The organism is Moraxella lacunata, from assembly GCF_900453205.1.
Lineage (GTDB): Bacteria > Pseudomonadota > Gammaproteobacteria > Pseudomonadales > Moraxellaceae > Moraxella > Moraxella lacunata_B.
In genome coordinates this window covers 57672-115178 of record NZ_UGQU01000002.1, presented here as the reverse complement: position 1 = coordinate 115178, position 57507 = coordinate 57672, and the positions used below count along the sequence as shown (strand labels likewise).

At 45.1% G+C, this 57507-nt stretch carries 59 protein-coding genes, 1 tRNA gene and 1 pseudogene (1 of these 61 cut by a window edge); 26 read left to right on the top strand and 35 right to left on the bottom strand.

What is annotated here, in order from left to right; genetic code table 11:
• The 6 genes from DX073_RS06030 to ccoS form a co-directional block, all read right to left on the bottom strand.
• Positions 1–1108, bottom strand: partial view of a YifB family Mg chelatase-like AAA ATPase gene (locus DX073_RS06030; RefSeq protein ID WP_115006636.1) — the 5' portion only. 386 nt of this gene lie to the left of the window's left edge; only the first 1108 of its 1494 coding nucleotides appear in the window; the start codon lies at positions 1106–1108; its stop codon lies off the left edge, out of view.
• Between the two features lie 3 nt (positions 1109–1111).
• Positions 1112–1468 carry a 5-carboxymethyl-2-hydroxymuconate Delta-isomerase gene (locus tag DX073_RS06025; protein ID WP_115006634.1) on the bottom strand — a complete coding sequence of 119 codons (357 nt, stop codon included), beginning with the start codon at positions 1466–1468 and terminating at the stop codon, positions 1112–1114.
• A gap of 16 nt (positions 1469–1484) precedes the next feature.
• Positions 1485–4331 carry an RNA polymerase-associated protein RapA gene (rapA, locus tag DX073_RS06020; protein ID WP_115006632.1) on the bottom strand — a complete coding sequence of 949 codons (2847 nt, stop codon included), beginning with the start codon at positions 4329–4331 and terminating at the stop codon, positions 1485–1487.
• Between the two features lie 355 nt (positions 4332–4686).
• Complete coding sequence (locus tag DX073_RS06015; RefSeq protein WP_115006630.1) at positions 4687–5574, bottom strand: LysR family transcriptional regulator; 888 nt, start codon at positions 5572–5574, stop codon at positions 4687–4689.
• 226 nt (positions 5575–5800) lie between these two features.
• Positions 5801–6637, bottom strand: coding sequence for a sulfite exporter TauE/SafE family protein (locus DX073_RS06010; protein WP_115006628.1), 837 nt, complete (start codon positions 6635–6637; stop codon positions 5801–5803).
• Entirely contained in the window at positions 6634–6846 is a 213-nt protein-coding gene (gene ccoS / locus DX073_RS06005) for a cbb3-type cytochrome oxidase assembly protein CcoS (RefSeq protein ID WP_036387736.1), read from the bottom strand. The genes DX073_RS06010 and ccoS overlap by 4 nt, the downstream gene beginning before the upstream one ends.
• A gap of 531 nt (positions 6847–7377) precedes the next feature.
• Between ccoS and DX073_RS06000 the strand changes: the two genes are divergently transcribed.
• The 11 genes and pseudogenes from DX073_RS06000 to mscL all read left to right on the top strand — a co-directional run bounded on the left by DX073_RS06000 (position 7378) and on the right by mscL (position 18048).
• A complete protein-coding gene (locus DX073_RS06000; RefSeq protein WP_115006626.1) occupies positions 7378–8808 on the top strand; it encodes a C13 family peptidase in 1431 nt (476 codons plus the stop codon).
• Between the two features lie 26 nt (positions 8809–8834).
• A complete protein-coding gene (locus DX073_RS05995; protein WP_115006624.1) occupies positions 8835–9569 on the top strand; it encodes a pyridoxine 5'-phosphate synthase in 735 nt (244 codons plus the stop codon).
• A 248-nt stretch (positions 9570–9817) separates the two neighbouring features.
• Positions 9818–11038, top strand: a complete 1221-nt coding sequence (locus tag DX073_RS05990; RefSeq protein ID WP_115006623.1) for an OmpA family protein — start codon at positions 9818–9820, stop codon at positions 11036–11038.
• Between the two features lie 162 nt (positions 11039–11200).
• Positions 11201–13042, top strand: coding sequence for a translational GTPase TypA (gene typA / locus DX073_RS05985; protein ID WP_115006621.1), 1842 nt, complete (start codon positions 11201–11203; stop codon positions 13040–13042).
• Between the two features lie 190 nt (positions 13043–13232).
• Entirely contained in the window at positions 13233–13847 is a 615-nt protein-coding gene (locus tag DX073_RS14075; RefSeq protein ID WP_147279687.1) for a hypothetical protein, read from the top strand.
• A gap of 90 nt (positions 13848–13937) precedes the next feature.
• Complete coding sequence (locus DX073_RS05975) at positions 13938–14540, top strand: hypothetical protein (RefSeq protein ID WP_115006617.1); 603 nt, start codon at positions 13938–13940, stop codon at positions 14538–14540.
• 16 nt (positions 14541–14556) lie between these two features.
• Positions 14557–15153 carry a hypothetical protein gene (locus DX073_RS05970; RefSeq protein ID WP_115006615.1) on the top strand — a complete coding sequence of 199 codons (597 nt, stop codon included), beginning with the start codon at positions 14557–14559 and terminating at the stop codon, positions 15151–15153.
• Positions 15154–15422: 269 nt separating this feature from the next.
• Positions 15423–15758 (top strand): DUF8188 family protein, encoded by a 336-nt coding sequence (locus DX073_RS15145; RefSeq protein ID WP_115006613.1) that lies wholly within the window; start codon positions 15423–15425, stop codon positions 15756–15758.
• 117 nt (positions 15759–15875) lie between these two features.
• Positions 15876–15968: pseudogene (locus DX073_RS15035) on the top strand (hypothetical protein); the annotation flags it as partial.
• A 519-nt stretch (positions 15969–16487) separates the two neighbouring features.
• Positions 16488–17321 (top strand): class I SAM-dependent methyltransferase, encoded by an 834-nt coding sequence (locus DX073_RS05955; protein ID WP_220186719.1) that lies wholly within the window; start codon positions 16488–16490, stop codon positions 17319–17321.
• A gap of 295 nt (positions 17322–17616) precedes the next feature.
• Positions 17617–18048, top strand: coding sequence for a large conductance mechanosensitive channel protein MscL (mscL, locus tag DX073_RS05950; RefSeq protein ID WP_115006608.1), 432 nt, complete (start codon positions 17617–17619; stop codon positions 18046–18048).
• A 63-nt stretch (positions 18049–18111) separates the two neighbouring features.
• On the opposite strand, the gene rlmD is transcribed toward mscL, so the two are convergent.
• Positions 18112–19533 (bottom strand): 23S rRNA (uracil(1939)-C(5))-methyltransferase RlmD, encoded by a 1422-nt coding sequence (rlmD, locus tag DX073_RS05945; RefSeq protein WP_115006606.1) that lies wholly within the window; start codon positions 19531–19533, stop codon positions 18112–18114.
• 168 nt (positions 19534–19701) lie between these two features.
• Between rlmD and DX073_RS14275 the strand changes: the two genes are divergently transcribed.
• From DX073_RS14275 to DX073_RS05935, 3 genes are all read left to right on the top strand, one after another.
• Positions 19702–19851, top strand: coding sequence for a hypothetical protein (locus DX073_RS14275; protein ID WP_158079577.1), 150 nt, complete (start codon positions 19702–19704; stop codon positions 19849–19851).
• Entirely contained in the window at positions 19848–20396 is a 549-nt protein-coding gene (locus tag DX073_RS05940) for a hypothetical protein (protein WP_115006604.1), read from the top strand. The genes DX073_RS14275 and DX073_RS05940 overlap by 4 nt, the downstream gene beginning before the upstream one ends.
• Positions 20397–20432: 36 nt before the next feature.
• Positions 20433–20517, top strand: a tRNA-Leu gene (locus tag DX073_RS05935).
• A 400-nt stretch (positions 20518–20917) separates the two neighbouring features.
• On the opposite strand, the gene nqrF is transcribed toward DX073_RS05935, so the two are convergent.
• From nqrF to DX073_RS05890, 8 genes are all read right to left on the bottom strand, one after another.
• On the bottom strand, positions 20918–22150 hold the full coding sequence (nqrF, locus tag DX073_RS05925; RefSeq protein WP_115006601.1) for an NADH:ubiquinone reductase (Na(+)-transporting) subunit F: 1233 nt from the start codon (positions 22148–22150) through the stop codon (positions 20918–20920).
• A 9-nt stretch (positions 22151–22159) separates the two neighbouring features.
• Complete coding sequence (nqrE, locus tag DX073_RS05920; RefSeq protein WP_029103013.1) at positions 22160–22768, bottom strand: NADH:ubiquinone reductase (Na(+)-transporting) subunit E; 609 nt, start codon at positions 22766–22768, stop codon at positions 22160–22162.
• Positions 22768–23427 (bottom strand): NADH:ubiquinone reductase (Na(+)-transporting) subunit D, encoded by a 660-nt coding sequence (locus tag DX073_RS05915; protein ID WP_029103012.1) that lies wholly within the window; start codon positions 23425–23427, stop codon positions 22768–22770. The genes nqrE and DX073_RS05915 overlap by 1 nt, the downstream gene beginning before the upstream one ends.
• Positions 23428–23429: 2 nt before the next feature.
• The gene (locus DX073_RS05910) at positions 23430–24236 is read right to left on the bottom strand and encodes a Na(+)-translocating NADH-quinone reductase subunit C (RefSeq protein WP_115006599.1); all 807 of its coding nucleotides are present in this window, start codon (positions 24234–24236) and stop codon (positions 23430–23432) included.
• Positions 24220–25470, bottom strand: a complete 1251-nt coding sequence (locus tag DX073_RS05905) for an NADH:ubiquinone reductase (Na(+)-transporting) subunit B (protein ID WP_115006597.1) — start codon at positions 25468–25470, stop codon at positions 24220–24222. Before DX073_RS05905 ends, DX073_RS05910 begins: the two co-directional genes overlap by 17 nt.
• 12 nt (positions 25471–25482) lie before the next feature.
• Entirely contained in the window at positions 25483–26823 is a 1341-nt protein-coding gene (locus DX073_RS05900) for a Na(+)-translocating NADH-quinone reductase subunit A (RefSeq protein WP_115006595.1), read from the bottom strand.
• A 423-nt stretch (positions 26824–27246) separates the two neighbouring features.
• The gene (locus DX073_RS05895) at positions 27247–27693 is read right to left on the bottom strand and encodes a CopD family protein (RefSeq protein WP_115006593.1); all 447 of its coding nucleotides are present in this window, start codon (positions 27691–27693) and stop codon (positions 27247–27249) included.
• Between the two features lie 83 nt (positions 27694–27776).
• On the bottom strand, positions 27777–28736 hold the full coding sequence (locus tag DX073_RS05890) for a DUF3025 domain-containing protein (protein WP_258556891.1): 960 nt from the start codon (positions 28734–28736) through the stop codon (positions 27777–27779).
• Between the two features lie 86 nt (positions 28737–28822).
• On the opposite strand from DX073_RS05890, the gene DX073_RS05885 reads away from it, so the two are divergent.
• Entirely contained in the window at positions 28823–29170 is a 348-nt protein-coding gene (locus DX073_RS05885) for an outer membrane protein assembly factor BamE (protein ID WP_112742774.1), read from the top strand.
• 304 nt (positions 29171–29474) lie between these two features.
• On the opposite strand, the gene DX073_RS05880 is transcribed toward DX073_RS05885, so the two are convergent.
• The 4 genes from DX073_RS05880 to DX073_RS05865 all read right to left on the bottom strand — a co-directional run bounded on the left by DX073_RS05880 (position 29475) and on the right by DX073_RS05865 (position 32312).
• On the bottom strand, positions 29475–29822 hold the full coding sequence (locus DX073_RS05880) for an RnfH family protein (protein ID WP_115006591.1): 348 nt from the start codon (positions 29820–29822) through the stop codon (positions 29475–29477).
• Positions 29810–30904: a hypothetical protein gene (locus DX073_RS05875; RefSeq protein WP_115006589.1), complete on the bottom strand. Its 1095-nt coding sequence runs from the start codon at positions 30902–30904 to the stop codon at positions 29810–29812. Before DX073_RS05875 ends, DX073_RS05880 begins: the two co-directional genes overlap by 13 nt.
• A gap of 124 nt (positions 30905–31028) precedes the next feature.
• The gene (locus DX073_RS05870) at positions 31029–31721 is read right to left on the bottom strand and encodes a c-type cytochrome (protein ID WP_115007524.1); all 693 of its coding nucleotides are present in this window, start codon (positions 31719–31721) and stop codon (positions 31029–31031) included.
• A gap of 294 nt (positions 31722–32015) precedes the next feature.
• Positions 32016–32312, bottom strand: coding sequence for a c-type cytochrome (locus tag DX073_RS05865; RefSeq protein ID WP_029103003.1), 297 nt, complete (start codon positions 32310–32312; stop codon positions 32016–32018).
• A gap of 205 nt (positions 32313–32517) precedes the next feature.
• On the opposite strand from DX073_RS05865, the gene yihA reads away from it, so the two are divergent.
• From yihA to DX073_RS05845, 4 genes are all read left to right on the top strand, one after another.
• Positions 32518–33222: a ribosome biogenesis GTP-binding protein YihA/YsxC gene (gene yihA, locus DX073_RS05860; protein ID WP_258556919.1), complete on the top strand. Its 705-nt coding sequence runs from the start codon at positions 32518–32520 to the stop codon at positions 33220–33222.
• An 81-nt stretch (positions 33223–33303) separates the two neighbouring features.
• Positions 33304–34134: a 16S rRNA (cytidine(1402)-2'-O)-methyltransferase gene (rsmI, locus tag DX073_RS05855; protein WP_115006587.1), complete on the top strand. Its 831-nt coding sequence runs from the start codon at positions 33304–33306 to the stop codon at positions 34132–34134.
• A gap of 249 nt (positions 34135–34383) precedes the next feature.
• Entirely contained in the window at positions 34384–34830 is a 447-nt protein-coding gene (locus DX073_RS05850) for a GatB/YqeY domain-containing protein (protein ID WP_115006585.1), read from the top strand.
• A complete protein-coding gene (locus tag DX073_RS05845) occupies positions 34827–35861 on the top strand; it encodes a threonine aldolase family protein (RefSeq protein ID WP_115006583.1) in 1035 nt (344 codons plus the stop codon). The genes DX073_RS05850 and DX073_RS05845 overlap by 4 nt, the downstream gene beginning before the upstream one ends.
• A gap of 226 nt (positions 35862–36087) precedes the next feature.
• Here the strand turns inward: DX073_RS05845 and DX073_RS05840 are convergent, their stop codons facing one another.
• Together DX073_RS05840 and DX073_RS05835 are read right to left on the bottom strand one after the other, a co-directional pair.
• Positions 36088–37653, bottom strand: a complete 1566-nt coding sequence (locus DX073_RS05840) for a M48 family metalloprotease (RefSeq protein WP_115006581.1) — start codon at positions 37651–37653, stop codon at positions 36088–36090.
• 32 nt (positions 37654–37685) lie between these two features.
• Positions 37686–38156, bottom strand: a complete 471-nt coding sequence (locus tag DX073_RS05835) for a hypothetical protein (protein WP_115006579.1) — start codon at positions 38154–38156, stop codon at positions 37686–37688.
• A gap of 168 nt (positions 38157–38324) precedes the next feature.
• On the opposite strand from DX073_RS05835, the gene DX073_RS05830 reads away from it, so the two are divergent.
• Positions 38325–39827, top strand: a complete 1503-nt coding sequence (locus tag DX073_RS05830) for a YihY family inner membrane protein (protein ID WP_115006576.1) — start codon at positions 38325–38327, stop codon at positions 39825–39827.
• A 22-nt stretch (positions 39828–39849) separates the two neighbouring features.
• Here DX073_RS05830 and DX073_RS05825 read toward each other — a convergent pair whose 3' ends face one another.
• Genes DX073_RS05825 through trhP form a run of 6 tightly spaced genes read right to left on the bottom strand, consistent with a single transcriptional unit; the run spans position 39850 to position 43095 of the window.
• Positions 39850–40107 carry a YfhL family 4Fe-4S dicluster ferredoxin gene (locus DX073_RS05825; RefSeq protein ID WP_115006574.1) on the bottom strand — a complete coding sequence of 86 codons (258 nt, stop codon included), beginning with the start codon at positions 40105–40107 and terminating at the stop codon, positions 39850–39852.
• Positions 40107–40427, bottom strand: a complete 321-nt coding sequence (locus DX073_RS05820; protein ID WP_115006572.1) for a DUF4298 domain-containing protein — start codon at positions 40425–40427, stop codon at positions 40107–40109. The genes DX073_RS05825 and DX073_RS05820 overlap by 1 nt, the downstream gene beginning before the upstream one ends.
• Positions 40428–40484: 57 nt before the next feature.
• Positions 40485–40889, bottom strand: a complete 405-nt coding sequence (locus tag DX073_RS05815; protein ID WP_115006570.1) for an FKBP-type peptidyl-prolyl cis-trans isomerase — start codon at positions 40887–40889, stop codon at positions 40485–40487.
• 16 nt (positions 40890–40905) lie between these two features.
• Positions 40906–41334 carry a type II toxin-antitoxin system VapC family toxin gene (locus DX073_RS05810; protein WP_115006568.1) on the bottom strand — a complete coding sequence of 143 codons (429 nt, stop codon included), beginning with the start codon at positions 41332–41334 and terminating at the stop codon, positions 40906–40908.
• Positions 41335–41343: 9 nt separating this feature from the next.
• Positions 41344–41613, bottom strand: a complete 270-nt coding sequence (locus tag DX073_RS05805; RefSeq protein WP_115006566.1) for a hypothetical protein — start codon at positions 41611–41613, stop codon at positions 41344–41346.
• Between the two features lie 27 nt (positions 41614–41640).
• Positions 41641–43095 carry a prephenate-dependent tRNA uridine(34) hydroxylase TrhP gene (trhP, locus tag DX073_RS05800; RefSeq protein ID WP_115006563.1) on the bottom strand — a complete coding sequence of 485 codons (1455 nt, stop codon included), beginning with the start codon at positions 43093–43095 and terminating at the stop codon, positions 41641–41643.
• Between the two features lie 331 nt (positions 43096–43426).
• Between trhP and DX073_RS05795 the strand changes: the two genes are divergently transcribed.
• Positions 43427–44425 (top strand): homoserine kinase, encoded by a 999-nt coding sequence (locus DX073_RS05795; protein ID WP_115006561.1) that lies wholly within the window; start codon positions 43427–43429, stop codon positions 44423–44425.
• A gap of 460 nt (positions 44426–44885) precedes the next feature.
• Here DX073_RS05795 and DX073_RS05790 read toward each other — a convergent pair whose 3' ends face one another.
• Together DX073_RS05790 and DX073_RS05785 are read right to left on the bottom strand one after the other, a co-directional pair.
• The gene (locus DX073_RS05790) at positions 44886–45980 is read right to left on the bottom strand and encodes a zinc-dependent alcohol dehydrogenase family protein (RefSeq protein ID WP_115006559.1); all 1095 of its coding nucleotides are present in this window, start codon (positions 45978–45980) and stop codon (positions 44886–44888) included.
• Between the two features lie 496 nt (positions 45981–46476).
• Entirely contained in the window at positions 46477–47124 is a 648-nt protein-coding gene (locus DX073_RS05785) for a UPF0149 family protein (protein WP_115006557.1), read from the bottom strand.
• A gap of 145 nt (positions 47125–47269) precedes the next feature.
• On the opposite strand from DX073_RS05785, the gene DX073_RS05780 reads away from it, so the two are divergent.
• From DX073_RS05780 to DX073_RS05770, 3 genes are all read left to right on the top strand, one after another.
• Positions 47270–47635 (top strand): hypothetical protein, encoded by a 366-nt coding sequence (locus tag DX073_RS05780; protein ID WP_115007520.1) that lies wholly within the window; start codon positions 47270–47272, stop codon positions 47633–47635.
• 20 nt (positions 47636–47655) lie between these two features.
• Positions 47656–48261: a cell division protein ZapA gene (locus DX073_RS05775; protein WP_115006555.1), complete on the top strand. Its 606-nt coding sequence runs from the start codon at positions 47656–47658 to the stop codon at positions 48259–48261.
• Positions 48262–48368: 107 nt separating this feature from the next.
• Positions 48369–49238 (top strand): PoNe immunity protein domain-containing protein, encoded by an 870-nt coding sequence (locus tag DX073_RS05770; protein WP_115006553.1) that lies wholly within the window; start codon positions 48369–48371, stop codon positions 49236–49238.
• Here the strand turns inward: DX073_RS05770 and DX073_RS05765 are convergent.
• On the bottom strand, positions 49229–49933 hold the full coding sequence (locus tag DX073_RS05765; protein WP_115006551.1) for a YggS family pyridoxal phosphate-dependent enzyme: 705 nt from the start codon (positions 49931–49933) through the stop codon (positions 49229–49231). The two genes, DX073_RS05770 and DX073_RS05765, sit on opposite strands and share 10 nt — an antisense overlap.
• A 165-nt stretch (positions 49934–50098) precedes the next feature.
• On the opposite strand from DX073_RS05765, the gene DX073_RS05760 reads away from it, so the two are divergent.
• Together DX073_RS05760 and DX073_RS05755 are read left to right on the top strand one after the other, a co-directional pair.
• Positions 50099–51145 (top strand): type IV pilus twitching motility protein PilT, encoded by a 1047-nt coding sequence (locus tag DX073_RS05760; RefSeq protein WP_115006549.1) that lies wholly within the window; start codon positions 50099–50101, stop codon positions 51143–51145.
• 9 nt (positions 51146–51154) lie between these two features.
• A complete protein-coding gene (locus DX073_RS05755; RefSeq protein WP_115006547.1) occupies positions 51155–52282 on the top strand; it encodes a PilT/PilU family type 4a pilus ATPase in 1128 nt (375 codons plus the stop codon).
• Between the two features lie 57 nt (positions 52283–52339).
• Here DX073_RS05755 and fur read toward each other — a convergent pair whose 3' ends face one another.
• The 5 genes from fur to DX073_RS05730 form a co-directional block, all read right to left on the bottom strand.
• On the bottom strand, positions 52340–52786 hold the full coding sequence (gene fur, locus DX073_RS05750; protein ID WP_115006544.1) for a ferric iron uptake transcriptional regulator: 447 nt from the start codon (positions 52784–52786) through the stop codon (positions 52340–52342).
• Between the two features lie 193 nt (positions 52787–52979).
• Positions 52980–53315, bottom strand: coding sequence for a hypothetical protein (locus DX073_RS14070; RefSeq protein ID WP_147279686.1), 336 nt, complete (start codon positions 53313–53315; stop codon positions 52980–52982).
• A complete protein-coding gene (locus DX073_RS05740; RefSeq protein WP_115006540.1) occupies positions 53206–54057 on the bottom strand; it encodes a cytochrome-c peroxidase in 852 nt (283 codons plus the stop codon). Before DX073_RS05740 ends, DX073_RS14070 begins: the two co-directional genes overlap by 110 nt.
• Before the next feature lie 99 nt (positions 54058–54156).
• Complete coding sequence (locus DX073_RS05735) at positions 54157–55074, bottom strand: alpha/beta hydrolase (RefSeq protein ID WP_115006538.1); 918 nt, start codon at positions 55072–55074, stop codon at positions 54157–54159.
• A 48-nt stretch (positions 55075–55122) separates the two neighbouring features.
• Positions 55123–57381, bottom strand: coding sequence for a FepA family TonB-dependent siderophore receptor (locus tag DX073_RS05730; RefSeq protein WP_115006536.1), 2259 nt, complete (start codon positions 57379–57381; stop codon positions 55123–55125).
• Positions 57382–57507: the final 126 nt, after the last annotated feature.

The following is a 57507-nucleotide window of genomic DNA, read 5'->3' as shown; positions in this document are numbered from 1 at the left end:
CTTGGTCGGGCGTACAGCGACAACGGTTAGACGGGTCGCCATGATAGCCACACGGACACGGATTCATTGCCCCGATGAGCTGAAAATTGGCAGGATAATCCACCTGTGAGTTGGCACGACTTATCGTGATGGTTTTGGATTCTAACGGCTGTCGCATGACTTCTAGGGTCTTGCGGTCAAACTCGGGCAATTCATCAAGAAAAAGCACGCCTTGATGAGCAAGGCTAATCTCTCCTGGTTTGGGGCGTGAGCCACCGCCCGACAACGCCACCGCACTCATGGTATGATGACAAGAGCGAAACGGACGTATACCAAATTCATAAGGCAGTCCTGCCACCGAATAAATGCTTGCCACTTCTAGGGCTTCATCGTCAGTCAAGGGCGGTAAAATGCTCGGCAGGCGACTTGCCATTAAGGTTTTGCCCGAACCAGGGGAACCTTTGAACAGTATAGAATGCCCACCTGTGGCACAAATCTCCAATGCTCTACGGGCGTGGTGTTGCCCTTTGACATCGGACAAATCAAGCGGATAAGTCGCCACCGTTTTGGCGGTCGGTATGGCGGTTGGGGTTAGCCTATCGTCCGACTTACCGCCATTGATAGCATTTAGATGACGGCAGACTTGGGCGAGATTCTGTGCCCCCAGCACGCAAATGTCCGCCACCTGCACCGCTTCGGACGCATTGGCACTTGGTAGCATTAGCGTCCGCCCACCGCCTTTTAGGGTGCGAGCCACCGACAGCGAGCCTGTTACCCCACGCAAATCGCCATTTAGGGCAAGCTCGCCGACAAATTCAAAATTATCCAGCACCGTCTCATCAATCTGCCCACTTGCCGTCAAAATCCCAATGGCAATGGGTAAATCAAGCCTAGCTCCGTCTTTTGGCAAATCGGCAGGGGCAAGGTTAATCGTGATACGGCGATTGGGAAAATCAAAACCACTGTTGATAATCGCCGAGCGGACACGGTCTTTACTTTCACGCACAGATGCTTCGGGCAAGCCAACCATGGTCAAAGCAGGCAAGCCTTGTGAGATATGAACTTCCACCGTAACAGGCGGTGCGGTCAGACCGATGACAGAACGGGTGTGGATTTGGGCGAAGGACATGGGTTACACAATCGCCTTTTGATAAACGTTGGACAATTCAGTCAAATTCACCGCATATTGCACGTTTTGATAAGTCTTACCAATCTCGCTTTGTAATACGCTCATCACACGCCCGACCAAATCCGCCTTTATCTCATCACTGCGACCTGCCATAATCGCCAAATGTGCCACCACAAAATGCTCGCCATCATCAAACGCCAGTCCGATAAGACTGTCTGTGGCATGATATACACGACTTTTGATGTCTTTGGACTGGGCAAATTGACCGCTTTCAAATAAGGCGGTATTTAGCTTTAATAACAAATCGGCTTCATCGGCGATTTTTAGGTTTTTGGATAATTCTAGGGTAAGATGGGGCATAAAACTTCCTTTTGGATTAATCAGGTTTGACACAAATCAGCACACGAATGCTGTCAGGCACGAGCGATAGATTTGCCAATGCCGACAGTCCCTGCTCTTTCATCTCAATGAGAGTCTTTATTTCATCATCTCGCACGTTGGGATTGATGGCTTGTAGGCGTTGCAGTCGTCCTATCTCTTTATCCAGATGGTCGGCAAATTGGCTTTGGGCGGACGCACTGATGGCGGACAGCTCATCGGTTGCCTTGGTTTTGGCTAGGGCGGTGATGTTGCCGATGACTTCATGTCTTGCCTTGATGACTTGACGGGCTTTGGCTTTGTCCAGTCTGTCAATGATGGGTAGAAGTTTGTCGGGGGTTGCCACTTTGGTTAGGTCATTGCCATTTTCGGCAAGTAGCACACGGATGATTTGCCCTGACAGATAGGCGGATAGGTTTAGGTGTTTGGGAGCGATGGCTTCGACTCGAAAGTGGTTTTCGATGAGCATGAGACCCTGTGGCATGGCGGATGATTTTAACAGCACCACGCTGGTGTTGCCAAACGTGCCTGACTTGATGGACTCCAACACGCCCGTCATGAGTGGGTGTTCTAGGGTCATGTATGCCATGTCTTCACGGGTCAGGGCTTGGGTGCGGTCAAAAGTTAGGGTCATACCGTCTTCGTCAAGGGGCAGTCCCGAGATGTCCTGCACTTCGGTGCTGTCAATGGGATGAATGACCCACGAATCATCACGGCTAATGCTATAATCGACGTTGAGTGCGTCCAGATAGCGGTCAAGAAATACTGGCAGTATCTGCGTGTTGTCCAGCTCATGCATGGCTTGCACGATACGTCCTGCCACGCTAGGACGGCATGAGTTGTATTCTAGTAGACGGTCTCGCCCTGCTTGTAGCTCTTCTTCGAGCTGTATACGCAGGGCGGTTGCGTCCGCCACCAGTTCGGCAAAGTCATTGGGCGTGCCTTGCCCTTCTAGTAGTGGTTTTAGGTCAGCGATGAAATGCTCTTGCACCGTTTGGGCGGTGGGACTGATGTGGTTAAAGATGTTTAGAGCGTGGTCATACCAATGATATAGGCGTTCTTGGGCGGTGCCAACGACAAAAGGGACATGCAGGCGGATTTGGGCGATTTGTCCGATACGGTCAAGTCGTCCGATACGTTGCTCTAAGGTGTCAGGGTTGGCAGGCAAATCAAACAACACCAAATCTTGGGCAAATTGAAAATTACGCCCCTCCGAGCCAATCTCGCTACACAGCAGTATCTGAGCCCCATGTGTGTCAGCAAAGTAGGCAGATGCTTGGTCACGCTCCAGCAGGCTCATCTGTTCGGTAAAGATGGCGGTCTTAATGCTAGCGTGCAGACGTAACACCGCTTCTAGGCTCTCAATGGTCGCCCCAGAGCGAGCGATGAGCAGGACTTTGTTGTGTTTTAAGTCGTTTTTTAACAGCTCAATGAGCCACGGCACTCGGGGGTCAGCTTCTAGCCATGAGCCGTCGGGAAAGCTCTCTTCGCCCCACAGCTGTTCACGCAATTTGCCATGGGTGTAAGGGGTGTTTTGCCATGCACTTGGCAGGGGGAGCGGATAGGCGATACTGGTACGTCCATAAAAACCCTGCACGCTGTCTCGGGTGTTACGAAACAGCACACGTCCTGTGCCGTGTCGGTCTAGCAGTTCGTTAATGATGTGTTGGCGGAGTTTGTCATTGGTGTTGATGTCGGCAATTTCGCTGACATCAAAGCCGAGCAGTCCTGCCACTGCCGTGATTTGTTTGTCGGTCAAATCTTTGCCGTCTATCAGCAAAGTTGCCACCATTGCCACGTCCGCAAAGGCGTCTTGGGAGGCAATAAAATCATCCAAATCATCAAAGCGGTGTGGGTCAAGCAGTCGCAGACGGGCAAAATGACTCTCTACCCCAAGCTGTTCTGGCGTGGCGGTCAGTAGTAACACCCCTGCGATGTGTTGGGCAAAATCTGCCACCAATTCGTATTTGTCATTACCGCCTTGCTCGCTGTCCCAATGTAGATGATGGGCTTCATCCACCACAAGCAAATCAAAGCCCGATGCATACGCCTGCTCATATAGGTCATGATGGTCAAGCAACAAATCAATGCTAGCAATGATGAGCTGTTCGGTGCCAAACACGTTCTCATCAGGGTTATGCTCTTTGATGGATGCTGTCCGCACTAGGTCAAAAATGGCAAAGTCTAAGTTAAATCGGCGTTTTAACTCTATCATCCACTGATACTGTAAGCTGTCAGGGACAAGAATAAGCACCCGATTTGCCCGCCCTGTGATGAGCTGTTGATGAACGATAAGCCCTGCTTCTATCGTCTTGCCCAGTCCCACTTCATCCGCCAACAGTACTCGGGGGGCTAGGCGTTTGCCGACTTCGTGAGCGATATAGAGCTGATGGTTGATGATGTCTACTCTTGCCCCGATGAGTCCACGAAGCGGATGACGGGTGAGCATGGCGTTGAGTTTCAAGGCGTCTTGACGGACTTCATAATGCTCATTATGCTCAATGCGTCCTGCCAGCAGTCGCTCCAAGGGCTTGGCGAGCGTGATGTTTGCTGATAGGCGAGTCTCCATGAGACTTTTGCCACAGGTCAAGTGATAACGCATGACATCGGCTATCTCTTCACAGCTTGCCACCACGAACTCTTGTCCGTCTTGGTCAAAAATGGTATCGCCACTGCCAAAGACCACCCGTGACAGTTGAGCGGATGCTTTGGCATACACTCGTTTTTCTTCGCTTTGGGGAAATAAGATGTGAACACAGCGGTCGTCCACTTCGATGACCACGCCCAACCCCAAATTACTCTCAGAATCGGACAAATAACGCTGACCAATGGCAAATACGCTCATAAAAATTTAACGCTCGGTAAAGATGTGATGAATTTATGTTTATGGGGGCAATCCCCATTTTATAAAGGCAAATTGATTATTTTAAGTGAAATGGGTGGGATTTTGCAATAAAAATTTGTTGTGGGTGGCAGGGGGTAAATAGCGTAATGATGGTTGTCCTATTTTTAGGCGTGGTTTGACAGGGTTAAGTTTGATGGGGTTAAAGGTGGCAAGATTAAAATAGAAAGATTTTATTTGACAAGGCAAAATAAAATAAAAACTGCCTAAGATAAATCAAACATATTATCCAAATTTATCCACATCAAATGCCAATCCGTCAAAATCACTATATTTGCCATCATCTTTTACTGTCCGATTACGGCTTTTTAATCCCCTCCAATAACCCCAAAAACCCCTTAATATACGCCATATCCATACTGCTCTCACGCACCCCTGCATACAGCTGACAATATACCCCCGCCCCGAGCGGACGTGTTACCACCCAGCCTTTTTTCTCATATTCGCTCGCCACCCAGTCGGGCAGTGCCGACACACCCCGCTCACTTGCCACCAGCTGAATGAGCATGGCGGTAAGCTCGGTCGTGCGAATATGTTTGGGGGTAACGCCATTTGGCTCTAAGAATTTGGCAATGACATCAAGGCGAGTCTGCTCCACAGGATAGGCGATGAGTGTCTCGTCCGCTAGGTCGGTAGGAGTTATCACGCTATGGCTTGCCAAGCGGTGTGTGGGCGACATCACAAGGCGACTTTCGTAGGTAAACAGTGGCTCATAATGGATACCGTCTATCGGCAAATCGCTTGCCGTGATGAGTAGGTCAATGTCGCCGTCTAGGAGCATTTGGTGTGGTTCGGGTTCAAACCCAGAAGCAAAATCGAGCTCCACATCGCTATACTCGTTACGATAGACATTTAAAATCGGCATCAGCCAATCAAAACAGCTATGGCACTCACTTGCCAGTCTTAGCTGCCCTGCTTGTCCGTGTGCCAAACGCCTTATGTCGGCTTTGGTGCGAGCGACTTGCGGCAGGACATTATCGGCAAGCTGCAAAACCAAGCGACCTGCTGGCGTAAAGGTTACAGGGCGAGTACGGCGATTGACCAGCGTAATGTCATAATAGCTTTCTAGCTCTTTTAACTGGTGAGAAATGGCGGATGCGGTCAAATTAAGCTCATCGGCAGTCATGGCAAGCGAACCGAGGCGGTCAAGGGCGGAGAGCATTTGCAAATGGCGGATTTCTAGCATGGCGGTTTTGGGTTAAAAATTTTTCAGTATTTTATCATAAAATCAAAAATTTTTCAGGTTAAAAGGTTGATAATGAGAATAAGTAGTGATTGATAATGGGGTGTGGTTTTTTGTACACCCAATGAATTCGATATTTGCCATAGGTTTTGGGGGTTGGCTTTGCGTGTCCATAAAAACATCCGCCCAATCATGTCAAAGCCCCATGACGGGGCTTTGATGATGGCATTTAATGATGGTGGTCACGGCTGTGCTGATGCCCATGGTCATGATGATGTTCATGCCCTGCATGAGCGTCTTGGCTCATTTGATGATTGTGTTCGTGGTGGTGTTCACCGTGTGCATGACCATGATTGCCATGCCCCCCATGATGATGACCGTGCATGAGATGCATGATGGTGGGCGAGAGCATGACAGACAGCCCCGAGATGAGCATAACAGCTCCACTAAATTTACGCAGGTTAAAGGCTTTGACCTTCTGTTGTAGCCATGACAGTGCCGCCCCCGTCATGACAAGCATGGGCAACGTACCAACCCCAAAGGCGAGCATGAACAGCATGCCCATGATGGGTTCATGCCCTGCCGCCGCCACACTCATCGCCATGACCAGTGCCCCATAGACCAGACCGCAGGGAAGTAGTCCCCACAGCAGACCCGCTCCCAGAGCCTTGGGCAAGCTATCCATGGGCAGTACCTTTTGGCGGACAGGAGCAAGGCGATTCCACAGACCCAGTCCCACTTTTTCAAGGCGATTTAAAAATGGCACGCCAAGCATGAGTAGGGCGGCAAACACAATCGCCAGACCCAGCACAATGCGTGGCAGAGCGTTATCGGTCATGAGCGGAGCAAGCACGCTCTCGCCAATGAGGGTGGCAATCAATCCCAAACCCATATAGCTGAGCAGTCGCCCTGTGTGATAGCTGGCGATGAGTATGCCTCGTTTTTGAGGGCTTAGGTTTTTCATCGAAATGCCAAAAGCAGTCACAATGCCCCCACACATGCCCATGCAGTGTGGCGACCCCAAAAAGCCCATGGCAAGGGCAGGTATTAATAGAGCGATACTCATGCGTTATCCTTGTGGTGTTGGTTATTTTGGTTTGCCTGGCGAGCGTGATTTAGGGTGTCACGGCGGGCTTGACGGTCGTCTAAGATGATTTGGTCGGGGGCGTTGTCTAAGTCTTCAAACTGGTTGGATTTGACCGCATACACAATCGCCCAAATCGCCACAACGAACAGCATAAGACTTAATGGAATGAGCAGGTAGATACTGACCATGTCATCTCTTTTATAAAAGGTGTTAAAGGTAGAAAGGTGTAAATTCACTCTTGGTTAATGGCGTATTTATTGATAAATTTGGACAAAGGGAAAATGCCCCAGTACCAATCAATCAACCCAAACCAAGATAGGGGTAATATTCTAACATATTTATCCGCTTTGGCGGTTAAGTTTTTAAAAAATCCACAAAAAATTTATGGTTTTTGAGCAAGTACACTCAACCAACTTGATATTTATCAAGGGTTTGTAGGGGTTGGCTCTGCACACCCTTTGATGATATTGCTATACAAGGCGTGCTCAGCACGCCCCTACGCCCACACATCATTGTATTTGTAGTAATTTTAAAGTTTCTTGGGTGTATAACTTTTTCTAAAAATAAACTCTGCTGATTTAACGAATGAACGTCAGTCATTTCGTCATTGATAAACAGTAATGCACCAAATTTTTATAAAATCACTTGCCACAACCGTAAATTTTTGCGAAAATAAGCCAATTTAACCTTTTGTTTTATACCTGATAAAGAGTCGCCATTTGTCACTAGAATCCCTAAAAATCCAATCCCTACCAAGATTTTCCCTAAACTTTGCCGCTAACATCGTCGCTGCCTTGTGGATGTTGGTGGGGTCGGTGCGTGCCTTTAATTGGGTCAAGCCCACGTTTGGGCAGTTTGTGCTGTTTGCTCTGTTGGCGTTGGCGGTCAATATCTTATTGGCGTGGCTGACGGCAAATTTTGGTAGCGACTTTAACGAGCAGGGGCTGATTAGCTACTTGATTTGGCCGACCATCATGCTCATTGCAGGGATTTTGCTTGCCAAGCGTACGCTGAACTACTCACTGCTGTTTGTGCCTGTGATTTTGTGGCTAGTGGCAGATACGCTACTGATTTTGGTGCAAAGTGGCATGCAGTTTTTGAGCTTGCAAAACTGGCTACCAAATTGGATGTATCGCATTTTGCCTGATTTGTTTGTGGCACTGTTTGTGTGGCAGACGGCGGCACTACTGTTGATTTTCGCCAAGCGTTTGCACTGGCAGTGGTGGGAGCGAGTCATCATGATGATAGGGGCGATTGCTCTTTTGGTGGTGTGGCAAAAAAACGTGGCAGACCAACCTATTTTTAAGGTAAAAAACCAAAACCCGACCATCAGCGAGACCGCCTTTTATGCCCAGCCGATGATTTTGGCAGACCATTTGGCGGACATTGAAAAGTCTGAGACGGGCGAGACCGACTGGTACTTTATGGGTGTGGCAGGATATAGCGATTTAGATGTCTTTACCAATGAAATAGAGCAGGCAAAACAGCTGTTTGATGTGCGTTTTGGCACAAAGGGCAAATCAATTGCACTCATCAATAACCCAAACACATGGCAGTCTGACCCCATCGCCACTAAGACCAGTATTCACGAGACGCTCCAAACCATCGGCAAACAGATGAATGCCGATGAAGACGTGCTGTTTTTGACGTTAAGCTCACACGGGGCGGTGGATGAGAGCGGTCAGATTTTGGGGGATTTGGTGCTGGATAATCCGCCACTGGATTTGGACGACATTGACCCTGTGTGGCTCAAAGAGACGCTTGACGCATCGGGCATTCGTTGGCGGGTGATTGTCATCTCATCGTGCTACTCGGGTGCGTTTATTGAGAGTTTGGCGTCACCGACCACGCTCATCATTACCGCATCGGCTGCCGATAGAGCGTCTTTTGGGTGCGGTCATAACGCCGATTTGAGTTATTTTGGGCGGGCGTTTTTTGCCGAAGGCTTGCGTGGCGATAAAAACACTTTTGATAACGCCTACGCCTACACCAAAAAGCGGGTGGGCGAGCTAGAAGCACTCATGGGCTTTACGCCATCAGAGCCACAGATGTATGTCGGTAGTCTCATGAAAACGGCACTGCCCGAGCTTGAGCAAACGCTTTTTGACAACAGCCAAGAGCCGACCATGCCAGCAGATGGCAAGCCCTAACATATGCGACATATTAAGGAAAAACCATGAAAACCCCCCGACTTGGTGTTAATATTGACCACATCGCCACACTTCGTAACGCTCGTGGCGTGGATTATCCGTGTCCTGTCAAAGGGGCGGTGGTGTGTGAGCAAGCAGGGGCGGACGGCATTACCCTGCATTTGCGTGAAGACCGCCGTCATATCAAGGACGCTGACGTCTATGCCATGAAAAAAGCGATTGGCATTCCAATGAACCTAGAAATGGCGGTAACCGATGAGATGCTTGCCATTGCCTGCGATGTCCGCCCCCAGTGGGTGTGCCTTGTCCCCGAAAAACGCCAAGAGGTGACGACCGAAGGTGGGCTTGATGTCATCAATAATGATAAATTACCTAACTTTATCAAAGACCTGCAAAATGTCGGCATCAAAGTATCGCTCTTTATAGACCCCGATACCGCCCAGATTGACAGAGCGATAGAGCTTGGGGCGGATGCCATTGAGATTCATACAGGGGCGTATGCCGAGTGTTACCTTGAAAATAACCAAGACAGAATCGCCCATGAGCTAGACCGTGTTAAAATGGCGGTGGCATTTGCTTTATCCAAGCACCCGAGCTTTTTGGTCAATGCAGGGCATGGCTTGACGGTGGATAATGTTGCCCCCATTGCTCAAATTGACGGCATTCATGAATTAAACATTGGGCATAGTATTATTGCCGATGGTGTATTTGTGGGACTAGATAACGCCGTTAAAAAAATGAGACAAGCATTCTCTGATTAATTGTTATTGCCATTTATCGCTAAAAACCCCATTTTATTGTAAAAGTTGGCAACTTTTATGTAATAAACTGTATTTTTTATCAAAAAAAGGTTGTCAAATCCTTATTTTGCCGTTAAGCTATCCCCATCTGTCAGAAAGCTGAATTATTTTTGTAATTTGTGTTGAAAAATATTTCCGCTTAATGTTAGAATAGACAGTGATAGTCTAAGTGTGTTTGACTTTATCAAAACCATCCTTTGGAGGAATTTATGAAACTTAATAAAATTGCTTTGGCATTGGTTGCCACTGCTGCTACCGCCGCATCTGCTGGCGTAACCGTAACCCCACTAGTTGGTTATCAATACCAAGATGAAGCTCACAAAAAGCAACGTGAGATTTTCAAAACTGGTCAGCAACTTAATAACGCTAACACCAACGCACCAACCAACCCAACTAATGGTGGTGTTGCTCTTGAAAGCGACCTATATACTGGTATCGCTCTAGGTGTGGAACTTACCCCATCTACTCAATTCCAAGTAGAATACGGCGTAACTGATACTGATGCAAGAGCTTCAAAAGCTTCTGCAAATGCTAGCCCTAACAACGTATTTGATGCTAAAGAAGAAATCATCTCTGGTAACTTCCTAATCGGTACTGAGCAATTCTCAGGCTACACTAACAATAAATTCAAGCCTTATGTGCTTATTGGTGCTGGTCAAGCTAAGTACAAAGTTGAAAGCCGTCAAGATGGTTCGGAAGTATCTGAATCAAAAGATACTATTGGTAACCTAGGTCTAGGTGCTCGTTACCTAATCAATGACGCTCTAGCTCTACGTGGCGAAGCTCGTGCCGTTCACAACTTTGACAACGCATGGTGGGAAGGTCAAGCCCTAGCAGGTCTTGAAGTGACTCTAGGCGGTCGTTTGGCACCTACCGTACCTGTGGCACCTATTCATGAGCCAGTGGTTCAACCTGTACAAGTTCTTGAAGAGCAGTTCATCGACAGCGATGGTGATGGTGTTGCTGACCATCTAGACTTATGCCCAGATACCCCACGTAACTTGCGTGTTGATGCTAATGGTTGCCCTGTAATAGACGTGGTGGGTGAAGACCTACGCATGGAACTTCGTGTATTCTTTGACCGTGACAAGTCAAACATCAAACCACAGTTCCGTGAAGAAGTTGCTAAAGTTGCTGACAAGATGCGTGAATTCCCGAACGCAACTGCTGCCATCGAAGGTCACGCTTCCAAAGACAGCAAGCGTTCAAGTGCTAAGTACAACCAACGCCTATCTGAAGCTCGTGCGAATGCTGTGAAGTCTATGCTATCTAACGAGTTCGGTATCGCTCCTAACCGTATCTCTGCGGTAGGTTATGGCTTTGACCGTCCTGTAGCACCTAACGATACTGCTGAAAACAAAGCACTTAACCGCCGTGTTTATGCAGTTATCCAAGGTAACAAGGTAACTGAAGTGCCACAAACCAAATAATCTTCTGATTATTCAAAAACCATCCAAAGTGATTTGGGTGGTTTTTTATTTTCTAAAACTTGGCATTTTATATTATTATTAGTCAAATCCATGCTATAATAGACAGCTTTTGTGTAAGTTCTTAATTTACACCCCTATTTTTATTTAAAATTTTGAGATTTTATGTCAAACAATATCCAACATCTACGCAATATTGCCATTATTGCCCACGTTGACCACGGCAAAACAACCTTGGTTGATAAACTTTTACAACAATCAGGTGCCTTGGGCGAGCGAGCGGGTGAGATTGAACGAGTCATGGACTCAAACGCCCTAGAAAGTGAGCGTGGTATCACCATTCTTGCCAAAAACACCGCCATCAAATGGACGGACAAACGCACCGATACCGAATACCGCATTAACATCGTGGACACCCCTGGACACGCCGACTTTGGTGGTGAGGTGGAGCGTGTGTTATCTATGGTGGACTGTGTGCTACTGCTTGTAGATAGCCAAGAAGGTCCCATGCCGCAGACTCGTTTTGTTACCCAAAAGGCGTTTGCCCGTGGTTTAAAGCCGATTGTGATTATCAACAAAATTGACAAACCTGCTGCCCGTGCCGATTGGGTAATCGACCAAGTGTTTGATTTGTTTGATAATCTGGGCGGTACAGACGAACAGCTTGATTTTCCCATCGTTTATGCGTCAGGCATTAACGGCATTGCAGGGCTGTCGCCTGATGAGCTTGCTCCCGACATGACACCATTGTTTGAAACGATTGTGGACATCGTTGAACCACCAAAAGTGGACGTGGACGGTGCATTCCAAATGCAAATTTCAAGCCTTGACTATAACAGCTTTGTGGGTGTGATTGGCGTGGGTCGTATTCAGCGTGGTTCTATCAAGACCAACACGCCTGTGGTGGTCGTGGATAAAGACGGTAACAAACGTAACGGTCGTATCCTAAAAATCATGGGTTATCATGGACTTGAGCGTGTGGACGTGGAGTCTGCCCAAGCTGGTGACATCGTCTGCGTGACAGGTATTGACAATCTTAACATCTCAGACACCATTTGCGACCCCAAAGAAGTCGAAGCCTTACCAGCATTGTCGGTGGATGAACCGACTGTATCGATGACGTTCCAAGTCAATGATTCGCCATTTGCAGGGCGTGAGGGTAAATTTGTCACGTCCCGTAACATTCGTGAACGCCTAGACCGTGAGCTTATTCACAACGTGGCACTTCGTGTTGAAGACACCGACAGCCCAGACCGCTTTAAGGTGTCGGGTCGTGGTGAGCTACATTTATCTGTCTTGATTGAAAACATGAGACGTGAGGGCTTTGAGCTTGGCGTGTCTCGTCCGGAGGTTATCATCAAAGAGATTGATGGTGTGATGTGTGAGCCGTACGAGAACGTAACTTTTGATGTCGAAGAGCAGCATCAAGGGGCGGTCATGGAGCAGATGGGCAACCGCAAAGGCGAACTGACCAACATGGAGGTGGATGGCAAAGGTCGTATCCGTATCGAGGCGACCGTGCCATCTCGTGGGCTTATCGGTTTTCGCTCGGAGTTCTTGACCATGACATCTGGCACGGGTATCATGACATCAAGTTTTAGCCATTATGGTGAGATGAAAGAGGGTGCGGTTGCCAAACGTCAAAATGGCGTACTGATTTCTATGGTAACAGGTACTTGCCTAGGTTATGCTTTGTTTAGCTTGCAGGAGCGTGGGCGACTGTTTGCCAAACCACAGCTTGAAGTCTATGAAGGCATGATTGTGGGTATCAACTCTCGTGGCGATGACATGGTGGTAAACCCAACCAAAGCCAAACAGCTGACCAATATCCGTGCGTCAGGCTCGGACGATGCCATTATTTTGACCCCTGCGTTGGAGTACAGCTTGGAGCAGGCACTTGAATTTATTGAAGATGATGAGCTGGTGGAAGTTACGCCAAAATCTATCCGTATCCGTAAAAAATATTTGACGGAAAACGAACGCAAAAGACACAGCCGTTCCAAATAATCCAAAAAATCCAATCCTACGGGGTTGGATTTTTATTGGGCGAAAGTATGGTGGCTTGATATGGGGGTGGGGTTGGATTTATAATGGGTCTTATCAATTCAACCTACTGAGCTAAAAATTCACGAAACATACTTTATAAGTTGGGGTGGAAATGGGATTGTGTTTATTTTTATTAAATTAAGGAATCTTAATGACAAACATCAAACTATGGATAACAAATCATTCGGTACATTTATTTACTCTGTGTGCGATTCTAATCTGGCTACCACCAGTTATCACATCGCTTGGAAGTGCTTATTTTGAGTCTTATCAGTATGTTAAGGAATCCACCGAAGTCTATATAGAATCATATGAGTATTTATCCAGCAAATATCGGTACAATGTTTATCATATAAGGATGGAATCATACCTAATTAAGAGCGATGATACTTATTATGAGATTATTTATTATTCTAGGGGTTCAAAAGATAAAATGACTAGCGACCGCTCGCCATTATCAAACTGGAAATATTCATACAACAAACCCTTGTATTTATCAATACACCCAAGTGAATTAAATTCAGGTAAAGGCAAAACTATGGATAACGCCATTCGTGTATATAATTATGGTACCGAATCGCAAAACTACTTTTGGAGTGATAGACATCAGCGGCATAACGCAAAAGAGCATTTTGCACATTATGATTATTTTTTGAAAACTGGTAGGTTTGAGGATTGGGTGGTTAATACATATAGTACACTCTTGTTGATATTGACGTTATTTTTTTTATTTTTACCAGAAATAAACAAAGGTAAATCCAAATAATCATAAGGCATAAACCTTGATTGAGTAACATTCACTCAACCTAAAAAATTGCCACAAAATTTACCATTGACCCGTAGGGGTTGGATTATAATGGATTTTGTTTTAATCCAATTTGACCAACCAATAAATAAGATGAATAATATCTACAAAATCTTGCTTATAATTGGCTCTGTGCTTATTGTTATCGCCATATCAATGATGGCAATGCGACCTTCTGTGGGTATTAGTGATTATATCCAAAATTCTCAAACGGTTGAAATTAACAATGCTAATTATCACAGTTATTTAAATAAATCGATTGGCGGTAACAGAAAAAAAGAAGTATTTATTGTAGAAAATTCAGATAATTATTATGCCCTGTCTTTTTATACGCAAATGACCAAAGGTGGTGGAAAACACGCAGGAGGATTTCTGACAAAAGATGGGGTAATTTATGTTGTTATTAACCCAATTGAGCTAAAACGACATAAAGGCACATTGAATGACCCTTACCCTGTACTAAATTATGGGCATTCAAAAGAAACCTATGTATGGGACGAAAAACAATATCAAACCAATGTCCAAATGTATCTTGGTTTTGATTTTAATTTATCTGATGAGACATATTATTTTGGGTGGATACTTATCATCGGTATTTTTCTTATCGGCACTGTAATTATTGTGCATATTTTGCTTATCAAAGAAGAACAATAGATTAAATAGGTATGAAATGCTAACAAATACCAGAAGCCACATCATTAAAACTGTGAGAGATACAGGGGGCTACTTTATGCTTTTTGGATTTTTTTGCATATTGGTTGTCCCATTTGTCGTTGGTATTTTTGCTGACACTGATAGCTATACAAAGAACTCTAAAACAGTTATTTTAAAACCCTATGAATATATTGATAAAAAATATGTAATGTATGATGGCTCAGCTGGCAAAGATATGTTTATTATAAAAAGCCATAATGTGTATTATGGTATAAGCTATTACAGAAAAAATAAGGTTGACTATGATGCTTCTTTTAGCTTTCCAAAAAATAAAGATGGTATTTTTATCGTAGTTAATACATCAGAAATCACCAGTCATCAAGGTAATTATAAAGACCCTATTCCTGTAATGAATTTTTCTCTTGATGGGCAAGAATACAAATGGGATAAAGAAAGTCATCAATATAGTGTAGAGCGTTATTATGTTAGAGAAAAAATACTAAAACCAATATTTTTTCATATTGCACACTTTATGATGTTTGCAGGTTTGATTATGTTTATTTCTACTGAATTTTGTGATTTTTATAACAAAAAATTAAAACATAAAAAATGAAAGTTAATAAGACAACTACCCAATTAATATTTTTTAAAATATGATAAAAATCTCAAATCAAAAATATATCAAAAATTTTGTTTTAATTTTTTCTGGTCTATGTTTATTCATAGCCATACCATTGCCTTTACTTGTTGCAAAATTTGTCAATACAGAAAGTTATATCAATAAATCAATACTCATAAAATTAAATAATTTTGAGCATATTGACACCAAAAAATACAATACTGGATTTGGTAGAGATAAGTACATATATCATTTGCAGTCTGATGGTGTTTATTATAATCTATCTTACTATATTGAGAAAAAATGACCGTAATAATCTATATTTTTATGATGAAAATATTTATATTTTAGTTAATCATTTAGAGTATGATAGACACAAAGGTACAATAAATGATCCGATACCTGTATTTAATTATGCTGTTTTACCAGAACAATATGTTTGGAGCAAAGAAAAACATAAGTATAATGTACAACAATACTTAACAATGGAAAGAATTTTATATGCTGATTTATATGATGAATTAATAATGTTTTTGATATATATAAATATTTTTCCTTTGGTGTATTTTTATTTTAGGGATAAATATGTTAAAAAATAGTTCGCAGGTTGAGTTGAACGATAGTGAAGCCCGACAAAGTCAAGGCTTAAACCGTTGGGTTTTGCACAAAAGCCCAATCCACCAAACTCTTGCTCTGCAAGCCTTTAAACCTATTATGAGCTGGTGGAAGTTACGCCAAAGTCCATTCGTATTCGTAAAAAATATTTGACGGAGAATGAGCGTAAGTGGCTTGGGCGTAAAAAGGACTAATAATAACACACAAACCCCCAACTGATGTGGTTGGGGGTTTTGTTGTTTTGCTTGACATCTATTCAAAATATTCTTATAATTGTAAAATATTATATTTACTATTTTTAAATAATTCTCATTTTTAATATATTGCCCCCTTGTTCGCCCCCAAGCTAAGTCGAAGGGTGGCGAAAAACCGTTATGGTTTAAATTAGCTCACCACGAACGGTGTTCCTTATTTTTGGGTTTTGTAGGAAGTCTAACGATACAAATTGGCAATTGTCCTTAGGAGTAAATTGCAATTTTCTCCTATAAGTCTTTACTAAACTTATGGTTTGTTAGGTATATAACCACTAATCTAAAAATAAAATAAGAGATTATCATCATCTTTTTATTTTGTTAAATATTCTGCAAAACTAAAAATTTCGCTTATGTGATTCTTATTTTACCCAGAAAAGCACAAAATTAGCAAACTTAATAAAAATGTATTTTACAGAAATTTTATTAAAGATTTAAGATAAGTATTTGAGAGTCAGAGAGATGTATCAAGAAAATACTTCAATGCTCACAAACATTCCTGAAACGATGCTGGTAACTTTATGGGCAAAAGCGATTGAAAGCCAAAATCATACGCCCATTTTAATAGATAAAAAATCCACGGAAATTATCCAAAAAATCAATTATGATTTTACAAGATTTAAACGAGCAAAGTTTTCACAGGTAGGTATTTGTACACGAGCGAAACTCATTGATGATGAAACGGTTGCCTTTATTAATAAACATCAGCAATCAATCATTGTTCAAATCGGTGCAGGTTTGGACACCCGTTTTCACAGACTGAATTGTCCAAAAAATGTTACTTGGTATGATATTGATGTACCAGAAGTGATTGCTCTTAGAGAAAAGCTTATCACACGCCAAGACAACAATTACTATCTTGCCTATTCAATGTTTGATGAAAAATGGATGGCATACATTCAAGATAAATGCTTGCCGACATTGATAATTGTTGAAGGTGTTTTGATGTATTTTGAAGAAAAAGATGTTCGTCAGTTTTTTGATATGATTTGCCAAAATTTTGATAAAGCAGAGATGGTTTTTGATATGCTGTTTTATAAAGGTGTAGGCAATGCTAAAAAATCTGATGCAGTATCAAAAACCAAAGGGCAAGCCGAATATTTGTGGTCTATGCTAAATAGCCAAGAGATTGAAAAATGGAACAACAAACTTTCTTTTAATAAAGAATATTATATGAGTGATTATTATGGAAATCGTTGTCCTTTTCCTTTTAATCTTTTATATAAATTGCCCTATTTTTACAAAAACTTTAACCAAAGAGTTGTATGCTTAGGCATTAAGCCTAGCACAAAATAAAAAGTTGTACTTAATTTTGAGTACAAAATTCAATAATGTGATTTGCTGACGGTCGTAAATTTCGTACCGTTGGTAGTATTATGTTATTGATAACAGGCGATAAATATTGGCTTTGTTAGCTTTCCCAAATATTTTTATTGAAAAATCCAAACAAAAAACCCAAGTAAATTACTAAGAATTGTGCTAGAATACGCACTGTTTTGTCACTGCCTTACTTTTTACAGTGAATGGGCAAAATGGCAAGTAGTGGTCGCCAATTTGCGATTATTTTTTTCATTTAAAAAGAGTATTTATTATGAGCATTGTTCAAGAGTTTAAAGAATTTGCTGTCAAGGGCAACGTGATGGATTTGGCGGTCGGTGTCATCATCGGCGGTGCGTTTGGTAAGATTACCACGTCGTTGGTTGAAGATGTGATTATGCCTGTAATTTCTGCGATTATGGGTGGTCAGCTTGATTTTAGTAATATGTTTGTTGTGCTTGGTAAAGTGCCAGAGGGTACAGCGATGACTTATGCTGCTCTAAAAGAAGCGGGCGTGCCTGTGCTGGCGTATGGTAACTTCATTACCATTTTGATTAACTTTATCATTTTGGCGTTCATTGTATTTATGCTTGTTAAAGGCATGAACAAAATGCGTAGACAAGCCGAAGCAGAGCCAGAAGCTCCTGCCGAACCATCAGAAGAAGTATTGCTACTGCGTGAGATTAGCCAAAAGCTAAGCAAATAATTAGCATGTACCACACTCAAAACCCATCATCTGATAGATGATGGGTTTGTTGTTTTAATGGGTTTAGACCGCCTTTTCAAACCGCACAATACTCTCAACATGCCCCGTATGACAAAACATATCCATGACCCCTGCATGAGTCGCCCGATAGCCCTGCTCGGTAAGGCGAACGCTGTCTCGGGCAAGTGTGGCAGGGTCGCATGAGACATAGACGATACGGCGGGCGTTAAATCGCCCCAGATAATCCATAACCTCCCACGCCCCTGTGCGTGGCGGGTCGATGAGTAGGGCATCCACCTGTCCTACCCACGGCTCGCCTGAAAAATCTTGGGTTAAATCTTGGGCGAAAAATTCGGTGTTGGTAAGTCTGTTGTCTTTGGCATTCATCTTGGCACGCATGACCATATCACGACTACCCTCCACGCCAATGACTTTGCCCGTATCCCCCACGCATTTGGCAAGAGCCAGCGAAAAGTTACCCAGCCCACAAAACAAATCCAGCACCCGCTCGCCTTGTTTTAAATCCAGAAGCTGACAGGCAAGATTTACCATTTGCCGATTGACGGATAAATTAACCTGCGTAAAGTCGGTGGGACTACTTTGTAAGGTCAAATTAAATTCAGGCAAATGATAAAACAGTCCGCCTGTCGGGGGTGTGGTGTGGCTCATGGGTAGTATCGCCTTGTCGGTGCTGCCAATGCGATAAATGCTATCTGCCCCTTTGGGCTGTAAATAGATTTGCCAATTTACCAATTTGCCAAAATGGATAAGTTTGGCGGTGTCGGCTTTGTTGATTGGCTTGGTGTAGCGAATGATAAGAGCCACGCTTGGCAAGTCGCCCATTTCTTTATCCGCACTCTCGCCCACGGCAATTTCTAGGTGGGTAATGCTGTCCTTGATTTTTAGCGTTTTTAAAAGGTGTTTTAAGCCATCTAACTTATCGCCCACACGCTGATCCAAAATCGGACAAGTGTCAATGTCTGTCAAAAAATTGCTCGCTCGCTCACGAAAGCCCACAATGAGCCTGCCTGTCTTGGGTAGATAACGTACGCCCAGACGAGCTTTGGTGCGATAATGCGTTCTGTCGCCCACGATTGGCGGCAGCCACGTGGCAGGGGTAATGCCTGATTTGGTAAGGTGGTTTTGTAGGACAGACTGTTTGTGCCGAATCTGCTCGTCCACGTCAAAATGCTGTAAGGTGCAACCGCCACACACCCCAAAATGCGGACAAATGGGAGCGGTGCGGTGAGGGCTTGGGGTTAGAACGCCCGAGCAGTCGGCTTCATCATAGCTTTTTTTGGATTTGGTAAGATGTGCCGTTACCGTCTCGGTGGGCAGGGCGTGGCTTATGAAGACTTTTTTGCCCGATTTGTCGCCATGCGTGTTGTCATAGGTTGCAACACCACGTCCGTCATGGGTTAGGGCGGTGATGTGCAGGGTGATGAGCGTTTGGGTTTGCTCGGATTTGGATAGCTGGTGGGTCATGATTGCCTATTTATTGGGTATCATCAAAAGGGCATTATATCATTATTGTGGGTGGGCATTGGTATTTTTGGTGTTTGGCATTATAATAATCAAATTCTTTTGATGTTTTGAAAAATAAATATCATCAAAGTCAAATATGCTCACGCCAAACCATTTATCAGGAAAATTATGTGCCAGTTATGTAACATTAACCCCTTTGTCATTCATGACGCCCTAGTCGATGAGCATGACAATACCAAGCCGTCTGCTGATGAAAAAAGCGATAATGAAAATCCCGACAGCGAGCAGGCTTACCCTGTATCAGGCGGTGCGTTGTGATTTTTGCCAGTCATGAGCCGTTTTTGCAGTCCAAGGCTCAGATGCTCATCATGCCTGTTAGCACAGACGGTAACATTGCCCACCCTGTCATCGCACGGTGCAAAGGCTTGTATGCCGACAACTACGAGCATTACCAAAAAAAGGCAATCGGGGGCGAGCTGTCGCTGGGCGATGCGATGGTGTTCCGTATCTCTAAGCAGACCACGGGGCTTGGCGTGCAGACGGGTGGGGCGGAGTATGTCGGTAGTCTTGTCGTCCAAAAATTCCCCGAACAGCCCATCAGCGTGCGAATGCTCAAACACTCCCTCACCGCCCTAAAACCACACGTTTATGAACTCATGCGATATAAAGGGCTAAGGCGTGTGGCGATACTGGGGTCGGCTCTACTGGTTAAGGATACCACCCAAGAGAGCAGTACGGTAGAATGGCTCACTGCCGAACATATCATGAACGTGTGCCAAGACGTGTTGGGAGATGTGCCAAAACTTACCGTCGAAGTGCATTTTGGGCGAGATATACCCCTATCTTTTGCAAAAAATACTTGAAAATGGCGATGGCTTCGGCTATAATGTACACCACTTGCGAACGTGGTGGAATTGGTAGACACGCTATCTTGAGGGGGTAGTGCTTCACGGCGTGAGGGTTCAAGTCCCTCCGTTCGCACCAAATATTCCTTTAAAAATCAAAGGCTTAGTCTGTATAATAAGGCTAAGCCTTTTTTGTAGTTAAAATTGGGTTGTAAGGCTTTATTTGCAAGGGGTAAGGGGTTGAGTGTACTCATGCAAATGTGGCATAACAAAGGTGAATTTGCAAGCAGTGACCACAGAAAGCAAGAAAACAAGATTCTTAATTTCTATAATACGACTAAACTCCATTTATCTTTAAGTCAGAAAGATGAGATTATAGGAAAAACTTTGACTTTTACGCCTTATGAGTGGTTAGAAATTTATTTTAGACAAAGCGTAAATAAGTCTTGAGTTTCTTACAGCCTTAATGAGTTGTCATTATTATTTATTATTTACCAAAAAATCCGCCCATTAGAGCGGATTTTCACCAAGGTTGGCGATTAACCACCAAAGTCATCAAGCAAGATATTTTCATCTTCTACGCCCAAGTCTTTGAGCATTTTGATGACGGCGGCGTTCATGACAGGAGGTCCACACATATAGAATTCACAGTCTTCTGGGGCAGGGTGGTCTTTTAGGTAGTTTTCATACAGAACGTTGTGAATAAAGCCTGTATAGCCTTCCCAGTTATCCTCAGGTTGTGGGTCAGAGAGTGCCACATGCCACTCAAAATTCGGAAACTCTGCTGCCAGACCATCATAATCTTCAACATAGAACATCTCACGCTTAGAGCGAGCACCATACCAGAAGCTGATTTTGCGGTCGGATTTTAGGCGTTTTAGCTGGTCAAAAATGTGTGAACGCATGGGAGCCATACCTGCACCGCCCCCGATGAATACCATTTCGGCTTTGGTGTCTTTGGCAAAGAACTCACCATAAGGACCAGATACGGTAATCTTATCACCCGGTTTTAGGCTAAATACATACGATGACATTTTGCCGGGTGGGATATTGTCAGGACCTCGTGGCGGTGGGCTTGCGATACGAATGTTAAACTTGATGATGCCCTTTTCTTCGGGATAGTTTGCCATAGAGTAGGCACGAATCACAGGCTCATCAACCTTGGACGTATAACGCCATAGGTTAAAGTTGTCCCAGTCTTCGTGGTATTCTTTGGCAATGTCAAAGTCTTTGTAATGCACTTCATGCGGTGGGGCTTCTAGCTGTACATAGCCACCTGCACGGAAAGGTACGACTTCGCCCTCTGGGATTTTGAGAGTAAGCTCTTTAATGAAGGTTGCCACGTTGTCATTAGAGATAACCTCACATTCCCATTTTTTGACATCAAAAAATTCAGGGTCAATCTCAATTTTCATGTCTTGCTTGACAGCAACTTGACATGCCAAACGCATACCCTCACGAATCTCGCCTTGGGTAAAATGACCTTCTTCGGTGGGTAGGATAGAACCGCCACCGTCCAACACCTTACAACGACATTGACCGCAAGTACCACCGCCACCACAGGCTGACGACAAGAAAATGCCTTCGCCTGCAAGAGTTTGCAAGAGTTTGCCCCCTGCGGCGGTCGTTACGTTGTTGTCGGGGTTGTCGTTGATATTGATTGTTACCTTGCCTGAGCTGACAAGGCGTGAGCGTGCCACCAAGATGACCACCACCAAACTCATGATGATGGCGGTAAACATGATGACACCACTGATTGCTGTACCAAACATGGTTTCTCCTTATAAGCTCATACCGCCGAATGACATAAAGCCAAGCGACATCAGTCCGACAGTGATAAAGGTAATGCCAAGACCACGAAGGGGGGCGGGTACGTCTGAGTATTTGAGCTTCTCACGAAGTCCTGCCAATGCCGTAATCGCCAATGCCCAACCAAAGCCAGAACCCACGCCATAGACGATAGATTCGCCAAAGTTGTAATCGCGCTCTACCATAAATAGCACGCCACCCATGATCGCACAGTTTACCGTGATGAGTGGCAAGAATACGCCTAGGGCGTTGTAGAGTGCTGGCATGAATTTGTCCAAAAACATCTCTAAGATTTGGACGGTTGCCGCAATCAGAGCGATATAGCTTAATAGTCCCAAGAAAGACAAATCGGTATTTGGCATACCTGCCCACGCCAATGCCCCGTCTTTTAGTAGGAATTGGTAAAGCAGGTTGTTTAGCGGAACAGTAACCGCCATAACCACAACGACCGCAACGCCCAGACCAATGGCGGTGGAGACTTTTTTGGAGACAGCGATGAACGTGCACATACCCAAGAAAAAGGCAAGAGCCATGTTTTCAATGAATACGGACGTGATGAATAAACTGATATAGTGTCCCATTAGTGTGCCCCTCCCTTAGAATTTGGTGCAATGACAAACTCCGCAGGTTCTTGTTGCTCAGGTTTCCAGTAACGCACAATGGCGATGAACAGAGCAATGACAAAGAACGATGACGGTGGCAACAACAGCAAGCCATTTGGGATATACCAACCACCGTCTGTGGCTTTTTCTAAAAGCTGAATACCAAACCAGCTACCGTTACCGATGATTTCACGGATACTTGCCACAAAAATCAGTACGGTTGAGTAGCCCAAGCCGTTACCAATACCGTCAATAAAACTTGGGATTGGTGGGTTGCTCATGGCGTAGGCTTCGGCACGACCCATAACGATACAGTTGGTGATGATAAGACCGATGAACGCGCCTAGCGATTTGGCGGTGTCATAGGCGACCGCTTTTAGGATTTGCTCAACCACGATAACCAATGACGCAATCACGACCATTTGTACGATGATACGAATCGATGACGGGATATTGTTACGAATGATTGAGATAAAAAAGCTAGAAAATGCCGTAACGAGCGTGAGTGCAATACACATGACAAGGGCGTTTTGCACGCTCGTGGTAACCGCCAATGCCGAACAAATACCAAGGATTTGCAGGGCAATGGGGTTGTTATTAAAAATCGGCGTGGTTAAAATCTTTTTGGTATCCGCCATGATTATGCTCCTTTACCGCCAGCTGTGCCAGCTTTTAGGTTGTCTAAAAACGGCTGATAACCGTCTTTGCCCAGCCAAAACTGAACCATGTTATGCACGCCACGACCTGTTAGGGTAGCACCGCTAATGCCGTTGACTTCGGTAGGTTTGGCAGTACCTGCCTTGGCAACACCCATAAGCACGTTGCCGTTGTCATCATGGGCTTTTTTGTCATGCCATTGGGCACGCCAAGGCTCTTCGGTGATACGAGAACCCAGACCGGGGGTTTCTTTGTGCTGATAGAAGTTTACGCCTTTAATGGTATTAAAGTCCTTATCAAGGGTAAGCAGTCCATAGATTTGACCCCACAGACCCGCTCCGTGAAAGGGTAGAACGAGCGTCTCAATCTCACCGCTTGCGTTTTTGGCGACATAGGCTTTACCGAATTTTGGCTTACCACCAATGGCAGCGATGTCGTTTTCAAGTGGCGTGCTAAGAGCAGGGGTGCGAGCTGCTTTGGCAATGTCATAATTTGCCACGTCTGTGATGCCTGCTTGGGTAGCTTCTTCTTCGGTAGCAAATTTGCCTGTTTCTAGATTGACAAGATGAACTTCAAACTCTTTAAAGCGTTCTGCCACCACCGCATTTGACTCGGTATTTGGGTCAAATTTACCTGCGGCGATAAGGACGTTTTTGTTAAAATCTAGGGTGCTGTTGGCAGTTTGTTGGGGTTTTAGACCCACCGCAACGGCTGACACCATGACCGAACAGACAAGGCACAGCACCAAAGCGGTTACAAGGGTTGTAACGTTACTATTTTTGGCTGACATGAGCTAGTCTCCGTGCTGTTTGACGTTTGATGTTGGCTTGTTTGACAAAGTAGTCAAATAGCGGTGCAAATAGGTTGGCAAACAAAATGGCAAGCATGATACCTTCTGGGAAAGCAGGGTTTACCACACGAATGGCAACCGTCATAAAGCCGATGAGTAAGCCATAGCACCAGCGACCTGTGTTGGTGTGGGCAGCAGATACGGGGTCGGTTGCCATAAAGACGGCACCAAACATAAAGCCACCGATGACCAAATGCCAATGGGGAGCAAGGCTCATCATTGGGTTGGTGTCGCTACCAATCATATTAAAGATAAAGGCAGTAACCACAAGACCGATGACCGCCCCTGCAATCACACGCCAAGAAGCGATTCTGGTGTACATGAGCACCGCACCACCGATAAGAATAGCAAGGGTTGAGACTTCGCCGATAGAGCCTTGCATATTGCCCAAAAAGGCTTGACCCCAAGAAATGGTATTGCCATAAGCGTCCACAAAAGCATTAGACGGCACACCTGCGGCAGCTTGACCTAGGGGGGTTGCACCGCTATAACCGTCCACGTTGTTTAAGCCTTTAACGGCCGTCCATACCGCATCGCCTGACATATAGGCAGGGTAGGCAAAGTACAAGAATGCACGACCTGCCAAAGCAGGGTTAAGAAAGTTCTTGCCTGTACCGCCAAAGACTTCTTTTGCCACGACCACACCAAAGCTGATACCAAGGGCAACTTGCCAAAGCGGAATATCAGGCGGTAGTGATAGGGCAAATAGGACGGACGTAACGAAAAAGCCTTCGTTAATCTCATGCCCACGCACCACCGCAAAAATCAGCTCCCACGCAAAACCAACCGCAAAGGTGATGATATAAATGGGCAAAAACTGCATCGCCCCATAGACTATACAAGCAAGGATGCTATTTGGGTCATAGCCTACCATGCCTGTAACAATGGTACGCCAGCCTGTTGGGTCAATGCCAAAATGCTGTATGGCAGTCAAGGCTTGAAAGCCGACATTGTACATCCCCCAAAACATGACAGGAAAAGTACAGAGCCACACGGTAATCATCATGCGTTTTAGGTCAATACCATCACGCACATGTGAGGCGGAGTACGTTTGAGAGCTTGGCTGACGCAAAAAGGTGTCAAACGCTTCCCAGACGGCATAGTATTTTTCGTATTTACCACCCTTGGTAAAGGATGGCTTGGTACGGTCAAATAAATTATGTAAAAATTTCATCGTTTGCCTTCCTTAACCTTCTGCTTCAATACGAGTTAGGTTATCACGCAAAATATCGCCAAACTCATATTTACCAGGCGATACAAAGGTGCAAAGTGCCAAATCTTCTTCGTCAAGCTCCAACGCACCAAGCTCCACTGCTTCTACAATGTCGCCAACGATGAGCGAGCGAAGTAGCTGAGTGGGTAGGTAGTCTTGGGGCATGACGGTTTCAAACGAACCGATTGGCACCATGGCACGAGGTGAACCATTGGTACTTGTGGTAAAGGCGTATTTTTTGCCTTTAAAAAATTGAGAAATATAAATCGGTAGCGTTGAAAAACGGTTCGCCCCAAGTGTTAGGTAGTGAAATGCAGGGCGTTCACGACCTTCGGCAAGTGCTGAGACTTGATTGTGAAAACGTCCAAGATACGCCACCGTGCCACTGGCTTTACGACCTGACAACACCGACCCTGAGATGATACGGTTGTCATCGCCATTTAGCTCGCCATGAGTTAAGGCGTTCAAATCCGCCCCACGAGTGGTTTTGATAAGGCGCGGGTTTTTGACGACCGTGCCAGCTAGGCTAATGGTGCGTTCGGTGTGAATCTTACCTGTGGTAAAGAGCTTACCAATGGCAATCACGTCTTGATAACCGATTGTCCACACGGTTACGCCACGAGCCAAGGGGTGCAAAAAGTGAATGTGCGTGCCTGCGTTGCCAGCAGGGTGAACGCCGTCAAAACCGTGATATTCAACGCTGCCTGCAACATTGGTGGCTTTGGTTGGGGCGGTTTTGCCATGACAAACAAGCGTTTTTGGCGATAGGATAGAGATGACGGCAAGACCACTGTTAAAATCATCAATATTGGCATTGATAATATCGGCAGGGTCGGCACTTAGGGGGTTGGTGTCGGTGGCGGTTACAAAAATCGCTGACGGCGTGCTGTCAAGTTCAGGGGTACGGCTAAAAGGACGGGTGCGAAACGCTGTCCATTCGCCAGCGTCATTGAGCTGTGATACCACTTCTTCACGAGACAGCTTGGCAAGGCTGTCTTTGGCGTGGGTTTTAAAGCTAATCTCATCGCCTTGGGCAACTTCAATGACTAGGCTTTCAAACACACGTCGCTCGCCACGGTTGATGGCGATGACCTTACCTGAGACGGGGGCGGTGTATTTGACCCCCAGACGCTTTTTGTCTTCAAACACCACCTGTCCTTTGGCGACCGTATCGCCTTCCTTGACGTGCATGGTCGGACGCATACCGATATAATCATAACCGATAAGGGCGACATGAGTAGGTGTGTGTTCGCTAATTTCTTTGGTTGGCTCGCCCGTGATAGGCAAGTCCAACCCCTTTTTTATGGTAATCATAAGCGGATACTCACTCTGAGTGAAATGACCATACCAGACTCCTGTTGGTACACACGAGAGCTTTAACGCTGACCTTAAACTCCTTAACAACACGTTAATGCTTTGTAGTTACAGTGGCGACTGGCTACCTGTTTTGATGAACGTTTAGGGCGTGTTAATTAAAATTTAGATGAATAAAACTTGGCAAATCAAAACAAATCACTGTCTATGACTGGTAACATCATCACGTTTAACACGTCCTAACAATCGTTCTTTTGCCCAAATTAGGCATGAAAATCCTATCTATTATACGCTAAACTTTGATAAATTTACAGAAATTTTTGAGAAATATTAAGGGTAAACGGTTGATTGTCATGATGATGTCAAAAAGATATGAGACAAGATGGGGCGTGATTTTACAAATGATAATTGTTTATAAAAATATCACCCAAAACGGAAAAACGTCCCATTGATGACAAATGCCACGCTCCACACGCAGATAAGTAACACGTGAACGCCCATGACTTTTAATGTATTGGCGGTATGCATGCCATTTTCTAGCTTTTTAACCACCCGAAAACGGGCGTGCAAGGCGGTAAGTATCGTTAAGATGAGCCATGTTAATTTACCATGCACAAGGGCGGTCAGCATGCCCATGTTTTGCCCCCAAAGTGATGGGGGTAGTAGGGTTGTTAGCATATAAAAGCCTGTTACCACTTGCACGGCAAGGGCGGTCATGCCCAAGGGTTCATAGCTTTTTTCAAAGGATAAAAATCCTGCCACGTCATTTTGGCGGATAAAATTGGGCATTAGGCGGATGAGCAGGTACAAATGCCCACCCACCCAAATGCTGGCTCCAAATAAATGTAAAATCAAGGCAATTTTATACATGGTTTTTTCCAACTTGGTTATATGAGTGTGATAAATGATTGGGTTTTTATAAAGTGGTTTTATTTTAAATTTATTTTAAAGAGCTATTTTCTCCGCCCTTTTCTAAATACAAAAGGGTCATCATAAAAGGCAGGGTCGGCATTATCCCAAAAATACGGCACACCCAATATCGGCAAGGGATTTAATTGGCGTGGCGTAATATCATCTTTTAAAAAGTTATTTAAATGTTCTGATAATTGATTATCCAACATGGCTAATTGCTCATTGAGTGATTTGGCAAAAAATGACGAATGAACTTTGATAATCACGGTATGGCTACATAAGGATTTGTAGGGGTTGATAAGTTGCTCCAATAACGCATGACCGAATATAAAGACTTTGGCTTTTTTGTTGTTGTCATTATGATAATCTGCCCAATATTCACGGTTATCCACCAAGCACGTTTGCCAATCAAAACCTACCAAGGCTTGCCCAATGGTAGTGCCAATCTCATCATCGGCGACAACAAGTATCGCCCCATTTTCATCAAATACGGTAATGGTGTCTCGCACACGGTTGCGAGCATTGGCGGTGTGGTTGTCGCCCATGTGGGCGAGATGTTTGGCGTTCAATAGTGATTTGGTATGGGGAAAAACTGACCACACGCACGCCCCAAACCAGTCGTGTAGGTTATCACGGGTTGGGATTTTGTGGTGTTGCCCAATGTGGGTTTCGTACGCTGTGCCGTGTTCTAGGTCGTTTTGGTGGGTAAAGGTAAGTGGGCAGTTTTGGTGATTTTTTAGGGCAATATCATTGTCGGCAAAATAGCCGTTTAACCACTCAAACAGTGGCAGGGCAGGGCGGTCGGCAAATGCCTGATGAATAGGCAAATACGGGGCAAGCCAAGGGGTGGACAGGTCAATCGTGGCAAAATCGTGCAAAAAGTCGTGTGAAAAATCGGACATGATGACATCAACAGGCGGTAGAATCATCGTGAGCATAGCATATTTTGTAAACTTTGGGTAGTCGGCTTTTGGGGGTAGGGCGTCATAAAAAACTTGCATATTTTTGCACTTGCGTTTAATATGACGATTATTTATAAGGATGAGAGTATATGATGACCCTATCGCAAACATTTGCCCCTAAATTCATGGCGTTGGCACTGGTCGGCACATTGGCATTGTCAGGCTGTTCGGTGTTTCGTGTGTATACCATTGATTTGCCCCAAGGCACGCCCATCACGTCCGCTCAGGCATCGCAGGTGCAAGTAGGCATGACCGCCGACCAAGTGACCTATTTGCTTGGTAGCCCTGCCATGAAAGACACGCTAAACCCGAACCGCTTTGACTATCTGTATGACTACACCGCAGGCACAGACGGCAAGCGAGCGGGCAAAAAAGACATCAAAAACGCCAGTCAGTACCTGTCTATCTTTTTTGAAAATGGGCGTGTGGTGCGTATCGCAGGGCGTGAATCACTGCCAAGAAGAAATCAGTAATTAGGGCGTGCCTGCCCTTTATAACACAATTTGTAATTTAAAAATATTTTACAAATAAATCAATTGTTTTTGCATGAAAAATGGCCAAATCTTGTTTTTCATCGTCAAAAACTTGACTGATAGAAAACTCACAGCCTTTGTTTTTTCCTTGAAAAACGTGCGATTCCCCTGCTTTTTTAAACAGGCATTTTTCATTGTAAATACAAAGGGCAGGTACGCCCTAGTAAGCTAGATAAAAATCAGGCAAAGTGGGGTGCTTTGCCTGATTTTTTTATGTGGTTTTTAAAATTATTATCTGTAAAAGCTATAACGGGCGATAGCCGAGCTTTTTTAGGCGAACTTTGGATTTGGATTTGCGTCGTGCCATCGGGTCGTAGGATAAGGGGCGATAAATCTCCACCCTATCGCCATCTGACAGCACCGTGTCTAGACGTTTTTTTTGGCTGTATATGCCGACATACCACGCCTTGTGGCTGGGGTCGGCAGTCATGTGCGTGTCGCACCACACCCCAAAGTCGATAAAATTCGGCAGGCTAAGCCAGCCTGCATGAACTAGGGCTTGGTATAGGGTTGTTCCGTGGGGCAGGGCAAGTTCGTGATAGTAGTGCCTGTCCGCGTCTGCATACGCCAAAGCGATGTTTATTGTAGCCATTGCCCGACCCAGCCGATGAGTGCGATGATGATGGCAAGTGGCACGCCAATACGCACTAGCACTCGCCAGATGTTATAACGCCCTTCGCTTTTAAAGTTAAAAGTTTTGCGTAAGTGGCTGATTTTCATCACAAAGCCAGAGAACACCGCCAAGATAACGACCGTCAAGAGACTGATGACGACCAGTGCCATTAGGGCGATGTTGGCAGGTAGGGTGGATAACAGCATGGCAAGCACGATACCAGCAGATACGCCCTTGATGAGTCCAAAGCGGATTTTGAGCTGACTGATGGCATAGTACACCAAGAAACTGGCGATGAACAGCATGCCCACACTCGTCACAGCAAAGGATGTTGGCGTGACAAAGGCACTGCCGACCATCAGAGCAAACGCCCCAAACACAAGCTGAGTGAGCCAGATGGGTAATATCAATCCTGATAAGGGCTTTTTGTTGTTCTTATCCATGACTTGTCGGGTCATGTCCACGCCCAAGAACCAGTACAGACCTGTACCCACGCCCACCGAGAGTAATGCCAAAGAGACCGCCCTTGCCCACTCGCCAAGCGATACAGACGTGATGGTTGGCACACTCACACCGCTAGCTAGACCGCCATCAAAGAGCGAGATAAGCCCGCCGATAATGACAATGATGACCCCGACCCCGAGCAGGCGAGTTTTGAGTAGGCTTAGGATGAGTGCTACTATCATCGCCCCTGCACTAAGCCCAACGCTTGGCACGCTAAGGTTGAGCTGGGGTAGGTGCTGATGAAGTCCTGCCCCAATGCGTGCGGTCATGGTCGCACTAATGAGTAGCGAGACCAACACCGACAGCCCTGCAAAGGCTCGCCATGTTATCTTGGCATCGGCTTCACGAGTGAGCTTTTGCATGCCAAGCCACACACCATCGCCACTGCGAGCAGATAGGGCAAGCTCGGCAAATAAGACAGGTAGACCCACCACAAGCATGGCAATCACCCACAACAGCCAAAAATCTAGCTCATGAGCCATGCTCGGGGCAATCTGATGGGCAAATAAGAGTGGTAAGGCACATGCCACAAAAAACACGGTATAACGAGATAACATAGCAAGCTCTGGTTGGGCGGTTAGGGATGGATAAGGGTAAGCAAAAACCAAATAAGGGCAAAATCAAGCAACGACAAAACCCCAATCAAGGGGTTTTATCACACACAAGTCTAAATCTGACAAATCAGTGAACGGCACTGATAAATTCAGAAAGCATCTTGATGTCTTTATCGGACAGTTTGGCTGCCACGATTTGCATCATGCCTTTTTCATCTTTTTTGGCAGAGTCATTGGTACGAACCTGTTCTGCCATGAGACCTTCGTCCTCACGACCTGCCGCACGGAACAGTTTTAGTTGAGTTGAGATATAGGTAGCATGCTGACCGCCAATGCGTGGAAATGCCGCCCAGTCGTTGCCTGCCCCTTTGGGGTCATGGCACCCTGCACAAGGGATGATACCACGAGTTTTGTCGCCACCTAGATAGAGTTTTTGGGCGGCGGCGTTCGTGGCTTTGTTGCCATAGCCTGGTAGCCACGGGGCTTGACTGGCATAGTAGCCTGCTACGTTAGCAAGATCTTGTTGGGTAAGTCCTGCAAGTTGTGCCTGCATGATGCCATTTTTTCTAGCACCTGTTTTAAAATCGACCAGTTGTTTGTATAGGTATTTGATGTTTTGACCGCCCAAATTTGGCTGAGCTGGGGCAACCGAGACACCGTTGGCGCCGTGGCAAGCGGCACAGTTGGCATCTACGATGGCTTTACCTGCTTCGATGTCAAAGGCAGGAACAGTTGGAGCGGCAGTAGCGGTCAAGGCGACAAAACCAAAACCTGTGGCGAGCAACGTTTTGGCTAGCATGGCTTTGGCTGACAAATTCATGGCTTTCATAACAATTTCCTACTAACTTCGGGGCAATCCCCGTGTCTTGGGTTTTGTATCTTTTTATTTGGCTTTTAAAAGTCAAATGGGTAAATCTTGCTTATTATAGCAAGACTTCGCTAAATTTTCCTACAAAAATTGTGGTTTTGGCAACATTTTTTTGCAAAAAGATGAGATTTTAACAAAAAATTATCAAATCAAGCCATCATCTTAACTCATGATTGACAAAAGCCATAAAAATGGGGCATGTACCCAAAGATGATGTTGCTGTTTGGGTAAACATGCCCCATTTTTTTATTTTGCCATGTAGTCAATCAATGCCCGAAACTCATCATCGCTACATGTTTGGCACAAGCCCTTGGCGGGCATTTGGGGCATGCCTTTTTTGGTGTTTTTGACTAAGGTTTCCATGCCTTTTTGGGCTTTTAGTCTATCCCATGTGGCTTTGTCGCCTTTTTTGGGGGCGTTTAAGGCACCGCTATCGTGGCAGGTGGCACAGGTTTTCTGGTAAGTCGTGGCGACATCGGCATGGCTTACACCTGTGGTGACTAGGGCAAGACTGGCAATGGCGATTTGTAATAATTTTGACATAATGACTCCCACTAAGGGTAATTTGGGATAAATATGAGGATGACTGTTTTCTCTTATGCTTTTATTATGCAAGTTTTTTGCCAAGTTGCAAGGGATATTTGGTAACTATGCCGAATGCGACTTATTTAGCCTTTGGGTTTTTTATCGCTATTTTATGGCTTTCATGATACACTATTTATCATTATTAGCAGTTATATTTGACATCATGACCACCACCGACTACCAAAAAATCATTCGCCAAACCACCTTTTCGCTCTCCGCCCCTACGCTCAAACTTTGTCCGCCTGATACAGGCTTTGAAGTGGCGTTTGCAGGGCGGTCTAATGCAGGCAAATCGTCCGCTATTAACACCATCACCCACCAAAAACAGCTCGCCCGCTCGTCCAAAACCCCGGGGCGGACGCAGATGATTAACTTTTTTAATGTCGGCTCAGAACATAGTCGTATCGTGGATTTGCCCGGCTATGGTTATGCCCAAGTGCCAGAGGCGATGAAAATCAAATGGCAAAAAGAGCTTGAAAATTACCTTGTTCATCGTGAAAGTTTGACGGGGCTAATTTTACTCACTGACATTCGCCACCTGTTGAAGTATTTTGATGAGCAAATGCTCCATTGGGCAAAGGACGGCGAACTGCCCGTTCATGTATTACTCACCAAAGCGGATAAATTAAAACGTGGGGCTCAAAAAACCGCCCTTTTGCAAACCAAAAAACAACTGCAAGCCTTAGAATTACCATTTTCCATTCAGCTGTTTTCGGCATTAAATAAAGAAGGGCTTGATGAATTGGCGGACGTATTGGGTAATTGGCTACATTTGGGCGAAAATTTAAATGTTGATAATGCGGATTTTGATAATGAAAATTTGGCAAATGATAAATTGGATAATACAGAATTAAATAATGATAATTAAAAATTTGTGAATTATTGTAGGGGAAAATCACATTCGCCCAAATAAAATTAACAACCATGATTTAAATTAAAAAGGCAAAAAATGACAGGCATTTTATATATCGTTGCTACCCCCATTGGCAATCTAAACGACATGACGGCAAGGGCGATTGACACCCTAAAATCCGTGGACGTGATAGCCTGCGAAGACACTCGCACCAGTGGCAAATTATTAAGTTTTTTTAACATATCCACGCCCACCACCGCCTATCATGAGCATAATGCTGACACGCAGACGGCACGGCTGATAGAGCGATTACAAGGCGGTCAATCGGTTGCCTTGATTTCGGATGCTGGTACACCGCTCATCTCCGACCCTGGTTATCGACTGGTGAAGGCGTGCCATGATGAGAGTATCACCGTTGTGCCGATTGTCGGGGCGTGTGCGGTCATCGGGGCGTTGTCTGTGGCGGGTTTGCCGTCTGATAAATTTAGCTTTGTGGGGTTTTTGCCCGCCAAACAACATGGACGCATAGAGAGCTTAAAGGCATATCAAGACCGTACTGAAACGCTGATTTTTTATGAAGCACCGCACCGCATTACAGACTGTTTATCCGACATGGCGGACGTGTTTGGCGGTGAGCGAGAAGCCACGTTGTGCCGTGAAATTAGCAAAACTTTTGAGACGATAAAAAAATTACCGTTGGCTGATTTATTAGAATTTGTAAAAAATGACTCCAACCAACAACGTGGCGAGATTGTGCTGGTTGTGGCAGGCAATACCCAAAAAGAACAAAAGGCGGATTATGATGACTGGCTACTTGCCATTGCCAAAGAATTACCACCCAAAAAAGCAAGTGCAATCGTGGCGGATGTATTGGGTATTAAAAAAAGTGAGGTTTATGATAGACTTTTGGAATTACAAAAGTCCTAATTTAACTTATTTAAATTTAATATCAGTTTAAAATGATAAGTTGTTAATTATTGCTTGGTTATTTGAGTTGTAGGGGCAAATTGCAATTCGCCCTTGATAAATAAAATATTGATATAAAATTGACAACAAACCAGATTAATTTTAACAAACAAATCATACCCTTAAATATTAAACCATGCGCAAACACCCATACAATATCGCAAATCTAACCCAAATTTGCTAAAATATACCATTTAACAGGAGACACTCATGACTCTAAAAACCACCCTAACCGACACCATCAAAACCGCCATGAAAGCCAAAAACATGGAGCAAGTCAAAGTTTTGCGTAACGTCCAAGCCGTCATCAAGCAAGTAGAGATTGACGGGCAAAGTGAGCTTGACGACAAAGATGTATTGGCGATTTTACAAAAACAAATCAAACAACGCCAAGAGTCTTTGGGTATCTATACCGCTAATGGGCGTGATGATTTGGCACAAAAAGAGCAGTTTGAGATTGACGTGATTTCCGTCTTTTTGCCCGAGCAGTTGTCCGATGACAAGCTCATCGCCATCATCAATGAGACCATCAGCGAGCTTGGTGCGTCTGACATGAAAGACATGGGGCGTGTGATGAACACTGTCAAAGACAAGACCGCAGGGCAAGCCGACCCTGCTGCCATCTCAGGACTTGTCAAAAAGGCATTGACCGCATGAGTACGAATGCCCAACATAATTTTGCTTTTGCCTCTGACAACTATTCAGGCGTACATCCTGCCATCATGGACGCACTTATTAGTGCCAATAACGGACATGACAAGGCATACGGTTACGATAGCCACAGCCAAGCTCTGGCAGAGCATATCAAACAAACCTTTGGCGAGCAGGCAGTTGGTTATCCTGTTTTTAACGGCACAGGGGCGAATGTTTTGGGGTTGTCGGCGATATTACCACGATTTGGTGCGGTTATCTGCACCAATCACGCCCACATCAACAATGATGAAAGTATCGCTCCGCAGTATGTTGCAGGGATTAAGCTGTTGGTGATTGATAGTGATGATGGCAAGCTAGATCCCCAAAAAATCCGCCACTTTATTCGCCCATCCGAGCACCACCCACAGGCTCGTGCGGTCTATATTAGTCAAACCACTGAGCTTGGTACTTGTTATAGTCTTGATGAGCTTGCCAATATCCGCCAAGCTTGTGATGAGTTTGGGCTGTATCTTTACATTGACGGGGCAAGGCTGTCCAATGCAGCTGCCCACTTGGGTTGTCGTTTGGTGGACATTGCCCAGTTTGCTGATGTACTGTCGCTTGGTGGTACCAAAAATGGCATGATGATGGGCGAATGTTTGGTGTTTTTAAATCCCAAACTGGACAAGGATATTTTGCACTTACGCAAATCCAGCATGCAACTGGCATCAAAAATGCGGTTCATCTCAGCTCAATTTGTGGCGTGGTTTGAACAAGAACTGTGGCTGTCGCTTGCCAAACATAGTAACGACATGGCAAGTTATTTGTACAGCCAAATCAAAGACTTAGACGGCGTTGTCATCACCCAAAAAGTCCAGAGCAATGCTGTATTTGCCATATTGCCGCCCGATGTGGTTACAAAACTACACGATGACTTTCATTTTTATGATTGGAATGATGAAACGGGGGAGATACGTCTGATGATGAGTTTTGACACCACCAAAGAGCAAGTGGATGAGCTTGTAAAAAAAATTAAGGCGTATTTACAAGGTTGATTTATCTATCAAAAAGCATTGCTATATTGGCAATGCTTTTTTTATCACCTTTAATAAATCATACTCTTTTATCAGTCCTTATTTTTAAAAACACCAATCATAACCCAAATTATAGTCAAACAAATTTGAAATAAGACAAGGAAAACGAGCGAAGTTGTACAAGTGTAGTACTACGAGCGAGTTTGACACAGTATTATTTCAAAGTTGGCAGACTATACAACGCAAATCACGGCTTATAGTCCTTAGCTTGTATTATCATCACCTTGCTTTGCTCCAACATGGGTAGTAGGTTTGGGTGATGAGCTTTGGCGACTTTGGTGGCTTGGGCGTTGGATTGCAAGGCTCCGTCATATTTGCCACCCCATAGCTCTACCTGTGAGCGGGCGTGCAGGGCGTGTATGGTGGCGATGTTTTTGTCCATGCGTGATTTTTCGTAGGCGTGCTGTATCCTTTGCCACGCCTGCCTATCGTGGGGTGTACGCTCGGTCAAGGGGTTTAGCAGTGCCAATGCCTTGGCAGTCTCGCCTGTACTGACATATGCGTCCGCCAAATGCAAACGCAAATCTCGGCGTTCGGGGTATATCGCTTGGCAAGATGACAGCACCGACACGGCTTGGGCGTGGTCGTTCATCTTGGTGAGTACATGGGCGTGGGTTAGGCAGACAAGTGGGTCAGACGGGTCAAAAGAAGCGTTGGCAAATAGGCGTAGGGCTTCATCAGTGCGTGCGTTGTCCGCCAGATACATGATAAGAGCAAGCCTTGCCCCGTCACTGCGTTTGGCGTGAATGGTCAGCTCATCCAGACCTGACTGTTTGGTCAGATAACGAAGTCGCCATGTCAGCTTGTCAAAGAGACGGGCTTGCTGTTCACGGGCGACCATGCTTGGTACAGGATAACCTTTGGCACGGCTCATCGATTCGCTTAGACGCTCGGCAGTAAAAGGGTGTGACTGGATAAAGCTCGGTACAAAGGCGTTTTTGGAGGTGGTCAGGGAGACTTGTTTATATAGACGTTCAAAAAAGCGGGGCATGGCGGCAGCGTCATAGCCTGCCTGCACCAAAATCTGCTGACCCATCCTGTCCGCTTCTCGCTCATGCTCACGGCTGTGACTGGCTGCCGTCTCTGCGGTGGCGGTCTGTGAACCTATCATGGCAGCTGCTGCCACGTCGCCACTGACCGAGCTTGCCGCTAGGGCTGCCAGTAGTCCGCCGATTTGTAGGGCGATGAGTTTTTTGCTGTTGTCTTGACTGTGTTCGTAGTGGCGTTGGGATAAATGGGCGATTTCGTGAGCGATGACACTTGCCACTTCATCAAGCTCGCCTGCCGATAGTATCGTGCCTGTGTTCATGCCGATGACGCCCCCTGGTACGGCAAAGGCGTTGATACTGCTGTCATTGATGATGGGCGTGGCGATGAGCGACTGGGTGCGAACTAAGGCGTTCATTTGGGCGGTCATGTCATTGATGACTTGATTTGTCCATGGGTCGTCAATGAGTGGCATGGAGCTGTTGATTTGGCGTAATGACCACAGGGCGATTTGGCGATTGATGTACTGCTCATTAAAGCGAGTGCCAGTAACGATGTTCGGAGCTAGGGGCTGTGAGCGTGGTCTGTCATGCCCTGATGTGCCAAACTGCCCCATGCTGGTGCCATGATACCCTAATTGCTCGGCATGCCTGTCATAGATGAGCGATGTGCGAGTGATGTTCTCGGGCGGTGTGTCATGGGCAAAGGCGGTTGGGATAAGTGATAAGCCGATGAGTAGGGGTGGGTATTTTTTATAAGTTATCATGATTTTGCCTGATTATTTTCAACTATTTTTAACTATTTTCTTATTTTATTTTTGTGCATGGGCGGTAGGCGTCTTAACAGGATAAACAATAAGACATTGATGATGAGCAGTAATAGCGTCTCAAAACCAAATCCTACGCTGATATACATGGGCGAATGCTCAAATACATGAATAAACCAATACACACCTACAAAGCCCAAATAAATAAGCATGACCAAACTTGCCACAATCAGCCCATAAGGGGCATCTGCTCGCTTGATGGTGGGGGTGAGCAGTAGGGCGGGGATGAGTTTGATAAGTTGCCATATTACGCCAAACACCATGCCAGTCCCCACGCCCCCATTCATGCCCAGATTGGCACGACCTGTACTGCCAAACGCTAGGCTGGCAAGCACAGGATAAATGATAAGGCAATAAAGCAGCCACACAAACCATGCTCGGCGAAGGGCGGACTGTATGGGAATAATGGGCTTGGGTGCTTTGTCTGATGTGGGCTTTGTCATGATAATGATGGCGTGATAAATTATCCTATTATACCCAAAATTTAGCCAAAGTTATCATTGATGTTTTTTTAAAAAAATTACACAAACATAAAGCAATTTTGTGGTAATATTTGTTAAACTACGTTAAATTTTAATATTGATTTATACCGAAAAACCACCCCAAAGCTCATGATTCAACTTCTTAACAAACTGCCCTTTGCCCATCATTCTTGGTTTATGTACATTCGCTTGCTGGTACGTCATTTTTTGGAAGATAATTGCACTCAAAAAGCCGCCAGTTTGACTTACACTACGCTGTTGTCGCTTGTGCCGATTCTGACGGTAATACTCGTGGTTTTTTCAAGCGTGCCTGCCTTAGAAGAAGTGCGTGGGCAGGTACAACAAGCCATTTATAGCAATCTTATGCCGTCATCGGGGGCGGCGATTTCTCAGCACATGGACAACTTTGCCGAAAAATCCAGCAATCTGGGGATTGTCGGGGTGGCGGGTGTTTTTGTGACGACCATCATGACGCTCATCACCATTGAGACGGCGTTTAACCAAATTTGGCGAGTCTCGGAACGTACAGGGGGCATGGCAAGCATTGTCCGTTATTGGACGATGATTACGGTCGCCCCCATTATTTTGGGCGTGGCATTTGGTGCGTCCAGTGCCATCTCGGGGTTATCTTTTTTAAATCAGCAAGTGGCAGGCTATGGCATTGATTGGGGGGTATGGGCAAAAATCATCTCGTTCTTGTTCACGGTCGGTGGCTTTATCGCCATGTATTGGTTCATCCCCAAGGTTAAAGTTCCCCTAAAAAATGCCGCCATTGCAGGTGTGGTCGTGGCGATACTCTTTGAGACCTTAAAGACGGTCTTTGGGACGGTCATGACCAACTTTACCAGTTATGAAGCCATCTATGGGGCGTTCGCTGCCATTCCTGTGTTTTTGATGTGGCTGTATCTGTCGTGGAACTTGATATTGCTCGGGGTGGAGATTAGTTACACCTTAACCATCTTTGACAGCAAAGAAGTGGCGGTACGTCATCCACTGCTTAGCCTGCTTGACATGCTTAATTTGATTTATAAAAAATATCAAGTGGGCGAGACAGCAAGCGAAGCTGAACTGCGGGGCGTATTAGGACGTAAAGAGACGCCAAAATGGAATCTGTACATCGATGAGTTGGCGACCAACGAACTCATCACTCGCACCGAAAATGATGAATATACCCTACGCACGGACTTAAACACCGTAAGCCTGTGGCAGTTTTATAAAATCATGCCTTATCCTTTGCCCATCAAAGATGAGATGAGTGCCTTAAATAAGGCAGAATATGACCCATGGTGCGTGGAGCTGTATCGTAATTTGGAGCGGATTGAGGGCATTGCCAAAGATGAGCTGGACATGAGTTTGGCAGAGCTGTTTAAGACCGCCCCGCTACGAGCCAAAGAGTCTGTGGTGCGGATGACTGCCCAAAATGCCGACCACAACAGCGATACAGACGGCTTTAATGCCGATGCCAAAACAGTGGTGGATGAGCATGGCAATAGTGTGGTCGTGCCAATGGGGGAGGCGAGCTTTACCGAGAGTAACATCACCAAAGCGGTCAGACTTGCCAAAAAAGGCTGGCATTGGTATGGTCGGGGCAAAAAAGCGGTTAAAGACGTCAAAAAGGGCATGGAGAGCTAAAACGGTAAAGGTAAAATGGGGGTCACCTCCCCCAAATCCGCTTATATTTTGCCATCAAATCCTCAGGGGTTTCGGGTCGTTCATCGTCTTTGATGATACAGTCAATCGGGCAGACCTTATCGCAGGTCGGCTCATCATAAAAGCCCACGCACTCGGTGCATAGGTCGGGGTTGATGACATAGGTTTTTTGCCCTTTTTGGTCGTAGCTGATTGCATCGTTGGGGCATTCTGGCTCGCAAATGTCGCAGTTGATGCAGTCGGTGGTGATTTTTAGTGCCATTATTCGCCAGCTTTGTCCAAGTGCTTGACGCAAAACCGCATAAAATCCCACAGCGTGCTGTCGTGGTCGTGAATAGCGTTCCAGATGGCATCTTCGCTCATCACGCTGTACTCGCCATCGGTCGTCAAATCCACTTCCAAGCCGTTTTCAATCTGCTCAAAAATCTTGCGATACTCGCCATCAAAATAAAAATGCTCCAATTTACTCATCAGATCGCTACTTTTTGCCAAGTCTTGTTTGGCGATTTCTAGGCGTTCGTGGACGGCAAGCCATTCTTTATAAATGGCTTGGATTTCGTTAATACGGGTTTGAGTGGTCATAGCTATTCCTTTTAAAAAATAATAGGCATTATAGCACAGAATGTTTATGTACTAAAATTAAGGATTGATACGCAAAAGCTCAATGCGGTATTTGGCGGCTTGCCTACCGCTTTTGCCTTCTTCTTGGTAGCCTAAATGAGCAGGAATGTCAAATTCATAAGTTGCACCCACAGGCATTAAAAGCAGGCTTTCTTTTAATCCTGTGAACATTTCGCTGACAGGCAAAATCACAGGCACACCGTTTAACGTACCCTCCAAGACCTCGCCTTTGGCATTATAGGAAGTAAAAAGAATTTCTACCTCATCGTGCAAGGTGGGTTTTTTGCCATGACCGTCTTGGATAATGCGGTAATTTAGCCCTGAGGCGGTGCTGTGAGTGGGCGTGTGAGCAAAGGCGGTAGCGGCCAAAGGACTTTGGGCTAGAATGGCACACAGTATCAAAGCAGGGTATTTGATGTTCATAAGGTCTCCTAAGTGGTTATGCTAGAAATTCAAAAGGGTTAATTAACTTAACAGGCATACCATCAAAATCTTTAATATTACGAGTGGCAATGGTTAAATTATGGACAATGGCGGTTGAGGCAATATAAGCATCATTTAAAGCTTTTGGATTTGGGACATTTAAACTGGCGTAAATTTGAGCAATCCTCTCATCAACTGGTAAAATTCTATTGGCAAATTTTGCCAAAACCCAGTTGTTTAGCCAATCTTCCAAAATATCTGCTTGCACAGAATCGTGATTATGGCGTTTTAGTAAAACCCCAAGTTTTAATTCTCCAATCACAATCGCACTTAAATACACCTTTGAAAAATCCAAAGTGTTTGCCCAAGCCACTACATTAGCGTTGGCTTTATTTTGTTCTATTTTTCTGATTTCAGAAATCACATTGGTATCAAGTAAAATCATTGTACTTTCTCAATCATTAAATAAAGTTTCCAATTCGCTAAAATCTGGTGGTAAATCTTTAAATTCAGGAATGTCAAAATCCATATCACCAATCGCCTTATATTCCATACACACATCATATAAGGTTTTTGGTTTTTTATTAACCAACGCATTAAAAAACTCAAAATCCAATAATACAAAATGCGAATTTTGATTTTCAATATGCACAGGGTTTGACTTAGCCAATTCAAATAAATGATTGGCTTGGCTATCAAATTTCTCTATATGATACACTTGCATAATTTTCTCCTTATAAAAATAAGAAAATCAAGTAAAAATCGGCTCATCTACCTTTTTCATCACCAGAGCAAATTTTAACACTTCTTTGTCCATTTCTTTAAAGGGATTGTTAATTTGGCAAATCCAACCAGAGCCGAGTGCCGATTCTATTTCATTGCCTTTTTTGTCCCAAAGTTTATCAAGGGTATAAATCAAATTGCCTTGCGGGGTCATAATTTCAATTTCATCGCCTTGGCTTAATTTATTTTTGACGGTCAAAGTTAATTTGTCATCATTAATGTCCAAAACTTCCGCCACAAATTGCTGATGGTCGGTTTTTGATGAGCCGTATTCATAATTTTGATAATCCGAATGAATGTGCCGTCTTAAAAACCCTTCGGTATAGCCACGATTGGCAAGACCGTCCAAAGCGGTAATCAAGCTTGTGTCAAATGGCTTTCCTGCGACCGCATCATCAATGGCACGGCGATAAACTTGGGCGGTGCGAGCGACATAATAATGCGATTTGGTACGCCCTTCAATTTTTAAAGAATGCACGCCCATTTTTGTTAAATCTGGGACTAATTCCACCGCTCTTAAATCTTTTGAATTCATAATATAAGTGCCGTGCTCATCTTCATACATTGCCATCAGCTCGCCTGGACGGCCTTGTTCTTCAATCAGCACCACTTCATCGGACGGCTTTTCGACATAATCATCACCCATTATCTTATCGCCATTTAAATTAACATTGGCAATGCTATTTTCATTTTGACTGGGAATAAAAATTTCGGCATTGGAAATATTATTTTGCGTTACAGGAACAATATCGCCTGTTTCATTTTCTGTTGCTTTATAAGTATTATAAGACCAGCGACAAGCATTGGTACAAGTGCCTTGATTGGCATCTCGTTTATTAATATAACCTGATAATAAACACCGCCCCGAATACGCCATACACAAAGCCCCGTGGACAAAGACTTCAATTTCCATATCAGGCACTTCGGCAATAATCTGCTCAATTTCTTTGAGTGATAATTCACGGCTGACAATGACACGAGACACGCCCATTTGCTTCCAAAACTTCACCGTTGCCCAGTTTACCGCATTGGCTTGCACCGACAAATGAATGACCTGCTCTGGAAAATGCTCTCGCACCATCATAATCATTCCTGCGTCCGACATAATCAGGGCATCAGGCTTCATCTCAATGACGGGGCGAATGTCTTCAATAAAGGTTTTTAATTTGGCATTGTGGGCTTGAATATTGACGACCACATAAAATTGTTTGCCAAGCGAATGGGCGTATTCAATGCCGGCTCGTAAATTGTCTTCATCAAAATCATTATTACGCACTCGCAAAGAATAACGGGCTTGCCCTGCATACACCGCATCCGCCCCATAAGCAAAGGCGTATTGCATATTTTTAAAGGTGCCAGCAGGGCAGAGAAGTTCGGGTTTTTTTTGGCTTGGCTTTGTTGTGTTTAGCGTATCGGTTGTCATGGTTTGGCTCGTTTTGGCTAAATTTGTTAAACTTGTTATTATATCAAAATTCGCCCATCAAATTCATACTAAATTTGTAAGATTAATTTGGTGAAGTTGAGACTGGCTTTTATGAAATCAATAATAACTTCTTGCGATACTAGGCTTTGCTTTCGTCCCGAGCCATGCTTGCGGGTCGGAAAACCATTATAGGCAGGCACAGCTCATCACGAACGGTTTCTTTAACTTTAAGTTTACAATAAGTCCAATGCTTAAAAAGTCAAAAAGTAGTCGTAAATTTTTGCAAAAAGTTTTAAAATAAAGTTTTTTATTTGACAAAAAAGGCCAACCCATGTCCGTCTATACCCACCTATCTGATGATGAATTTTTTGCGTTTTGTGGTTTGTTTGGCGTAAAATTCAAAAAAGCCATTCCGATTACCCAAGGCATCAAAAATTCCAACTGGTTTATCCAAACCGACAGCGACGTGGGCGATGAGTTTAGCTATGTATTTACCCTATTTGAAGAGCGTGTGCCTGCTGATATTATCAAAATGGCAACCGTCATGCACGCCCTAAAAGACAAATTGCCAATCGCTCCACCGCTTGTCAAGCTCACCGCCAAAGGCGATGACATCGGCACCGACTGCGTCATGCGATACGAAAACAAAGCAATCCTAGTTGTGCCAAAACTCTCAGGTTCACACCCAAAAACCACCGATGAGCCAATGTGCTTTGAGATGGGAAAAGCACTTGCCACCTTGCACAATACCCTCCAAACCTTAGAGCCTGCCGAAAACTATGGCGTGCCACTGTACGACTGGGCAAGGGTCAAAGAGCGTGAAACCGCCTATATGCCGACCGATGAAGCTCGCCTGATGAACGACATCTGGACAGCCTACGCCAATCTGCCCGATGATTTGCCTAAGGGTTTGTGTCATTTGGATATGTTTACTGACAATACCTTGTGGGATTTTTCGGGCGATACGGTCACACTTACGGGACTTCTTGACTTTACTGAAGTGTCGGTGGAGCATTATTTGATGGACATTGCCATTACCATTAACGATTTTTGTACGACTTGGGGCAATGCAAGAGACGGCGAGAGCGTGAATTTTAACACCGACAAAATGAGTGCCTTTATAGACAGCTATGAAAGCGTTCGCCCATTGACGGACAACGAAAAAACCGCCTTGCCTGTCATGCTTGCCTACTCTGCCACGATTTTTTGGCTACTGCGTCTAAACGTCATCTATTATAACCGTGAACAAGGGCGGACGGGCGATGATATTATGGTCAAAAATCCTGATTTAATGAAACGGTTGGCGAGTTTTCATTGGGGGCGTGTGTAATGTCAGCAAAATCCAAAATATGGATTGACACGCCAGAGCAACTTGATTTACTCAAACAACGTGGGCTTGTCATACAGCTAACAAAAATTGAATTTTACTACGAAAACCGTTTACCACAAGCTTGCCTGCGGGTCGGTTTCCGTCATGGGCAGGCTTAGCTCACCACGAACGAAAAACCGTAGCACTTTTTCATTCTGTAGGGTGTAAATGACGATGGATATCTGCAAAGTCTGGGGTATTATCGCCTAAGCGGTTGTATTTATTCGCCAAGTGCAAAACGGTCAAAGGGTCAGTAAGCTGGTTGTTGGCACTCGTTTTATGCTATTTTGGATGTAAAAATCTCAACCGTTGGGTTTGGCACAAAAGCCCAACTCGCAGGCTAACATCAACAAAGTCTTAACTCATCCATCAAAAAAACCACAAACTTTAAAGCTTGTAGTTTTTTTGATGCAAGTACCAATCAATACTCAATAATCACTTTCATCGCCTTATTCTCTGACGCATGTTTGAACACGTCATAGGCTTTTTCCATCTCATCAAATTTAAAATGGTGCGTGGCAAGTTTGTCCATCGGCAATTTACTGCATTCACAGGTTTTTAACAGCATGCCTGTGGTGTTGGCATTGACAAGCCCTGTGGTGATTTTTAGGTTTTTAATCCACAGTTTTTCAAGCTCAAAGTTCACCGACGTGCCATGTACGCCCACGTTGGCGATGTTACCGCCTTCTTTGACGGTCTTTTGGCAAATATCCCATGTATCAGGAATGCCCACCGCTTCGATGGCACAGTCCACGCCACGCCCGCCCGTGATGGCGCGAATGGCTTCTACGGCGTCCGCCACGCCCGATGATGAATTGACCGTGTGGGTCGCCCCCATCTCTTTTGCCATCTGCAAACGGTTATCGTCCATGTCCACCATGATGATGGTCGCAGGCGAGTACAGTTGTGCGGTTAGTAGCACGCCCATGCCCACAGGCCCCGCCCCCACGATGACGATAGAATCCCCTGGTTTGACATCGCCATACTGCACGCCAATCTCATGCCCAGTCGGCAGGGCGTCTGACAAGAATACCGCCACATCGGTGTTTAGGTTGTCGGGCAGATGATATAAGGAGTTGTCGGCAAATGGCGTCCGCACATACTCCGCTTGCGTGCCATCAATCATGTACCCCATAATCCAGCCACCATCGGCACGGCAATGGGCGTAAAGCTGTTTTTGGCAGTTTTCGCACGAGCCACAGCGAGATACACACGAGATGATGACTTTGTCGCCTTTTTTGAAGTTTTTGACGGCTGAACCAACTTCTTCTACAACACCCACGCCTTCATGTCCTAGGATACGACCGTTCCACTCGCCAGTCTTGGCACGGGCGGTTGCTTCAATTTCGGGGTTTTTACCTTTCCAAATCCCCAAATCCGTCCCACAAATCGTGGTCTTAGTCATGCGAATCACGGCGTCGGTTGGGTCAATAATTGCTGGCGTGGGTCGCTCTTCAAAACGAATGTCATCAGCTCCATAATAGGTCATCGCTTTCATCGTGGCAGGCTTGGTCATGATTGTCTCCATCTATTGATATTTATCAAAATAACCAATAAAAATCATCAGTCATCATTGATAAAGAAAATATTCTTACCAATCATCATTTTCATTTGGCAAAATAATCATTGGCAAACCTAGAAATTTATTTGTCTGATAAATTCCCTATATGTAATGTAGCAAAATTTTTGGGGAATTTCCAATGAAATTTTTATGACAATTTAAAGATTTTCCTAATAAATCATTTGGGTAATTTTTTATGCCATCGTATTTGTATTTTTTGTTATGTTATATTATTTTATTTTTAAAAATGAATTATAAAGGGTGTTTTTAAAAATATGAAAATTTATTTTAAATTGGGATAATTTTTTATAAAAATGACAATTTTAAAAACCATGTTAAAACCCCTTTTTATCATTTATCACAACCCATCAAAAAAGGACATGTTCGCCACGTCCTTTTTAAAATTGTCAAATTTGTCAAATCCACAAAAACCGATTTTGGATAACCCTACCTACTGCTTTTTATCCATCGCATTAAACACAGGGGGCAGCTCCTTTTGGGCTTCGTGCTCTTTTTGGATTTCGCTGGCGGTAAGACGGTCGGGGGATAAGCCTTTGATGATGGACAAATCTGACACATTTTTGCGTTTGCGGTTAGATAGGCTCACTGGCACCATACGGGCAAATTCAAATAAGTACAAATACTCTTCTTCATCGCCATCAAACTCATCTTCTTCATCAGGGCGGATACTGGCGATTTTGGCAAGGTCAGCCACCTGCTCACGCTCATCCGCCGTCAGAGCCACTTCTGCCATGCCAAGCCCTGTGATAAAGCCCCCCGCCCAGTCTTTTAGTGCCAAAAACCGCTCAGACAGCTCATGCTCATCATCAGGCACCAGTGGCTCATAGCCATAGGCGTCATCTTTGTCTTTTAGGGCAAAACTCACGTCTTCGCCATACTCCACCAACAGCTCCAACGCCCGCTCATCGGGCAGGGCAAAGCTAAGCTCGGTCAATATCGCCGACCATCCTGCCATGTCCGTGGGATGACAGGCGGTCATCAAAGCACTCATGAGACCATGTAGCTCGCTGATAGAGACATCTGTCCATGTGCTAAATGCTTCTGTCCAGTCATTAAATCCTGATAACTCGTCACTCATAAGGCTCTCGCTGTTGGTTAAATTGCCCTATAAATGCCGTCATTTTGGCAAAAGTCAAGGGCGTTTTGTGTTTTTAAAATCTCATGCTACAATAACACCAATCATCGCTAACAATCGCTTATTGCCCATTATCCTAGGAACACCCATGCTAACCCAATTACAACTCTTAGAGCAGACCATCGCCGAGCTAAAAGCACGCTATAACATCACCGCCACCGAACTTGCCAATCTCAAACACAAATTGGCACATGATGACAGCCCCCGTCAAATCAGCCAGTTACAGCTTGAAATCAACCAAAGCAAAGATGAAAATAACGCCTTGCACGCCCGTATCAAAGAGTTACTGTCCGCCCAAGATGAGCTGGACAAACGCCTAGATGAGCTAAGCCAAGACAATGAACGCCTAGCCAAACAAAACAAGGATCTTGCCGAGAAAAACGCCCTTGCCATCAGCCGTGCCGAAGTCATCCAAACATGGCTTAGCAAAATTGATAACCAAAATCACCAATAAAAATCAACAAGGACACACTCATGAACATTCATTCTGCCATCAAATTCGGTGCCAAAAATAACATCAAAGTCAGCCCATCGCATGAGACATCTGCCCCAAGCGAGCCGAACAAGACCGCCGAGCAAAAAACACAACAAAACCTAAATTCAAGCCTAAGCTCAAACCAAAATCCAAGCCAAAACCAAAACAACCAAAACACAGAAAATCCAGCCCCTGCCAAATCTGCCACGCCCACGCCTACTCTAAAAGTAAGCGACAGCACGCTTGGCAATATTGGCAACACCACACCCAAAGCCCCGACCAAACCTGCCGATAAGGCGGACAAGCCGAGCTTTAAGGCGGTTGATTTGAGCATTGCAGGGTCATCGCACCGCATTACCTGTCCTGTCGATGAAGTGGCACAGTTGGAGCAAGCAGGGGCATACATCAATGACAAAATCCGTGAGCTTCGCCGTGCCGTCAAAGGCAAAAACCCCAGTAACGAAGAGCTGTTGGTACTGACTTGCTTGGAGCTGTACGACCAATGCCAAAGCCTAAAAAACGACCGCAAAAATCAACTGCTAGACAACGAACGTGCCAAAGCCCTGATTGAGAAAATCACCAAAGACGCCCGTTCGGTGTTGTAACCCAAATGACAAAAGGCGTGTTTGCAAACCCCATCAAACACGCCTTAGTTTTACCCATCAAATTAAGCTATTCAACTCAAACCATCAAAAATTAAAAAGGATTTCCCATGACAACTTTCGCCCAAAAACGCCGTCAGAAGTTTATGACCAAAGATTATTATGAAAAGATTAAGCCTTATTGGGATAATTTGATAGAAGAGCATATTCACGATGAGGGTTATTATACCAAAGATTTTAACTTTCTAGAGGTGGATTTACAGCCAGACTGGATAATCCTATTTGATGTATATTACGGACAACTCCTACTTGCCTATACCGCAGGTGATGACATCAAGACTCTGATTCCTTATCTATACAAATGTATCGAATGCAAAGAAAATGAAGCTGCCGCCATTGCCAAACATCATTATGATGAAGGCAGTCTACCAAGTGTTTTAGGTTCTAATTCTGACAAAGTCTTACAATTTATCAGTCTAGCCTATTTGTTAGATTGCCGTGATTTATTACCTAAAATTAAGCTGTTGGCAGAAGGTCAAAACCAAGATGTCTTTGATGCCACCGATGCAATGACTGACCGTTTGTTTAGAATCAGTGGTCTTGTGCAAGAAGTGCGAGCTGGCAATGTGGACGGTGGTTTATACAACAACCCTTGGTATACGATTATCTGTGACTGCCTAGATGATTTATATCACAACACAGGCAACACCCAAAAAATCAAAGACGCCATCATCGATGAGCTAAGACAAAACCTAGAAGAATGGTACGAATACCACAATGATAAGCTATGGCATAACAGCCATCTTAGAATGGAAGATGAATACGGCTATTTTGGCTACTGGGAATTTGTGCCAGCATGCCTTGTCTATCTTTTTGATTTGGACGATACACCCTTGCACAAATTCATCCATTACCCCAAAGATTTGGTGGCGTGGGCAAGACAAAAGAATCCCAAAGAGCCTATGCTACATCAACCATAATCCCGCTCGCCAAATATCGCCGTCCCCACTCGCACCATCGTTGAGCCGTGGGCAACTGCCTGCTCCATGTCGCCACTCATGCCCATGGAGAGCGTATCAAAGTCAGGCAAATCAAAACGCCCTTTGATGTCATCAAATATCGCTTTGGTGCGGACAAATGCGTCCGTACCGTCTTTGCTTGGGATAATCATCAGCCCACGCAGGGTCAGCTTTGGCAAGCTCATCACGGTTTGTACCAACCCATCCAACTCATCAATGCGACAGCCTGATTTACTCGCTTCATCATCGATGTTGATTTGGATAAGCACGTTTAGGGGTGGGCGGTCATCTGGGCGTTGGTCGTTTAGCCGTTCGGCGATGATGGCTCGCTCCACCGTCTGCACCCAGTCAAAATGCATGGCGATGTCACGGGTCTTGTTCCGCTGAATATGCCCGATGTAGTGCCATGTTATCGGCAGATGTGCCAGTTCGCTCATTTTTATCAAGGCTTCTTGTAAGTAATTTTCACCAAATTGGCTTTGTCCTGCCTGATACAGCGTGGCAATGTCTGATGATGGCTTGGTTTTTGAGACGGCAAGTAGCACCGCTTTGGGGTCGGCCTGATAGGTGTCATTGATGGCGTCTAAGCGTTCTTTGACTGCCGTATGCCGTTCAATGAGTGCATTGGATGATGGATGATGGGAAGCTTGTGTCATGATTTTTCCTTAAATCTTTGTATTTTAGCAGAAAATCCCCACAAATGGCATAAACTTTGGCATAAAATGGATTGTAATATCTGACGGGACGTGCTTTAATGGCAAAGCAAAATATTGTATAATAAACCCATAATTTATCTAGTTTATTCATTTTAAGGCAATCCCATGTCAGCTCCTAGTATTGAAGACCTACTGCGTTTTGTGGTAAAAAATAAAGCGTCCGACTTGCACTTATCGGCAGGACTACCGCCCATGATTCGTGTGGACGGCGAAGTGGTGCGTATCAACACCCCCGAGATGGATCACTCTACCGTGCATAAGCTCATTTATGACATCATGAATGACAAACAACGTGCCGACTACGAAGAATTTTTAGAAACTGACTTCTCGTTTGAAATCCCAGGTCTGGCTCGTTTTCGTGTGAACGCCTTTAACCAAAACCGTGGTGCTGGTGCGGTATTTCGTACCATTCCATCCAAGGTTCTGACCATGGAAGATTTGGGCATGGGTCCTGTCTTTAAAAAGGTCTCCGACTTTAAACGTGGTGTGGTACTGGTTACAGGTCCGACAGGTTCGGGCAAATCAACCACGCTCGCTGCGATGATTAACTACATCAACGAAAGCCGTAAAGAGCATATCCTAACCATCGAAGACCCCATCGAGTTTGTCCATGAATCCAAAAAATCGCTCGTGAACCAACGTGAAGTACACCGTGACACCCTAGGCTTTGATGCCGCCTTGCGTTCGGCACTGCGTGAAGACCCTGATATCATTTTGGTCGGTGAGATGCGTGACTTGGAGACCATCCGTCTTGCCCTAACCGCTGCCGAGACAGGACACTTGGTGTTTGGGACGCTCCACACCAACTCCGCTGCCAAGACCATTGACCGTGTGATTGACGTATTCCCTGCCGCCGAAAAAGACATGATTCGTGCGATGTTATCCGAGTCCTTGCAGGCGGTTATCTCGCAAGCCCTACTCAAAAAAGTCGGGGGCGGTCGTGTGGCAGCTCATGAAATCATGCTTGGCACGCCTGCCATTCGTAACCTTATCCGTGAAAACAAAATCGCCCAAATGTACTCTGCCATCCAAACAGGTGCTGGCGAAGGCATGATTACCCTTGACCAGACCTTAAAGAACTTAGTTGCCGCTCGCACCATCACCAAAGAGACGGCACGTGTCTATGCCAAACAGCCAGAAGCGTTCTTATAAGGGGGTCACATGGATTTTGATAAACTACTACAAGTGATGATTGCCAAAAACGGCTCTGACCTTTTTATCACCGAAGGCGTTCCCCCATCACTCAAAGTCAATGGCACCATTTTGCCCATGACCAAAACCCCACTGACCGCTGAACAGACCATGGCATTGGTGACCAGTATCATGACCGAAGCTCAGAAAAAAGAGTTTCATGAGACTAACGAGTGCCAGTTTGCCATCTCTGACAAAGCCGAAACCGCTCGTTTTCGTGTGTCGGCAATGATTCAGCGTAACAAGGCGGCGATGGTACTGCGTAAGATTGAGACGCAGATTCCCACCACCGAAGATTTGAACCTACCACCCATCCTAAAAGAGCTTGCCATGAAAAAGCGTGGCATTATCCTACTTGTGGGTGCGACAGGTACAGGTAAATCCACCACGCTGGCTGCCATGATCGGCCATCGTAACGAGAACTCTCGTGGTCATATCATTACTATCGAAGACCCGATTGAATACGTCCATCAGCACAAAGGCTGTATCGTCACTCAGCGTGAGGTGGGTATTGACACGCTCTCGTTTGAAGAAGGTCTAAAAAACACTCTACGTCAAGCCCCTGATGTCATCCTTATCGGTGAGATTCGTAACCGTGAAGTCATGAGCTATGCCATCCAGTACGCCGAGACAGGTCACTTGGTATTTGCCACGCTCCACGCCAACAACGCCAACCAAGCCATCGACCGTATCATTCACTTCTTTGAAGCGGACAGACACGGACAGTTATTCATGGACTTGTCGCTGAACTTGCGTGCCATCATCGCCCAACAGCTTATCCCAACCCCTGATGGCAAAGGTCGCCGTGCCGCCATCGAAATTCTACTGGGTACACAGCTCATTGCTGACTACATCCGTAAGGGCGAGATTCACGAGATTAAGCCTGTAATGAAACGCTCTCGTGACATCGGCATGCAGACCTTTGACCAAGCGTTGTTCGACCTGTACGAATCAGGGCAAATCACCTATCAAGACGCACTCAAACACGCCGATAGCCCGAACGACCTACGTCTACAAATCAAACTCGAAAGCAAAAATGCCGCCGCGGTCGAAGAAGAGTCTGCCAAACTCTCTATTGACATGGGCGACTACTCATAACTTGGCGATAGGCAAACAAAAAGACTGGTAATGACCAGTCTTTTTATGACTCTTGATTTAGCTTTTATTGGCAGGGTCAAGGGTCTTTTGACACTCTTCGTTATCACATACGCCATGTAGCACCAGTGAATGCCCTGACAGTTTGAAATTATACTTCTCAGCGATTTTCTCTTGCTCGTCTTCAATAACGGCATTATGAAACTCTTCAATCTTACCACAGACATCGCACACCAAATGGTCATGATGTTCTTCTTGGGCAATCTCAAACACCGATAGGTTATTTTCAAAATTATGACGCTCAACGATACCCGCCTGCTCAAACTGGGTTAGCACACGGTACACCGTCGCCAAACCGACATCTTCGCCCTGCTCGGCAAGTGCCTTGTACACGTCTTCGGCACTCATATGGTGGTGTTCTGCGTTCTCTAATAACTCTAAAATCTTCATGCGGGGCAAGGTTACTTTTAGACCTGCCTTGCGTAAATCTTTGTTGGTAAATCCCATATCAATCACCTTTTAAATCATGGACTTAGTCGCTGATTATTGATTTTATCAATCATCACAGCTCTTTTGATTATCATTTGATAATCAGTTACAAGATAAGTGTACTTTAACATACTTTTAGCAAAATTTCATCCATCAATTGAGGATTTATGGACAAAATGACTGATTTTTGGGATTGGTTTTTTTAATCTTGCTACAACGTCAGCAAAAACGCCGTCAATGCGTCCATCTCATAGGCGGTCAGCTCTAGCGATTTGATGAGTGGGTCTAAGTGGTCAGCGTGGGCAATGGGTGGGGCGGTGCTGGTGGGTGGTATGTCCATGCCTGTGTTATAAATCGCCACCACGCCACGCAAATTGGTAAACAGTCCATGATGAAACCACGGTTTTGATGTGCTAAGGTTTCGCAAAGATGGGGTTTTAAATTTGCCAAAATCGGCAGGGTCGCCTGTGATGTCGTATTTGCCAAAGTCTTGGCGTTTTCGCCCTGCTAGGGTTTGATTGAGATTGTGAAAATCGCCATCGCTCATCGCTTGCCCAAAATGACAATTCATGCACCGCCCCCTTGGTGCGAAATAGGTGCAAGCCCAACAGTTCGGCATCACTCAAAGCTGTGATGTCGCCCTTTAAAAACTCATCAAAACGGGTGGGTGTAGGGGTGAGCGTGTGCAGATAGGCGGTCAGGGCGTGGGCGACTTGATTGATGTCAATGGCGGTCATTTGTTGCCCAAACACCGTCCGAAAGTGTGGCAGGTATCCTGCATTTGCCAAGCGGTTTGGCACGCTGTCTAGCGTAATGTCCATCTCGTTGGGGTCGGTCAGGGGCATGAGTACTTGCTCGTGCAAGGTCTTGGCTCGTCCGTCCCAAAAAAAGGCGTGTTGTGGGCTGTCTAACCCCAGATGTGTCAAGGATTGGCTGTTGCGGGTGCCTTGTCGGTCATATACGCCAAGCGATACGGGGCGTGGGTCAGCAAAGGCGTGGCGTGGGTCATGGCAGGTGGCACAAGAGATTTGTTCGTCTGATGACAAGGCGGTTTCAAAAAATAACCGTTTGCCAAGCTCGCTTAGGGGTGTGGGCATGGGTGGCGTGCCAATGGGGGCAAGCTCTGCCCATGCCACGCCGTCATCAATGGTTGGTGCCAACCATTGGTCGGTAGGTTTGGCATAAGCAAGGCGTAAACATTGTATGTCGCATTCGCCTGATGATGTGTGAGCTACTGCCTGACAGGTGCTAAACATGATAGCCAACACCACAAAAACCACTCGTAACATTGCGATAAATCAGCTTGTTATGTTTGGTGGGTTATTATAAACCTGTTTTATAAAACTGTAAAGCGAATGATTATCGTATGCTTTTTGGCTTGACAAGATTTAACAGTTTGAGTCCGCCTTGCACGCCTGATACGCCATGTTCACGCCTTGTATGATGGACGGATAGGCATTTTCGCCGTGGGATTGGTTGGGGTTAAAATGAAAAGTTACGTTGGTGTGGGGCAGTTTATTTTTTAAAAACTCACTCATAAGATAGGCATTGCTATTTTCTAGCGTGGTGGGGGTGTTGGGGTTACGGTGGCGGGCGTTCAGTTCGTGTTCGCCCAGCGTGATAAGGATATTTTTGACGTTGGGTGTGGCGATAATTCCATTTTGATGGGTCAAGATACTCTTATCATTCCACCAAATAGATGGGCTGGCGATGACATAATTATCAAAACTCTCACTGCGAGCCATGAGCAGATACAGCCCAAACAGTCCGCCATACGAATGCCCGATAAGTGTGCGATGATTGGGGTTAATGCCAAACTCCTTATCCAGCATGGGTTCAAGCTCATCAGCGATAAAAGCATGAAAATAATCCGCCCCACCAAAAGCCGTCTGCTCGCCTTTTGGGGTGGGGTAGCTTTTGGACGGTGGCGTATAGTCATGCGTGCGGTTTGGTATGTCAAAGGCTCGCCCTGTGGTGTAGCCGATGCCCACGACCATTAAGGATTTGGGATTTTTTTCGCTCGGTTTGTCGTGATTCATTTGGGCGATGGAGGTTGCCACCCCAAAAAACGCATTGCCGTCTAGCACATAGATGATAGGATAGCCGTTGGCAGGTTTTTTGCCAATGGTGGCGACTTGTATCAGATAGTGTTTGTTGGTGTGGCTGGAATACACCACTTTTTCATGGCTGTTTAACATGGTGGCGACTTGCCAGTTTGGGGCAGACTGTTTGGCAGGCAGACTGGTACAACCTTGTAATGCCATTAAGGATAAGGCAAAAAATGCAGAGAAATGACTAATTTTCATAAAATTATCCAAAAAATTAAGGGCGAAAAATGCCCTTAATTTTAACAATTAAAACTCGTATTTTAAACTGGCAAAATATGCACGCCCTGTCTCATTATAGGTCTGATTGGCACTATTATCACGCAGCAGCTGCTTGTCAAACAAGTTATTCACTCCGATACGACCTTGTAGATTGTCATTAAAGCGATAGCCTGCATTGACAGAGACGGTATTATAACTGCGTACATCAGGTCCATTTAGCTGACCGACTTCGATGACATTTTGAGCATTTCGGCGTACCTTTTGACGACCATACTGCGTAAATACCACATTCATATCCCAATCATCATTAAAGTCATAGCCAAAGACAGAGTTCCATGTATAATTTGGCACCAATGATAACGGGTCGCCCGTCTGCTTATCCACCGACTTCATCATATAAGTGATGTTATTGGTCCAGCGTGCTTTATCCTTTGTCCAAGTGATATTGCCCTCCAGACCTGATATGGTCGCCCTCGGAGTATTTTCCCATTTTAACAAACGATAAGTATCCGCCCCAATGACTGTTGTGTCATGCACCGCACTGCCTGCCACAATTTTATCTTTATAATCATTATGAAAATAAGTTAAGCTGGCATTGATATTGTCTTGTTTGTATTGTACGCCAAGCTCGGTGTTGAGTGAGGTTTCTGGTTTTAGGTCATCATTGCCCTGCAAGATACAGCGAAATCTATTGCCCAGATAGACAGGACATCCTTGACCACGAGTGTAGAGCAGATAGCCGCTTGAATTTTGATAAAGGTTGGGTGCTTTATACGCACGAGCCACGCCTGCTTTTACCGTCCAAGCGTCATTGAGCTTGTGGGTGAGGTTTAATGCTGGGCTAAAATTACCGCCTGATTTATTGTGGTGGTCGTAACGAGCCGATAGCACCAAATTGGTGTCATCTGAAAGTTGCAAATTATCCTCTGCATAGACAGAGGCAATGCGTGAGGTCATCTTGCTTCTGTCGCCAGAGGTGTAATAGTCGGCAAATATCGCTCGTCTGTCCGTGCCTGTGGCTGTGCCTTCATCCGTGTTAGCGGTATCTATGAGCTTATCATGTACATATTCTGCCCCCAATGTGAGCTTCTGTGGCACGCCCACCATCAAAGGCAAAGTCAGCTCACCGTGCAGTCTTTTGGTGTCAAGTTTGGTATTTTCAAATTCCAAACTGGTAATCACCCCCTCAGGACCACCCGCCAAACCCTCATTCAGACGGGTGTTTTTGGTTTTATCATATTGAGCGGTCAAGCTGACATCGCCCCAATCAAATTCGCCATCATAGCTTAGTGCATAGCCATCACGACGCATGATGTTGGTCTGACTGCCCAAAAGAGAGTTAAGAAGTGCATTGCTGGCATTTTGGGCAGAAGTCGGGTCTGTCAAAGTCGCATCACGGTTGGAGTGCTGTGTGTCGCCTGCATATTCATTGCCCTGACGACCATAAGTGGCATCAAAATTAAGCGTGTGCTTAGGGCTTATCTCATAGCTTAGGCGTATGCCTGCATCTTTATTTTCCACGCCCTCACGCCCTGCCGCTCGTGCCATATAATAAGTGCCATTGGCATTATAATAACGCACCAAAGGATTGATGTTAGGGTCGTCCATCTTTGTTTTGTTAAAATTACCATAAAGACGCACGCCCAGCTTATCGGTCAGTGAGCCACTAAGATTGGCACTGATACGCCGACTGTCGCCCTCTTGACTGTCCTCTGGCTGATTGGTGTACAGCTCAACAGAGCCATGCAAGCCCTCGGTGGTTTTTTTGGTGATGATGTTCACCACCCCACCCATCGCCCCACTGCCATAGCGAGCGGCGGCAGGACCTCTGATAACCTCAATGCTTTGGATTGCCGCCGCTGGCACCCACTGCGAGTCGCCACGAGTATCACGCTCTCCACGCCAGCCATAACGCACGCTATTGCGTGAGGTGATCGGCTTACCATCGACCAAGATGAGCGTATTCTCAGGACCCATACCCCGAATATCAATCTGTCGCTGATTGCCACGCTGACCTGTTGCCGAGTTTCCTGTCAGATTTACCCCCGGCATTTTTCGTACGATTTCTGAGATGTCGCTGGCAACAGGCGTGCGTTCAAGGTCGTCCTCGCTGATGTTTGACACGCCAAGCGACTGCTTGACTTGTCTTTGGGCGGTGATGACCATGTGTTCTAGCTCAACATTTGGCAGATCGTCATCGCTGACGGCTTGGGTCTGTGCCATTGCTGTCATACTCATGAATGATAACAGGCAGACGGATAATGTTTTTGGGCGAAACTGTGGCATGGCGTTTCCTTAATTAAATTAAATAGGTGTAAATGGTAACAATTATACTTAAATATTACAATAATGTAAATAATAAATGTTATTATTATCTTTATTTAATTAAGGCGGTGAATTGTTGGCAAAATC

Bases quoted from the DNA above. Each gene is read 5' to 3' on its own strand.
- DX073_RS05805 (WP_115006566.1), bottom strand. From the start codon at position 41,613: ATGCAAGTGTATCATATAGAGAAATTTGATAGCCAAGCCAATCATTTA.
- DX073_RS05790 (WP_115006559.1), bottom strand. From the start codon at position 45,980: ATGACCAAGCCTGCCACGATGAAAGCGATGACCTATTATGGAGCTGAT.
- DX073_RS05740 (WP_115006540.1), bottom strand. From the start codon at position 54,057: ATGTTACGAGTGGTTTTTGTGGTGTTGGCTATCATGTTTAGCACCTGT.
- DX073_RS05990 (WP_115006623.1), top strand. From the start codon at position 9,818: ATGAAACTTAATAAAATTGCTTTGGCATTGGTTGCCACTGCTGCTACC.
- DX073_RS05815 (WP_115006570.1), bottom strand. From the start codon at position 40,889: ATGAACATCAAATACCCTGCTTTGATACTGTGTGCCATTCTAGCCCAA.
- rsmI (WP_115006587.1), top strand. From the start codon at position 33,304: ATGACAGGCATTTTATATATCGTTGCTACCCCCATTGGCAATCTAAAC.
- DX073_RS05895 (WP_115006593.1), bottom strand. From the start codon at position 27,693: ATGTATAAAATTGCCTTGATTTTACATTTATTTGGAGCCAGCATTTGG.
- nqrF (WP_115006601.1), bottom strand. From the start codon at position 22,150: ATGTTTGGTACAGCAATCAGTGGTGTCATCATGTTTACCGCCATCATC.
- DX073_RS05875 (WP_115006589.1), bottom strand. From the start codon at position 30,904: ATGTTATCTCGTTATACCGTGTTTTTTGTGGCATGTGCCTTACCACTC.
- DX073_RS05975 (WP_115006617.1), top strand. From the start codon at position 13,938: ATGGATTTTGTTTTAATCCAATTTGACCAACCAATAAATAAGATGAAT.
- DX073_RS05835 (WP_115006579.1), bottom strand. From the start codon at position 38,156: ATGACAAAGCCCACATCAGACAAAGCACCCAAGCCCATTATTCCCATA.
- DX073_RS05995 (WP_115006624.1), top strand. From the start codon at position 8,835: ATGAAAACCCCCCGACTTGGTGTTAATATTGACCACATCGCCACACTT.
- DX073_RS05850 (WP_115006585.1), top strand. From the start codon at position 34,384: ATGACTCTAAAAACCACCCTAACCGACACCATCAAAACCGCCATGAAA.
- DX073_RS05865 (WP_029103003.1), bottom strand. From the start codon at position 32,312: ATGTCAAAATTATTACAAATCGCCATTGCCAGTCTTGCCCTAGTCACC.
- DX073_RS06025 (WP_115006634.1), bottom strand. From the start codon at position 1,468: ATGCCCCATCTTACCCTAGAATTATCCAAAAACCTAAAAATCGCCGAT.
- DX073_RS05820 (WP_115006572.1), bottom strand. From the start codon at position 40,427: ATGACCACTCAAACCCGTATTAACGAAATCCAAGCCATTTATAAAGAA.
- DX073_RS05810 (WP_115006568.1), bottom strand. From the start codon at position 41,334: ATGATTTTACTTGATACCAATGTGATTTCTGAAATCAGAAAAATAGAA.
- DX073_RS05915 (WP_029103012.1), bottom strand. From the start codon at position 23,427: ATGGCGGATACCAAAAAGATTTTAACCACGCCGATTTTTAATAACAAC.
- DX073_RS05760 (WP_115006549.1), top strand. From the start codon at position 50,099: ATGTCAGCTCCTAGTATTGAAGACCTACTGCGTTTTGTGGTAAAAAAT.
- nqrE (WP_029103013.1), bottom strand. From the start codon at position 22,768: ATGGGACACTATATCAGTTTATTCATCACGTCCGTATTCATTGAAAAC.
- ccoS (WP_036387736.1), bottom strand. From the start codon at position 6,846: ATGGTCAGTATCTACCTGCTCATTCCATTAAGTCTTATGCTGTTCGTT.
- DX073_RS05730 (WP_115006536.1), bottom strand. From the start codon at position 57,381: ATGCCACAGTTTCGCCCAAAAACATTATCCGTCTGCCTGTTATCATTC.
- DX073_RS05755 (WP_115006547.1), top strand. From the start codon at position 51,155: ATGGATTTTGATAAACTACTACAAGTGATGATTGCCAAAAACGGCTCT.
- DX073_RS05900 (WP_115006595.1), bottom strand. From the start codon at position 26,823: ATGATTACCATAAAAAAGGGGTTGGACTTGCCTATCACGGGCGAGCCA.
- fur (WP_115006544.1), bottom strand. From the start codon at position 52,786: ATGGGATTTACCAACAAAGATTTACGCAAGGCAGGTCTAAAAGTAACC.
- DX073_RS05780 (WP_115007520.1), top strand. From the start codon at position 47,270: ATGCTAACCCAATTACAACTCTTAGAGCAGACCATCGCCGAGCTAAAA.
- DX073_RS05785 (WP_115006557.1), bottom strand. From the start codon at position 47,124: ATGAGTGACGAGTTATCAGGATTTAATGACTGGACAGAAGCATTTAGC.
- DX073_RS14275 (WP_158079577.1), top strand. From the start codon at position 19,702: ATGTGCCAGTTATGTAACATTAACCCCTTTGTCATTCATGACGCCCTA.
- DX073_RS06015 (WP_115006630.1), bottom strand. From the start codon at position 5,574: ATGCTAGAAATCCGCCATTTGCAAATGCTCTCCGCCCTTGACCGCCTC.
- DX073_RS05735 (WP_115006538.1), bottom strand. From the start codon at position 55,074: ATGAAAATTAGTCATTTCTCTGCATTTTTTGCCTTATCCTTAATGGCA.
- DX073_RS05910 (WP_115006599.1), bottom strand. From the start codon at position 24,236: ATGTCAGCCAAAAATAGTAACGTTACAACCCTTGTAACCGCTTTGGTG.
- DX073_RS05955 (WP_220186719.1), top strand. From the start codon at position 16,488: ATGTATCAAGAAAATACTTCAATGCTCACAAACATTCCTGAAACGATG.
- DX073_RS05770 (WP_115006553.1), top strand. From the start codon at position 48,369: ATGACAACTTTCGCCCAAAAACGCCGTCAGAAGTTTATGACCAAAGAT.
- mscL (WP_115006608.1), top strand. From the start codon at position 17,617: ATGAGCATTGTTCAAGAGTTTAAAGAATTTGCTGTCAAGGGCAACGTG.
- DX073_RS05795 (WP_115006561.1), top strand. From the start codon at position 43,427: ATGTCCGTCTATACCCACCTATCTGATGATGAATTTTTTGCGTTTTGT.
- DX073_RS14070 (WP_147279686.1), bottom strand. From the start codon at position 53,315: ATGAGCGATGGCGATTTTCACAATCTCAATCAAACCCTAGCAGGGCGA.
- rlmD (WP_115006606.1), bottom strand. From the start codon at position 19,533: ATGACCCACCAGCTATCCAAATCCGAGCAAACCCAAACGCTCATCACC.
- DX073_RS05845 (WP_115006583.1), top strand. From the start codon at position 34,827: ATGAGTACGAATGCCCAACATAATTTTGCTTTTGCCTCTGACAACTAT.
- yihA (WP_258556919.1), top strand. From the start codon at position 32,518: ATGACCACCACCGACTACCAAAAAATCATTCGCCAAACCACCTTTTCG.
- trhP (WP_115006563.1), bottom strand. From the start codon at position 43,095: ATGACAACCGATACGCTAAACACAACAAAGCCAAGCCAAAAAAAACCC.
- typA (WP_115006621.1), top strand. From the start codon at position 11,201: ATGTCAAACAATATCCAACATCTACGCAATATTGCCATTATTGCCCAC.
- DX073_RS15145 (WP_115006613.1), top strand. From the start codon at position 15,423: ATGGTGTTTATTATAATCTATCTTACTATATTGAGAAAAAATGACCGT.
- DX073_RS05765 (WP_115006551.1), bottom strand. From the start codon at position 49,933: ATGACACAAGCTTCCCATCATCCATCATCCAATGCACTCATTGAACGG.
- DX073_RS05970 (WP_115006615.1), top strand. From the start codon at position 14,557: ATGCTAACAAATACCAGAAGCCACATCATTAAAACTGTGAGAGATACA.
- DX073_RS05870 (WP_115007524.1), bottom strand. From the start codon at position 31,721: ATGAATTTGTCAGCCAAAGCCATGCTAGCCAAAACGTTGCTCGCCACA.
- DX073_RS05890 (WP_258556891.1), bottom strand. From the start codon at position 28,736: ATGCAAGTTTTTTATGACGCCCTACCCCCAAAAGCCGACTACCCAAAG.
- DX073_RS05830 (WP_115006576.1), top strand. From the start codon at position 38,325: ATGATTCAACTTCTTAACAAACTGCCCTTTGCCCATCATTCTTGGTTT.
- DX073_RS05840 (WP_115006581.1), bottom strand. From the start codon at position 37,653: ATGATAACTTATAAAAAATACCCACCCCTACTCATCGGCTTATCACTT.
- DX073_RS05825 (WP_115006574.1), bottom strand. From the start codon at position 40,107: ATGGCACTAAAAATCACCACCGACTGCATCAACTGCGACATTTGCGAG.
- DX073_RS05905 (WP_115006597.1), bottom strand. From the start codon at position 25,470: ATGAAATTTTTACATAATTTATTTGACCGTACCAAGCCATCCTTTACC.
- DX073_RS05880 (WP_115006591.1), bottom strand. From the start codon at position 29,822: ATGGCTACAATAAACATCGCTTTGGCGTATGCAGACGCGGACAGGCAC.
- DX073_RS05775 (WP_115006555.1), top strand. From the start codon at position 47,656: ATGAACATTCATTCTGCCATCAAATTCGGTGCCAAAAATAACATCAAA.
- DX073_RS05885 (WP_112742774.1), top strand. From the start codon at position 28,823: ATGGCGTTGGCACTGGTCGGCACATTGGCATTGTCAGGCTGTTCGGTG.
- DX073_RS06010 (WP_115006628.1), bottom strand. From the start codon at position 6,637: ATGAGTATCGCTCTATTAATACCTGCCCTTGCCATGGGCTTTTTGGGG.
- DX073_RS14075 (WP_147279687.1), top strand. From the start codon at position 13,233: ATGACAAACATCAAACTATGGATAACAAATCATTCGGTACATTTATTT.
- rapA (WP_115006632.1), bottom strand. From the start codon at position 4,331: ATGAGCGTATTTGCCATTGGTCAGCGTTATTTGTCCGATTCTGAGAGT.